The organism is Deefgea salmonis (assembly GCF_020531905.1).
GTDB classification, from domain to species: Bacteria; Pseudomonadota; Gammaproteobacteria; order Burkholderiales; family Chitinibacteraceae; genus Deefgea; species Deefgea salmonis.
This window is the reverse complement of the sequence record NZ_JAJAWG010000002.1, coordinates 461373-519043: the sequence shown is the minus strand read 5'-3', so window position 1 is coordinate 519043 and position 57671 is coordinate 461373. Positions and strand designations below refer to the sequence as shown.

49 protein-coding genes (2 of these 49 cut by a window edge) are annotated in these 57671 nt (G+C 50.3%); 23 read left to right on the top strand and 26 right to left on the bottom strand.

The window, feature by feature from the left end:
- Nucleotides 1-1094: the 3' portion of a methyl-accepting chemotaxis protein gene (locus LG219_RS06140; RefSeq protein ID WP_226763651.1), read on the top strand. 1090 nt of this gene lie to the left of the window's left edge; only the last 1094 of its 2184 coding nucleotides appear in the window; the start codon falls outside the window, past its left edge; the stop codon is at nucleotides 1092-1094.
- Nucleotides 1095-1140: 46 nt separating this feature from the next.
- Nucleotides 1141-6729, top strand: a complete 5589-nt coding sequence (locus LG219_RS06135) for an Hpt domain-containing protein (protein ID WP_226763650.1) — start codon at nucleotides 1141-1143, stop codon at nucleotides 6727-6729.
- An 85-nt stretch (nucleotides 6730-6814) separates the two neighbouring features.
- On the opposite strand, the gene LG219_RS06130 is transcribed toward LG219_RS06135, so the two are convergent.
- From LG219_RS06130 to LG219_RS06105, 6 genes are all read right to left on the bottom strand, one after another.
- The gene (locus tag LG219_RS06130; RefSeq protein ID WP_226763649.1) at nucleotides 6815-7588 is read right to left on the bottom strand and encodes a bestrophin-like domain; all 774 of its coding nucleotides are present in this window, start codon (nucleotides 7586-7588) and stop codon (nucleotides 6815-6817) included.
- Nucleotides 7589-8006: 418 nt separating this feature from the next.
- Nucleotides 8007-8273, bottom strand: a complete 267-nt coding sequence (locus LG219_RS06125; RefSeq protein WP_226763648.1) for a hypothetical protein — start codon at nucleotides 8271-8273, stop codon at nucleotides 8007-8009.
- 23 nt (nucleotides 8274-8296) lie between these two features.
- Nucleotides 8297-9040 (bottom strand): adenosylcobinamide-GDP ribazoletransferase, encoded by a 744-nt coding sequence (gene cobS / locus LG219_RS06120; protein WP_226763647.1) that lies wholly within the window; start codon nucleotides 9038-9040, stop codon nucleotides 8297-8299.
- Nucleotides 9040-9651: a histidine phosphatase family protein gene (locus LG219_RS06115; protein ID WP_226763646.1), complete on the bottom strand. Its 612-nt coding sequence runs from the start codon at nucleotides 9649-9651 to the stop codon at nucleotides 9040-9042. Before LG219_RS06115 ends, cobS begins: the two co-directional genes overlap by 1 nt.
- Entirely contained in the window at nucleotides 9651-10742 is a 1092-nt protein-coding gene (cobT, locus tag LG219_RS06110; protein WP_226763645.1) for a nicotinate-nucleotide--dimethylbenzimidazole phosphoribosyltransferase, read from the bottom strand. Before cobT ends, LG219_RS06115 begins: the two co-directional genes overlap by 1 nt.
- An 85-nt stretch (nucleotides 10743-10827) precedes the next feature.
- Nucleotides 10828-11466, bottom strand: coding sequence for a GGDEF domain-containing protein (locus LG219_RS06105; RefSeq protein ID WP_226763644.1), 639 nt, complete (start codon nucleotides 11464-11466; stop codon nucleotides 10828-10830).
- 214 nt (nucleotides 11467-11680) lie between these two features.
- Here LG219_RS06105 and waaC point away from each other — a divergent pair, with 214 nt between their 5' ends.
- The 4 genes from waaC to LG219_RS06085 all read left to right on the top strand — a co-directional run bounded on the left by waaC (nucleotide 11681) and on the right by LG219_RS06085 (nucleotide 15427).
- Nucleotides 11681-12643, top strand: coding sequence for a lipopolysaccharide heptosyltransferase I (gene waaC / locus LG219_RS06100; protein WP_226763643.1), 963 nt, complete (start codon nucleotides 11681-11683; stop codon nucleotides 12641-12643).
- The gene (locus LG219_RS06095; protein ID WP_226763642.1) at nucleotides 12607-13932 is read left to right on the top strand and encodes a 3-deoxy-D-manno-octulosonic acid transferase; all 1326 of its coding nucleotides are present in this window, start codon (nucleotides 12607-12609) and stop codon (nucleotides 13930-13932) included. Before waaC ends, LG219_RS06095 begins: the two co-directional genes overlap by 37 nt.
- Before the next feature lie 386 nt (nucleotides 13933-14318).
- Entirely contained in the window at nucleotides 14319-14771 is a 453-nt protein-coding gene (locus LG219_RS06090) for a disulfide bond formation protein B (protein ID WP_226763641.1), read from the top strand.
- Nucleotides 14768-15427, top strand: a complete 660-nt coding sequence (locus LG219_RS06085; protein WP_226763640.1) for a DsbA family protein — start codon at nucleotides 14768-14770, stop codon at nucleotides 15425-15427. Before LG219_RS06090 ends, LG219_RS06085 begins: the two co-directional genes overlap by 4 nt.
- 164 nt (nucleotides 15428-15591) lie before the next feature.
- Here the strand turns inward: LG219_RS06085 and LG219_RS06080 are convergent, their stop codons facing one another.
- From LG219_RS06080 to hemB, 3 genes are all read right to left on the bottom strand, one after another.
- Nucleotides 15592-16389 carry a sulfite exporter TauE/SafE family protein gene (locus tag LG219_RS06080; RefSeq protein ID WP_226763639.1) on the bottom strand — a complete coding sequence of 266 codons (798 nt, stop codon included), beginning with the start codon at nucleotides 16387-16389 and terminating at the stop codon, nucleotides 15592-15594.
- Nucleotides 16390-16527: 138 nt separating this feature from the next.
- A complete protein-coding gene (locus LG219_RS06075; protein WP_226763638.1) occupies nucleotides 16528-17484 on the bottom strand; it encodes an ankyrin repeat domain-containing protein in 957 nt (318 codons plus the stop codon).
- Nucleotides 17485-17588: 104 nt separating this feature from the next.
- The gene (gene hemB / locus LG219_RS06070; protein WP_226763637.1) at nucleotides 17589-18593 is read right to left on the bottom strand and encodes a porphobilinogen synthase; all 1005 of its coding nucleotides are present in this window, start codon (nucleotides 18591-18593) and stop codon (nucleotides 17589-17591) included.
- 257 nt (nucleotides 18594-18850) lie between these two features.
- Here hemB and LG219_RS06065 point away from each other — a divergent pair, with 257 nt between their 5' ends.
- Complete coding sequence (locus LG219_RS06065) at nucleotides 18851-20479, top strand: mechanosensitive ion channel family protein (protein WP_226763636.1); 1629 nt, start codon at nucleotides 18851-18853, stop codon at nucleotides 20477-20479.
- Nucleotides 20480-20633: 154 nt separating this feature from the next.
- Here LG219_RS06065 and LG219_RS06060 read toward each other — a convergent pair whose 3' ends face one another.
- Both LG219_RS06060 and LG219_RS06055 read right to left on the bottom strand, forming a co-directional pair.
- Complete coding sequence (locus tag LG219_RS06060; RefSeq protein ID WP_226763635.1) at nucleotides 20634-22460, bottom strand: ATP-binding protein; 1827 nt, start codon at nucleotides 22458-22460, stop codon at nucleotides 20634-20636.
- Between the two features lie 7 nt (nucleotides 22461-22467).
- Complete coding sequence (locus LG219_RS06055; protein ID WP_226763634.1) at nucleotides 22468-22959, bottom strand: putative pterin-binding protein; 492 nt, start codon at nucleotides 22957-22959, stop codon at nucleotides 22468-22470.
- 145 nt (nucleotides 22960-23104) lie between these two features.
- Here LG219_RS06055 and LG219_RS06050 point away from each other — a divergent pair, with 145 nt between their 5' ends.
- From LG219_RS06050 to LG219_RS06025, 6 genes are all read left to right on the top strand, one after another.
- Nucleotides 23105-23692, top strand: a complete 588-nt coding sequence (locus tag LG219_RS06050) for a hypothetical protein (RefSeq protein ID WP_226763633.1) — start codon at nucleotides 23105-23107, stop codon at nucleotides 23690-23692.
- Between the two features lie 11 nt (nucleotides 23693-23703).
- On the top strand, nucleotides 23704-24438 hold the full coding sequence (locus tag LG219_RS06045; RefSeq protein WP_226763632.1) for an oxygen-binding di-iron domain-containing protein: 735 nt from the start codon (nucleotides 23704-23706) through the stop codon (nucleotides 24436-24438).
- Between the two features lie 111 nt (nucleotides 24439-24549).
- Nucleotides 24550-25281, top strand: a complete 732-nt coding sequence (locus LG219_RS06040; RefSeq protein ID WP_226763631.1) for a peptidylprolyl isomerase — start codon at nucleotides 24550-24552, stop codon at nucleotides 25279-25281.
- Nucleotides 25282-25363: 82 nt separating this feature from the next.
- Nucleotides 25364-26062, top strand: a complete 699-nt coding sequence (locus tag LG219_RS06035) for a Crp/Fnr family transcriptional regulator (RefSeq protein ID WP_226763630.1) — start codon at nucleotides 25364-25366, stop codon at nucleotides 26060-26062.
- Nucleotides 26063-26378: 316 nt separating this feature from the next.
- On the top strand, nucleotides 26379-26729 hold the full coding sequence (locus LG219_RS06030; protein ID WP_226763629.1) for a YMGG-like glycine zipper-containing protein: 351 nt from the start codon (nucleotides 26379-26381) through the stop codon (nucleotides 26727-26729).
- Between the two features lie 25 nt (nucleotides 26730-26754).
- On the top strand, nucleotides 26755-27108 hold the full coding sequence (locus LG219_RS06025) for a hypothetical protein (protein WP_226763628.1): 354 nt from the start codon (nucleotides 26755-26757) through the stop codon (nucleotides 27106-27108).
- A gap of 68 nt (nucleotides 27109-27176) precedes the next feature.
- On the opposite strand, the gene LG219_RS15395 is transcribed toward LG219_RS06025, so the two are convergent.
- Entirely contained in the window at nucleotides 27177-28262 is a 1086-nt protein-coding gene (locus LG219_RS15395; RefSeq protein ID WP_226763627.1) for a site-2 protease family protein, read from the bottom strand.
- 315 nt (nucleotides 28263-28577) lie between these two features.
- Here LG219_RS15395 and LG219_RS06015 point away from each other — a divergent pair, with 315 nt between their 5' ends.
- Together LG219_RS06015 and fumC are read left to right on the top strand one after the other, a co-directional pair.
- Complete coding sequence (locus LG219_RS06015) at nucleotides 28578-29885, top strand: TraB/GumN family protein (RefSeq protein ID WP_226763626.1); 1308 nt, start codon at nucleotides 28578-28580, stop codon at nucleotides 29883-29885.
- A gap of 571 nt (nucleotides 29886-30456) precedes the next feature.
- Nucleotides 30457-31845, top strand: coding sequence for a class II fumarate hydratase (gene fumC / locus LG219_RS06010; RefSeq protein ID WP_226763625.1), 1389 nt, complete (start codon nucleotides 30457-30459; stop codon nucleotides 31843-31845).
- A gap of 93 nt (nucleotides 31846-31938) precedes the next feature.
- Here the strand turns inward: fumC and LG219_RS06005 are convergent, their stop codons facing one another.
- The 10 genes from LG219_RS06005 to LG219_RS05960 form a co-directional block, all read right to left on the bottom strand.
- On the bottom strand, nucleotides 31939-34842 hold the full coding sequence (locus LG219_RS06005) for a phosphocholine-specific phospholipase C (RefSeq protein WP_226763624.1): 2904 nt from the start codon (nucleotides 34840-34842) through the stop codon (nucleotides 31939-31941).
- 237 nt (nucleotides 34843-35079) lie between these two features.
- Nucleotides 35080-35220: a hypothetical protein gene (locus LG219_RS06000; RefSeq protein ID WP_226763623.1), complete on the bottom strand. Its 141-nt coding sequence runs from the start codon at nucleotides 35218-35220 to the stop codon at nucleotides 35080-35082.
- A 143-nt stretch (nucleotides 35221-35363) separates the two neighbouring features.
- A complete protein-coding gene (locus LG219_RS05995) occupies nucleotides 35364-36605 on the bottom strand; it encodes a DEAD/DEAH box helicase (protein ID WP_226763622.1) in 1242 nt (413 codons plus the stop codon).
- Between the two features lie 272 nt (nucleotides 36606-36877).
- Nucleotides 36878-38197 carry a hemolysin family protein gene (locus LG219_RS05990; RefSeq protein WP_226763621.1) on the bottom strand — a complete coding sequence of 440 codons (1320 nt, stop codon included), beginning with the start codon at nucleotides 38195-38197 and terminating at the stop codon, nucleotides 36878-36880.
- 86 nt (nucleotides 38198-38283) lie between these two features.
- Complete coding sequence (locus LG219_RS05985; RefSeq protein WP_226763620.1) at nucleotides 38284-38964, bottom strand: Fe2+-dependent dioxygenase; 681 nt, start codon at nucleotides 38962-38964, stop codon at nucleotides 38284-38286.
- Nucleotides 38965-39345: 381 nt separating this feature from the next.
- The gene (locus LG219_RS05980; protein WP_226763619.1) at nucleotides 39346-41562 is read right to left on the bottom strand and encodes a TonB-dependent receptor; all 2217 of its coding nucleotides are present in this window, start codon (nucleotides 41560-41562) and stop codon (nucleotides 39346-39348) included.
- Nucleotides 41563-41733: 171 nt separating this feature from the next.
- Complete coding sequence (locus tag LG219_RS05975) at nucleotides 41734-42150, bottom strand: ExbD/TolR family protein (RefSeq protein WP_226763618.1); 417 nt, start codon at nucleotides 42148-42150, stop codon at nucleotides 41734-41736.
- Between the two features lie 91 nt (nucleotides 42151-42241).
- Nucleotides 42242-42904, bottom strand: coding sequence for a MotA/TolQ/ExbB proton channel family protein (locus LG219_RS05970; RefSeq protein ID WP_226763617.1), 663 nt, complete (start codon nucleotides 42902-42904; stop codon nucleotides 42242-42244).
- A 5-nt stretch (nucleotides 42905-42909) separates the two neighbouring features.
- Complete coding sequence (locus tag LG219_RS05965; RefSeq protein ID WP_226763616.1) at nucleotides 42910-43623, bottom strand: energy transducer TonB; 714 nt, start codon at nucleotides 43621-43623, stop codon at nucleotides 42910-42912.
- A 216-nt stretch (nucleotides 43624-43839) separates the two neighbouring features.
- The gene (locus tag LG219_RS05960; protein ID WP_226763615.1) at nucleotides 43840-44046 is read right to left on the bottom strand and encodes a hypothetical protein; all 207 of its coding nucleotides are present in this window, start codon (nucleotides 44044-44046) and stop codon (nucleotides 43840-43842) included.
- A 277-nt stretch (nucleotides 44047-44323) separates the two neighbouring features.
- Between LG219_RS05960 and purB the strand changes: the two genes are divergently transcribed.
- From purB to LG219_RS05935, 5 genes are all read left to right on the top strand, one after another.
- Nucleotides 44324-45694: an adenylosuccinate lyase gene (gene purB, locus LG219_RS05955; protein WP_226763614.1), complete on the top strand. Its 1371-nt coding sequence runs from the start codon at nucleotides 44324-44326 to the stop codon at nucleotides 45692-45694.
- A 57-nt stretch (nucleotides 45695-45751) separates the two neighbouring features.
- Nucleotides 45752-47203: a YdgA family protein gene (locus LG219_RS05950; RefSeq protein WP_226763613.1), complete on the top strand. Its 1452-nt coding sequence runs from the start codon at nucleotides 45752-45754 to the stop codon at nucleotides 47201-47203.
- A gap of 280 nt (nucleotides 47204-47483) precedes the next feature.
- Nucleotides 47484-48620, top strand: a complete 1137-nt coding sequence (gene earP, locus LG219_RS05945; protein ID WP_226763612.1) for an elongation factor P maturation arginine rhamnosyltransferase EarP — start codon at nucleotides 47484-47486, stop codon at nucleotides 48618-48620.
- 162 nt (nucleotides 48621-48782) lie between these two features.
- A complete protein-coding gene (locus tag LG219_RS05940) occupies nucleotides 48783-49349 on the top strand; it encodes an elongation factor P (RefSeq protein WP_226763678.1) in 567 nt (188 codons plus the stop codon).
- Between the two features lie 218 nt (nucleotides 49350-49567).
- Nucleotides 49568-50026: a DoxX family protein gene (locus LG219_RS05935; RefSeq protein WP_226763611.1), complete on the top strand. Its 459-nt coding sequence runs from the start codon at nucleotides 49568-49570 to the stop codon at nucleotides 50024-50026.
- A gap of 65 nt (nucleotides 50027-50091) precedes the next feature.
- Here the strand turns inward: LG219_RS05935 and yiaY are convergent, their stop codons facing one another.
- From yiaY to LG219_RS05915, 4 genes are all read right to left on the bottom strand, one after another.
- Entirely contained in the window at nucleotides 50092-51243 is a 1152-nt protein-coding gene (yiaY, locus tag LG219_RS05930; protein ID WP_226763610.1) for an L-threonine dehydrogenase, read from the bottom strand.
- 234 nt (nucleotides 51244-51477) lie between these two features.
- On the bottom strand, nucleotides 51478-51981 hold the full coding sequence (locus LG219_RS05925) for an FUSC family protein (protein ID WP_226763609.1): 504 nt from the start codon (nucleotides 51979-51981) through the stop codon (nucleotides 51478-51480).
- A gap of 38 nt (nucleotides 51982-52019) precedes the next feature.
- The gene (locus tag LG219_RS05920) at nucleotides 52020-52823 is read right to left on the bottom strand and encodes an MOSC domain-containing protein (RefSeq protein ID WP_226763608.1); all 804 of its coding nucleotides are present in this window, start codon (nucleotides 52821-52823) and stop codon (nucleotides 52020-52022) included.
- Nucleotides 52820-55156: a DNA internalization-related competence protein ComEC/Rec2 gene (locus LG219_RS05915; RefSeq protein ID WP_226763607.1), complete on the bottom strand. Its 2337-nt coding sequence runs from the start codon at nucleotides 55154-55156 to the stop codon at nucleotides 52820-52822. Before LG219_RS05915 ends, LG219_RS05920 begins: the two co-directional genes overlap by 4 nt.
- An 81-nt stretch (nucleotides 55157-55237) precedes the next feature.
- On the opposite strand from LG219_RS05915, the gene LG219_RS05910 reads away from it, so the two are divergent.
- The 3 genes from LG219_RS05910 to LG219_RS05900 all read left to right on the top strand — a co-directional run.
- Nucleotides 55238-56413, top strand: coding sequence for a UbiH/UbiF family hydroxylase (locus LG219_RS05910; protein ID WP_226763606.1), 1176 nt, complete (start codon nucleotides 55238-55240; stop codon nucleotides 56411-56413).
- 50 nt (nucleotides 56414-56463) lie between these two features.
- Nucleotides 56464-57192 (top strand): DsbC family protein, encoded by a 729-nt coding sequence (locus LG219_RS05905; protein ID WP_226763605.1) that lies wholly within the window; start codon nucleotides 56464-56466, stop codon nucleotides 57190-57192.
- A gap of 203 nt (nucleotides 57193-57395) precedes the next feature.
- Nucleotides 57396-57671 carry the 5' portion of a methyl-accepting chemotaxis protein gene (locus LG219_RS05900; RefSeq protein ID WP_226763604.1) on the top strand. Its footprint extends 1722 nt past the window's final position, so the window shows 276 of its 1998 coding nt (coding positions 1-276); its start codon is at nucleotides 57396-57398; its stop codon lies off the right edge, out of view.

The window sequence follows — 57671 nt, the reverse complement described above, 5'->3', positions numbered from 1 at the left end:
AAGCGGCATTTATTTTTATTGCACTCGCTTCACTCTTATTATTGGTTCGAGTATTTAATCAAGAGTCGGTGAAACGTCGCTTGGCTTCGGAAGCTGAAAACCGTAAAAATCAGGATGCAATTTTACGTTTGCTCAATGAAATGGGTGATTTGGCTGATGGTGACTTAACGATTCGTGCTTCGGTAACGGAAGATTTAACCGGCGCGATTGCCGATTCGATTAACTTTACGATTGAAGAATTACGTAATCTGATTACCGGTATTAACCGCGCGACAGAAAAAGTAAATGCCTCATCGGCACAAGCGCAAAGTATTTCAACTGAATTATTATCTGCGGCAGAACGACAATCGAAAGAAATTGAAACCACAAATTATAATGTGGCACAAATTGTGAGTTCAATTCAGGGGGTATCTAGTACCGCCGCCGAATCGGCGACCGTGGCGCAATCTTCATTGGCAGCAGCAGAATCGGGCGCTGAGGCGGTAAATAATCAAATTCAAGGTATGGGTGAGATTCGCGAGCAGATTCAAGAAACGGCAAAACGCATTAAACGCTTGGGTGAATCGTCACAAGAAATTGGCGAAATTGTTGAATTGATTTCCGACATTACTGAGCAAACCAACGTCTTGGCATTGAATGCGGCGATTCAGGCTGCAGCCGCTGGTGAGGCCGGTCGTGGTTTCTCGGTGGTTGCCGAAGAAGTTCAGCGTTTGGCTGAACGTTCAGGCGAGGCGACCAAACAAATTGGCGCGATTGTAAAAACCATTCAGGCCGATACGCACGATGCGGTGGCGGCGATGGAATTGTCGACTCAGGGTGTGGTTGAAGGGGCTAAGTTGTCTGATGCTGCAGGTAGTGCTTTGTCAGAAATTGGTAAAGTTTCGCGTGAACTGGCCCGCTTGATTAGCTCTATCGCGCATGAAACCGAAGATCAAACACTATTGGCAAGCAAAGTGAGTAACACGATGCGCGACATTTTGTCGATTACTGAGCAAACCACCGCAGGTACTCAACAGTCGGCGATTGCAGTGGGGCAGTTAACGGGCCTAGCTGCAGAATTAAAAGCATCGGTTTCTGGTTTCAAACTGTCTTAATTAATCTCCAGACCGGCCTGGCCGGTCTTCTTCATGGGGCCCTGCCATGAGTGTGCATACTGAATTTGATAAGGGCTCTTTGTTGTGGGTCAAGGCTGAAATTGATAGCACCTTGGCGCGTGCCAGTGATGCACTTGAGCAATACCGCAGCAACAAAGACACCGCAGTCTTAAAACACGCCAAAACGCATTTGCATCAAGCTTATGGCGCGCTCGATCTAGTTGAATTGACTGGTTTGGCGCGTTTTTGTGATGAAATTGAGCAAGTGCTGCTCTTACTTGAGCAAGGCCAGCATGATGCGGTCGGCGTACCATTGGCATTACGGGCGATCGAAGAAATCGGTCAATATCTCAATCGTTTAACGATAGGGATGCCCAATGTTCCACTGGCCTTACTGCCCACTTTTCGTGAATTAGCGCAATTGCGTGGCGCGAGTACCTCGGGCGCCGAGCTATTTTTTCCGCAACTTATTTTAAGCATGCCTGCGGGCTTGCCGCAAAAGCACGCCACCGCCGCAGAAATGAGCAGCATTGTGAAGCAGCAACGCAGCCGTTATGAGCGTGCACTACTGCGTTGGGTGCAAGGGCAAAAAGAAGTCGGACCGGTCATGGCCGCCAGTTTGGCGGAGCTGGCTAAATATCAAACCAGTAGCTTGCCGCGACATTTTTGGTGGGCTGCGGCTGCCGTGGTGGATGGTTTAAGCAGCAATCGAGCTGAGCTGGATCTTGATCCACAGCAGGTCGTATTGCGGCTTAACTTACAAATTCGGCGTTTGGCTGAAGGCTCAAGCAAAGTTGCTGAACGCTTGTTTCGCGATATTTTGTATGTATTACCACAACTCGATAGTGATAGCGCCCTCGCGCAGCGTTTGGCACATGCTTTTGCTTTGGCCGATTTATTTCCCAATGCGCAAACGATTATGTCGCCAGCCAGCATGGCTGCCGAGCAATTGGCGCGTAGCTTGCGAGAAGAATTAAGCATTGCCAAAGAGTCTTGGTCACGGGTTGCTGCTGGGCAATTAGACAAAGCCAGCACGGTTAAAAATTTGCTGCAACAATTGGCGCAAAAATCCAGTCAACTTCAGATTCATGGCCTAGATGCCTTATGGCAAGGTTTGTTGGCTGCCGTGATGCAAGGCTCGTTGAGTCAAGATTTAGCGCTTGAAGTGGCGACGGGCTTATTGCTCGCTGACAATGCGCTCGCTATTTATCCTAGCCAAGCGGATGACTTTATCGAGCAAGTAGACACTTTATTGCTGCGTTTAATTGATCCCAGTGCGGAGAATGAATTACCCCATTTAGATGAAGTAAGCCGAGAAGCACAAGATCGTTTGCTGTTGTCGCATTTAGCGATAGAAATGCACAGTAATTTGCAAGGCATTGAAGATATTTTGGATGGTTTTTTCCGCGATCCAAACGAGCGACAAGCGCTCAATGAGATTGAGCCGATGCTGCGTCAAGTGCAAGGTGCACTGATGATGCTGGAGCGGCAAACTGCGGTTGAATTAAGCCATGAGTGTTTACAAAGAATTATTCAGCACGCAAGTCATGATGCCCCAGAGTTGCATCAATTGGAAGAATTGGCTGAAGCCTTATCGGCCTTGGGTTTTTATGTCAATGATTTGGCACAAGAGCGGGATGATGAGGCGGCACTGTTGCCGCTATTATTGCGCCTAACCGGCCGCAGCGCTGCGCCAGCCGAGGTCGATGAACGCGTCGCCTTAGAAGCCGAGCCTGAGCTGAGTGCTGCAGAAATTAGCGTGCCCGCCGCAACACCGGTGGCGCTGCCATCGTCAGAAGCGGCAATGGATGCCGAACTACTGGAAATTTATTTAGAAGAAGCGCTTGAGGTGCTGGCGACCATTGAAATCCAGCAAGCCTTATTGCACCACAACTCGCAAGACAGAGAAGCATTCACCACCATACGCCGCAGCTTTCATACGCTTAAAGGCAGTGGCCGGATGGTTGGTTTGCATCAATTGGGGGAAGTGGCTTGGTCAATTGAGCAATTACTCAATAAATGGCTGCAATTGGATAAGCCCGCCTCACAGCGTTTATTGGCCTTACTCGATTTTACGCACCAAGCTTTCGTTGATTGGGTTGATCAATTACAAAAAACTGGGGTGGTTGCGGTTGAATCCGCAGCGATTGAGGCCGAAGCATTGGCGCTACGTCATGAAGCGGATCTGCCGGAGAAAGGGCCAGCGGCATTACCTGAAACGGCCATTGCAATGGATATGGCCCCCGCTGCCGATATTCAAATTGGTCAAGTATCCGTCTCTGCCACCTTGTTTGCGATTTTCTGTGAAGAAGCGCGTAAATATTTGCTGGCTTTATCGCGTGGCGTAGAAGTACTCGCCGAGTCGGGAGAGGTTGAATCTCAATTTGTACTGGCAGCCCATACCCTGGGGGGGATTGCCTCTACAGCCGGCTTTAGACCTCAGGGTGAGCTGGCATACGCCCTAGAACATGCTTTGCAAAATGGCGCGCAAATTAATCGTGAGCAAGTGCCATTATTTGCCGATGCCGTACAAATGCTCGATGGCATGTTGCAAGATATTTTTGCTGAGCAAGCGCCATGCACCGCAGCGGATTTAATTGCCCGCTTAGTGGCTCTGCACACGATGTCTGATGAGATCGAGCTGACCGATGACGCCGATTTATTGGATCTTGATACATTGGACGACGTGCTGCCGATGGCATTGGATGCCGCCGTGACAACGCCATTATTGGCTGAATCAATACCCGATCGCATCGAAACTCCAACCGCAGCAAGCATCGAAGTACCACACTTGGATCTACCGGCACTTGATCTTCTTGGCGATCAAAATCATCGCGAACTTGAAGCGAGCACATCGCCAGATTTGAGCATGGACATCGCGCCATTCGCTTTGGCGAGCGATACGGTGGGCGCTGCGACGGCCATGCCAGCGTTGGTAGAAAATCATCTGGATGAGCCGATTGATGCGCTCTTGGTGGGCGCTGATTTTACTGCGGATTTATCCGCTGAATTAATCGATTCAGATTTACCCTTGCTCGATTTAATCTTGGCTGAAGATACTCTGCCGGAAACGGAAACGGAAACGGAAACGGAAACGGAAACGGAAACGGAAACGGAAACGGAAACGGAAACGGAAACGGAAACGGAAACGGAAACGGAAACGGACGCAGTAGGTGAAGTTGGAGTAGAAGCAGAAGTCGTTGCAGAAACCGAAACGCCTGCGTCAATTGAACCTGAGCTGGATGTATTAACGCAATTGATGAGCGTGCCCGAGGCCTTCGTGGCCACGGATTTATTGGATAATTTGGCGCAAGCCATTGACGCCGATGAATCGCATCCGCCGCTAGCGCAGTTGATGTCGGCCGATGATGCGCTCAATGCCGCGCGTGCCGAACTGGATGCGATCTTGGTGGATGAAATCGACGAGCAATTGCTGCCGATTTTCATCGAAGAAGGTGAAGAGCTGCTACCGCAAATCAGTAATGCGCTGCGCTTACTGCATAGCGGTGAAAACACGCCAACTACCTTGCAGCAATTAAAACGTACTTTGCACACCATTAAGGGTAGCGCCCGGATGAGTGGCGCGATGCGGATGGGTGAGGCGGCACATCGGATGGAGTCGCGTCTGGTTGAAGCGGCCACGGTGAATCCCGAGTTGCTGGCGCGATTAGAGAGTGATTACGACCTGATTCAAGCGCTATTTGCTGAGCTATCGCAACCCGTTAAGCGTGAAGCAGGCAGTGTCGTATCTACCGGCGCGGTCGCGATTGTTCCGAAATTGTTGGCCGCGGCCGAAACCGATAACAAAACGGTGATTCGCGTTAAGTCTGAATTGATTGATCAATTGGTCAATCAAGCCGGTGAAGTGGCGATTTCGCGCACGCGGATTGAAGCGGAAATGTTGATGTTTAAGAGCTCCTTGCTCGATTTAACTGAAAACGTGATGCGCTTACGCAGTCAGTTGCGTGAGCTTGAAATTCAAGCCGAAACGCAAATGCAGGCGCGGGAAAAAGAAGTGCAAGAAATGCACGCCAGCTTTGATCCGTTAGAGTTTGACCGCTTTAGTCGCTTGCAAGAACTAACGCGTTTTATGGCCGAAAGCGTCAACGACGTGGGAACGGTGCAGCAAAGCTTATTAAAAAATCTCGATGAATCATCGGCTGCCTTACTGGCGCAATCGCGAATGACCAAAGAGCTGCAGCAAAGCTTGATGCGGGTGCGTATGGTGCCGTTTGCCAGCGTATCGGATCGTTTGTATCGCTTAACTCGACAAGCCGGTAAAGACGTCGCTAAAAAGGTCAACTTGGAGTTAAGCGGTGGTCGGGTTGAAATTGACCGCGGCGTACTGGATAAAATGATCTCGCCTTTTGAGCACATGCTGCGTAATGCGATTGGTCATGGTTTGGAGTCGACGGAAGAACGTTTGGCGCAAGGCAAGAGCGAGTTTGGTGAGATTAGTATTGAGGTTCGCCAAGAAGGCAATGAGCTGGTTCTGGTCTTAAAAGACGACGGTCGTGGTTTAGATTTAGCGGGCATCCAGCAAAAAGCCATTGCTTTAGGCTTGATTGGTGCTGAGCAAGTAGTCTCTGAAAACGATCTCTGCCAACTGATTTTTGAACCAGGGTTCTCCACTGCGGCCACAGTCACGGCGATTTCAGGCCGAGGCATTGGCATGGACGTGGTTAAAAACGAAGTCAGTAATTTGGGCGGCAAGATTGATGTTTCGACGCAAGCTGGCCAAGGCACGACGTTTGTGATTCACCTGCCATTGACCTTAGCGGTGGCCCAAGTGCTGTTGGTGAAAGCGGGCGAGCGTTTGATCGCGATTCCATCGGTAATGGTTGAGCAAGTACAAGAACTGAAAGCGCAAGCCTTGGCGCTGATTTACGATAATCGTGAACAAGAATGGATGGGGCAGCGTTATCGCTTTGCCTATTTGCCGCGATTATTGGGTGACAGCAAGTCTATCCCAGAGCAAAAACGTTATTCGACCGTGGTGTTATTGCGCTCTGGCGCCGAGCGCATTGCCATCCATGTGGATCAATTGGTTAAAAACCAAGAGGTGGTGGTCAAACCGATTGGGCCGCAATTGGCGCGGATTCCGGGCGTGGTGGGCGCGACGGTGCTCGGTACTGGTGAAATTGTGATGATTATGAATCCGCTGGCCTTGCAGGCTCAGGCGGCACATATTCAGGCGCAACAAGTCAATGAGCGCTTGCAGCATCAAGCCCAACCAACCATGCCAGAGCAGTTGTCGACGGCACCGGTAGTGATGGTGGTCGATGATTCGCTGACAGTGCGTAAAATCACTGGGCGCTTATTGTCGCGTGAAGGCTTCCAAGTGGTGACGGCCAAAGATGGTGTGGATGCCTTGCAGCAATTGCACGATGTGAAGCCGGCGGTGATGTTGGTGGATATTGAAATGCCAAGAATGGATGGCTTTGAGTTGACGCGCAATGTGCGGGTGGCAGACGACACTAAGCATATTCCAATCATCATGATTACCTCGCGGACCGCTGAAAAGCATAAAAAATATGCGTTTGAGCTCGGGGTGAATGCCTATCTTGGTAAGCCGTATCAAGAAGATGAATTGCTGGGTTTGATTCGTAATTTTGTTAGTGCCGCAGCGCAATAAACTTTGCCGCAACTTCAATTAAAAAAGCCCTTCGGGGCTTTTTTAATTGGCTTTAAATGCTTGCACTTTGAGCGTGTTGGGCCATTTACATGCTACTGCGTAAATCAATTAATACTTGATCGGCAGGATTGATGCGGATTAAGCCAAGGCGAGGATATTCCAAATCAATAATAACGTAAACCGTAAGCGACATCACGGCGGCAAAAGAAATAATATGCAGCCAGCGGCGATGTTTATTGTTCGACATATCAAAGCCCACCAGCAGTGCGCTGACGAGAGCCAATAGCGGCAGCAGCAAAAAGACGATAAAAGGGGGATGATTTTCGAGTGCCACCGCCCGAGTGGTGGTGATATCAAACATGGCGTTCAGTGCATCGGGCAAAATTAAATCCAAGTTGGCGCGCGCATCGGCTAAGGCGTAGCTGGCCGTGGCGCTTTGCCAGATTTGTTGTTGCAAAGCCGCCGTTTGGGCATGGGCTTGTTGGGTTGCGATCGGGTCTTCGTTGCGGCTATAGCTTAAAATTCGTACGTCGACATAGTGTTTAAATTGTGATTTCAGCGCGATTTGTGCACTGCTGGGGAGTAAATCAAGGCGTAAATAGGCGGTGCCGATGGCATTGGCCTCTTCTGCGACTAAATGTCGATGATCTTCAAAGCGGGTGGCGGCTCCCGAAAATGAAAACGCTAAGATCAAGCCCAATAAGGCAAAAATAGCGCTTTCAGAAGCGCCAAAGCCTTTTGGCATGCCGGGTTCTTTGCGCAACTGCGCGAGACCCATTCGCCGACCGATCTCTACACAGAGCAGCATTCCCAAAAATAAGCCCAAGGCCAAAGCACTTGCGATCAGTTGTAGGTACATGCTGAATCTCCATGATTCTAGTAGGGTATATGGCTACATATCTTGTTGAATAATACTTAGCGAGATATACCCTTATTAATAAGGCGATGTTCAGATTACGTGTTGATGATTTTAAGTGCCTGCGGCACATTGTTTTACAGTCGCAGTCCGCGACGGGGACCCCATTTTCTTTGACTCGCCAAAGAAAATGGGGGAAAAGAAAGGCGACCCGAGCGCGCCCAGCTCCGCTGTGCCCTCGATTGTCGTGAGCCAAACGATAAAACCGTTTGTCTCTCTCCGCACTCGGTGCGCTTAAACGGGATTTTAAGCCCCAGCTCGACGAGCGCGGCACAGCATCAACACCAAATCTGAACATTGCCGAATCTAGTTAGGTATATCGCTATATATATTGTTGAATAATACTTAGCGAGATATACCCTTATTGATAATCGGGTAAGCCATAAGCCGTGAGGATAAAATCAAAGCGGCTGCTGTCCATGGTTTCGGCAACAAAAGCTTGGATTTTTTCAACTCTGGGCGCGTCGAGCAGGTACGATAATTTCATTTCTGGGTCGGGCTGATCTTGCTCGGCGGCAAATAGCTCAAATAACAATGCAACAGGTACGGTTTCGGCGAGGGCCAAATGGCCAATAAAAGCGCCTTCCATGCCTTTTTCCCAAACTTCGATGGCACGAACTAGTTTCATAATATGCTCTGTAAGTAATCGAATCAGAGGCCGATTATACCTGCGCCCAGTACGGCGATGAGGAGTAATCCGCTTTCACAAATTTCAATGCCCGCGCCCAAACAATCACCCGTCACGCCGCCCAGTTTGGCTTTCAGCCATTGCCGGTAGGTGAGCAACACCAAGGGTGCAATCAGCAGTGCTGGGCTCAATAGCGCCGTCGCCAGCAGTAGCGCCAACCACCAAAATAGCGCGAGTAAACGCTGGTTTTGCCAAGCAAATTGTTCAGCCATACCGGGGGCTAAAGCGGGGAGGGTTTGCCAGCAAAATACCCCACTGCGCGCCCAAGCAGGAATCAAAATCAGCGCCGTCCATTGTTGTTGGCCAATCAGTAACATCAGCAAGATGAGTTTCAGCAAACATTGCATGATCAGCGACAGCACGCCAAAACTACCCAGATGTGGGTCTTTCAGCACCGCTAAAAATCGCGCCGGATCACGATGCGCCGCACCTAAACCATCGGCCATATCGGCTAGACCATCTAGATGCAAGCCACCGGTAATCCAAACCCAGATCAGCAAACCGCAGATGGCCGCCAACCACGGGTCAACCAGCGCCGTGAAATACACCGCCGTCAATAAAAATCCGCCAATCAGCACCCCCACCGCTGGAAACCAAGCGACGGCTTGCGCCAATAGTTTGGGATCAAAATTGGGGATGGTTGGCGTTGGGATTCGGCTTAAAAATTGCACCGCTAATGCCGGAATTCGCCAGTCAAAGCGCCACATTAGCGTGCGTCCGGCAAATTATTTTGGATGCCTAAAATCATCGGCGGCCAGTCTTGATCCCACCACAGCGTAATGCAGCCCGCTGGGGCCAGCCAAAATTGGCTATGCCTTGCGGCAGATAAACCCAGTGCGTTGAGTAAAATCGCTTTGATTGTGCCTTGATGGGCAATTAAAACCCGGTGCTCAGCGTCGCCGCTGGCAATCCAAGTATTGAGTGCCGTTTGCACCCGCAGGCTAAACGCATCCCACGTCTCGCCACCGGGTAAAGGATGGGCGGCGGGGTCGTGTTGCCAAGCATCCCAAGCGGCGTGCTCCGCAGCGCTCCAATCGGCTTTGGCTTTGCCATCGATGCTGCCCAGATTCATTTCGTCAAAGCCGCGCTCTAAATGCAGCGCAATGCCGAGTGACATCGCGGCGTCAAAGGCAAAATCCGCTGCGCGGGCCAAGGTTGAGCTGGCAATCGCATCAACCGGATGGGCCGATAGCTCAGCCCAACGCGCCGCTAATTGCTCGCGCCCTAAGGTCGAAAGTGGGGGATTGCTATGGCCAAAGATCGCCTGCTCAGCCCCTTGGGCTACGCCATGACGGATCAGCGTGAGGCGAAAGGCCATTACATCGCTCCAGCAGCGACACCGGCCTCAGCAAAAGTGGCCATTTCGCGGTGTAAAGTGAGTGCCGATTGCAAAATCGGCAAGGCCAAGGCCGCGCCACTGCCTTCGCCCAATCGCAGGCCGAGATCGAGTAGCGGCGTTAAGTTCAGTGCCGCCAGCGCAGCGCGATGGCCTTGCTCTTGCGAGACATGGCTGGCCAACAGCCAGTCGGCGACTTCGGGTTTGGCCTTGACGGCGACTAAAGCGGCCGCGGTGGTGATAAAACCATCGAGTAAGATCGGCACTCCAGCCTCAGCGGCGGCAGTGTAATAACCAGCGAGGGCGGCGATCTCTAAACCGCCGACTTCACGCAGCCAATCGAGTGGACTGTGTGCGCCCGCCGCTGTGGCGCGCGCTAGAGCATCGTTAACGACTTGGATTTTATGCTGGCGAGCCGATAGCTCAATGCCGGTGCCAAGGCCGACAATCTCATCTGCGGCGTGATCGGTGAGCGCACAAATCAATGCGGCGGCGGCGGTGGTATTGGCGATGCCCATCTCGCCGCCAATCAATAGATTTTTACCGCTTTCAATGGCATGAACGGCACTGGCAACGCCGATTTGCCAAGCTTTTTGGTACTGCGCTTCAGTCATCGCAGCCGTGATGCGTAAATTGGCTGTGCCGGCACACACCGGGCTGCGAAACAGTTTGCCTTGGCTATTGATCGGATTGGGATAATCATTTTTGACGCCGACATCAATCACATTCAGCGTGGCTTGGTTTTCTCGTGCCAACACACTGATGGCGGCGCCGCCATTCATAAAATTGACCACCATTTGTGCCGTCACTTCGGCTGGAAACGCCGATACACCTTCAACCGCAACACCGTGATCGGCAGCAAAAATACAAATGGCTGCTTGTAGGCGTTTTGGCGTGATTTGCCCAGTGCGGCCAGCAAACCAGATGGCAATGTCTTCTAAACGGCCTAGGCTGCCGAGCGGTTTGGTTAATTGGGATTGTCTGGCTTGGGCGCTAAGGGCGATGTCATTGGCGATGGCTTTCATTGCTTTGTTCCAATACGTAAGATTGCTCGACTTTAACGGCTCGCTCAAGACTGAGCAAGCCTGTTAATGCGGCTTACGTTGATTCGCGGCGAAAATCGATCCAGCGCGGCGGGAAAGCAAAGGTTACAAGGCTTTAAGGTGATGGTGCTGGGTTGAGCGACGAGCTCACCACAGGAATCGAGGCTGGGAAGGCTTCGATGCGATCGACGCCCATTTTTTTGGCTGATTGTAGTGCGGAATCGGCCGCCACTAAAATGTCTTCGAAGGTTTCGGTTTCCATATCAAAGGCAGCTAAACCAATGGTAATCGAAATATAAAATTCGCTTTGATTGGGCAAGGTGATCGGGATTTGTTTAACGTTGTTGCGTAAGCGTTCGGCGACGACCATTGCGCCTTTGTAATCGGTATCGGGTAGCACTAAGGCGATTTCTTCGCCAGAATAACGCCCGACTAAATCAAAATCACGTACCGATTTGAGTGCGGACTCGGCAAGTCGCTTGAGCGCCAAGTCTCCCGCGTGTAAGCCATGATTGGCGTTGATTTCGGCGCAATGGTCCATGTCGGCGATCAACACCGCCATTTTGCTTTGGCTGCGTTGGGCACGATTGACCTCTCTTGCCGATAAAGTAAATAAATGCGGACGTTGATACAAGCCGGTGAGTGCGTCGCGCAATTGCTGTTCGGTGAGCTGTTGGCGCAATAGGCGAATTTTATTGGCCTGGAGTAATAGACCGACCGCCAATCCTATACATAAGGCAATAATAAGAGACATAGAATTAAACCTTAAGTCGGTAAGCAAAACAGGGGGAAATTGCGGCGTCGCAGTGTTTTAGCGATTTGCTCGCGGTTTTGCTTGATCAATGAACAGTCAAAGATTGAATGAATCCTTATGGCACGCTGACGTTTTATGATATTAGACCTTTTTAGATGAAGGGCTAGTGCTGCTTTGTTCTCAAAGCTGGATTTGTCCCTGTTAGAATATGCCAATGCAAAAAATACTCATTGTTCGCCTCTCGTCGATGGGCGACGTAATTCATCAAATGCCAGCGATGACCGACTTGCTGCGCGCCTACCCTGATGCGGTCATCGATTGGGTGGTCGAAGAAGGTTTCGCTGAGCTACCACGGTTACATCCGGCAATTCGGCGAGTGATTCCGGTGGCGCTACGGCGTTGGCGTAAATCACCGATGGCGGCGGCGACGCGAGCCGAGTGGGCGCAATTTAAAACTGAAATTCGTGCCTGTCGTTATGACTTGATTTTGGACGCGCAAGGTTTAATCAAAAGCGCCGCCATTGCGCGTTTGGCCTGCGGCCCAGTTGCCGGTTTTGATCGACATTCTTGCCGTGAGCCTTGGGCGAGTTTGGCGTATCAACGCCAATATCCCGTGGCTAAAAATTTGCACGCGATTGAGCGAAATCGGCGTTTGACTGCCGCTGCTAACGGCTATGCCTTGCAAGGCGAGCTCGATTACGGCTTAAAAGTGCCGTTGCAAGATTTGCCATGGCTAGGGCGCTCGCCGTACGCGGTGTTGCTGACGGCAACCAGCCGCGAAGATAAAGAATGGCCAGAAAGCCATTGGATTGCGCTGGCGCAGCGCTGTATTGCGGCCGGTTTGCGGCCAGTCTTTCCTTGGGGGAATGCCCGAGAAAAACAGCGCGCCGAACGTTTAGCAGCGGCGTTGCCGCTGGCGGTGGTGCCCCCTCAGTTAAGTTTAACCGACGCGGCGGTCATGCTGGCGGGTAGCCGAGTGGTAGTGGGGGTTGATACCGGTTTAGCGCATTTGGCTGCGGCGGTTGCGGTGCCGGTGGTGGCGATCTTTTGCGCTTCAGAGCCGGCGTTAACCGGCGTGAAAGCGGCGACGTTTGCGCTCAATTTAGGCGGCAATGGCACGCCACCGACGGTGGATCAAGTGTGGGAAGCCACGTCGGCGGGGGGGCGTTTGCCGTGATGGTGCGCTGGGCGTATCGCCTTTTGCTGTGGCTAGGTTTTCCGCTGATTTGGTTGTATTTGCTTAAACGCAGCAAAAAGCAGCCGGCTTACCGGCAGTTTTGGGGTGAGCGTTTAGGGTATTACGCTGTAGGCATTGATGAAAAAGATCTGCAAGGCAATACCCTAAGACCCATTTGGTTGCACGCGGTGTCGGTGGGGGAAATGCGCGCTTGTGCGCCGATTATTCAGGCGCTTCGGCGTGCCGCCCCGCATCGCCCACTATTGTTGACATGTATGACGCCAACAGGGCGAGAAACCGCGCAGGCCTTATTTGGCGATTTTTCCACCATTGTGTATTTACCTTACGATTATCCGGCAGCGATTCGGCGATTTTTACAGCACTTTCGGCCGCAATGCGGCGTGGTGATGGAAACTGAAATTTGGCCCAATTTGCTGCATGAATCGGCTGCCGCCAAGATTCCGCTGGTGCTGGCCAATGCGCGGCTTTCTGCGGCGTCTTTCCGGGCTTATCAGCGAATTTCGGCGTTGATTGCGCCAGCCATGGCCAAATGGTCGCTGGTATTGGCGCAAGCACCAGCCGATGCCGAACGACTCGCTGCTTTGGGCGCGCGCGCCACTAAGGTAATGGGCTCAGTTAAATTTGATCATAGCAATAATGCCGCTATCATTGCGCGCGGGCAGGCTTGGCGCGCAGCGTTACTTCAGCAAGCCAACCGTCCATTAGTGCTATTGGCGTCGAGCCGAGAAGGTGAAGAGGCGGCATTTTTAGCGCAATGGCAAAGCATGTATGGTCAAACGGCGGCCGCGCCGTTGTTGATTATTGTGCCGCGTCATCCACAACGCTTTGATGCCGTGGCTGATTTAATTCGCAGTCATGGCTTGGCGCTACAGCGACGCAGTCAGTGGCAACAAGACATCGTTGCGGCGGAGGTGATTTTGGGCGACAGCATGGGCGAAATGGCAGCCTGGTTTGCCGCGAGTGATGTTTGTATTATGGGCGGCTCGCTCTTGCCTTTTGGTAGTCAGAATTTTATCGAAGCTTGTGCGCTGGGCTGTCCGGTGCTGCTTGGGCCACACACGTTTAATTTTGCTGCGGCAACGGCAGCGGCTTTGGCTGAAGGCGCGGCTTGGCAAGGGCAAACGCTGGGCGAGATTCTGGATAAAACGCAGCAATTGCTGCTGGATGATACCGCGCGGCAGGCCATGAGCGCGGCAGGCGTTGAGTTTGCCAATGCGCATCGCGGCGCAACGGCGCGCTTGCTGGATGAGCTGACTACCTATCTTTAGGGTCTGTTGACGTTTGGTTTGCCAACCGCGTTTGCGCGGATTTTGGCCTGAGGCAAGGCACGAAGCGCGCAACGTAGTCATTCTACGCCAGCGCTTTGTAACGCAGCATCAGGCCAAAAGCAGCCAAACCCTGCGGGCTGGGCGCTTTTCGCGGCGACTCTGCGTTGTAGCAAGCTCACATAGAATGACTATGTATCGCTTACTACGCCTTGATTCGCCGAGAAAAACACTCCAGCGCGGCGGGAAACCAATCGTCAACAGACCCTAAGCTTTGGGAAATAAATCAGTATTGGTAAATAAATCATAGATTTATTCGCCGTAGTTTTTGTATGATGCCATCCGATTACTTACTTTAATGAGTTACGCCAATCGGCGAAGGGATTATTTTGTCGCAAAGCACCGATGTATCGTCAGATTCGGCCCATAACGGCGCGTGGTATTGTTTATTTGTTTGTTGGTTAATTGCCGCGACCTCAACGTTTGGTAGCTTGTTTTTTAGTGAAGTGATGCTTATTCCGCCGTGTGTGTTGTGCTGGTATCAGCGGATTCCGATGTATGCGATGTTGGTGATTTTTAGTGTGGCGCTGTTTCCTTTAGATCGTAAGGTGACGCGTTATGCCTTACCGTTGGCGGTGATCGGGTGGTTATTCGCTTTTTATCATTTATTGATTTACAGCGGCGTGATTCCCGAAGCGATGCAGCCTTGTGGTGCTGAGGTGTCATGCGCCAAGATTGATTTGGAACTGATTGGCTTTATCACGATCCCGTTGATGTCGGTGGTGGCGTTTTCGTTGATGATCGGCTTGCTATTTATGATTTCTAGAGGATTTAAAAAATGAAACGTTCACTCATTGTGATCACCAGCGTGGTCGCGATGGCGGCTTTGTTTATTATTGGTGCCGTGGTGTATTCCAATAAAAGTGCCGATCATTCGCAAAATTTGGCGGTTGAAAATAGCGCGGCGTTAAATCGATTTTCATCGATTACCTATGGCCCAGCGGACGCCAAAGTGCATATTGTTGAATTTATGGATCCGGCTTGCGAAGCGTGCAGCCAGTTTTATCCCTTTGTAAAAAACATCATCAATAGCAATCCGGGCAAAATTAAGCTCACCGTTCGCTACGCTAATTTTCACCCAGGCTCGGATTATGTCGCCCAAGTTTTGGAAGCGGCGCGCGCGCAAGGCAAATTTTGGCCGGCTTTAGAAGCGCTGCTTGCCACGCAAGACCAGTGGGCCAGCCATCATGCGCCGGCACCAGAAACAGTTTGGCAATATTTGGGCCATTTAGGCCTCGATTTTGATCAAATGCGCAAAGACATGAATGAGCCCAAAGTGATGGCGGTGATCGAGCAAGATCGCGCGGATGCAAAAGCATTGCAAATTACCAAGACGCCGAGTTTTTACGTCAACAATAAGCCCTTGCTGAAGTTTGGTCATGAGCAATTAAACCAATTAATCAATAGTGAGGTCGCGATTGCCTACCCTGGGCAATAACTAGCGAACGAAAAAAAAACGGCTGCGGCCGTTTTTTTTTGACTGTAAGTCTTGGCTTAATGAGTTTGGCTTTGAAAGGTGCTAGGGTATATCGCTCATTGCTTTGTTCTGTAATGGCTAGATTAATATACCTGTCTAGTACCGCTTTATCCGCCGCGTGACGTTTACATTATGCTAATGAGCATTTTGCTTGCCAAAACGATTAATAAAGCGGCAAAGCATTTTTTGAGCACCGGCACTGGCAAGCGATGCGCCGCTGCTGCGCCGATTTTGGCCATTGGAAAACTGGCTAAAACAATCCCCAATAGCGCCGGTAAATACACAAAGCCCAAGCTGCCTGAAGGCAGTTGCTGCGCCGACCAACCGCTAACGATAAAACCCAGTGCACCAGCCATCGCAATTGGAATCCCAATCGCCGACGAAGTGCCAATCGCGGTTTTAACCGGCACATTGCACGCCGTCATAAACGGCACCGATAAAGAGCCGCCACCAATGCCGACCCAGCTCGACAACAGGCCAATGCCGCCGCCCACCAGATTCATGCCCAGCACATGGGGCAATTGCCGACTTGGTTTGGGTTTTAGGTCGAGCAACATTTGCGCGGCCACTACGTAAGCAAAAATAATAAACAGCCACTTTAAGTGCACCGCAGAAATCCAACCGGCAATTTGTGCGCCAATAAACGTGCCAAGCACGATGCCAAGGCTAATCTGCCGCACAATATCCCAACGCACCGCGCCTTTTTGCGCGTGCGCTCGTACACTGGCCGCGCCAGTAAAAATAATCGTCGCCAATGAGGTGCCAATGGCTAAATGCTGCTGATGCTCGGGGGCGACACCCAGCCAGTGAAAGACCCACAATAAAGCTGGAACAATCACCAAACCGCCGCCGACGCCTAATAAACCGGCTAAAAATCCAGCAACAAGGCCAACAGCAAGACAGGCAACAATGACTTCAATCATGGATAGGGATCTCATTGGGCCGAAGACATCGGCGTGAATATTTTATATCAGTCCTCGTGCATGTTGTTATGGCAAGGCGAGGCAACGATAGCAGACGACTTTTGCGTAAGGGCGTATTCACTGATTATGCCGTTTTTTTTAGCTCAGCTGCCACTCGGCTTGAGTCTCTTGACGATTTTCTTGACGATCTGCGTATTCATTTAACACCTCATGCAAGCGTAATTGATTGAGTTTGAGCGCTAAGCTGCATGCTGACTCACCCTGCTGATTGTGTAGATATGGATTTGCGCCATGCTGCACCAACCATAAAGCGGCGTTAAATTTCTGATTGGCGGTGGCTTTATGTAGCGCAGTCCAACCTTCGGCATTTTGGTGATTGATGCTGATGACGCCACAGTGCTGAATGATCAGCTGCATCACGGCAAGATGCCCACCGGCAGCGGCCTGCATTAACGGCGTCATGCCTTTGTGGCTGGCTTGTTGCACATTGAGTTGGTGGCCGATGAATAAGCTCACTAGATCCGTGTTGCCATTGAGTGCCGCCCAATGCAGTAGCGTATAGCCATGGCGATCTTTCACGTGCAGATTGGCTTTGAGCTCAATCAGTTGCAGCACAATGTCTAATTTGCCGGCAAAGCAGGCGTGCATCACAGGCGTCCAGCCGACTTCATCTCTTTGCTCAATTGGCATTCCTGCGCGGATAAACAAAGGCAATAAATCATATTGCCGTTGCTCAATGGCTTGGTGCAGTGCTTTGGATGTGACGTTATGGCCATGTTTTGCCAAGATGGCTTTGGCATCAGGATCGGCTTTGAATAGCGGAATATGCCCCCAAATGTCGGCTGTTTGTGGGGGTAAGGCATCGAGCGCAACTTGTAGGCGGAATATTTCGGTGGCAATCGCTTTAGGAAAACCAGCTTGTTTTTGCTGACCTTGAATCAGTAAGTCATTAAAACAGGCGTCAAGTTGGTTTTGTTCCCAGCTGTGCATAATGCGCGCCAATACCTCAGGGTACTGTGCTTCGAGTTGGTTTGGGAACTGGCTTGGGCCGAGATGTTGCCGCAAGTGATCGATGAGAATTTGGACATGAAGCATAACGCTGCCCATTTTATAGTGTCAGGACAGCGTCATTGAATCACTGAGCGCACCCTCTTCGCGCCGAAAGAATACCTCAAATTTTAGCTAAAAATACCTTGACCTTATTTTTGCGCCAGCCAACGTGCAGCGTCCAGCGCGTAGTACGTCAAAATCGCATCCGCTCCCGCGCGTTTAAACGCCAATAGGCTCTCGAGCACCACACTTTGTTCATCGAGCCAGCCATTTTGGCTGGCCGCTTTGAGCATGGCGTATTCACCTGAAACTTGATACACAAAAGTCGGCACTTTAAATTCGTCTTTCACACGGCGAACAATGTCCAGATACGGCATGCCGGGTTTCACCATCACCATATCAGCACCTTCAGCCAAATCGAGTGCCACTTCGTGCAAAGCTTCATTGCTATTGGCGGGGTCCATTTGGTAGGTGTATTTATTGCCTTTACCTAAATTACCCGATGAGCCGACCGCATCGCGGAACGGGCCGTAAAACGCCGAGGCGTATTTGGCCGAATACGCCAAAATCCGCGTGTGGATGAGGTCTTCACGATCTAAAGCGGCACGAATTGCGCCAATGCGGCCATCCATCATATCGGACGGGGCCACCATGTCGGCGCCAGCGGCAGCATGGCATAAAGCTTGGCGTATCAGCGCATTCACCGTTTCGTCATTTAACACATAACCGTGTTCATCAATAATGCCGTCTTGCCCATGAATGGTGTAAGGATCGAGCGCGATGTCGGTAATTAAGCCTAAATCAGGAAAGCGCCGTTTGAGTTCTTCGAGCGCTCGCGGTACTAAACCACGGCGATTCCAGGCTTGGGCAGCGTCGAGTGATTTAAGCTGCGGCTCAATCACAGGAAATAACGCTAAGGCGGGAATGCCCAGTTTTACCGCCGCTTCTGCGGTGTAATACAGTTTGTCGAGACTTTGCCGCGTCACGCCGGGCATAGAGGCAATGCTTTCTTCGCGGTTTGTGCCATCCAAAACAAACACCGGCAAAATTAAATCATTGGCAGTTAAGCTGTTTTCTCGCATTAACCGCCGTGAAAAATCATCGCGGCGCATGCGGCGCAGACGAGTGTGTGGAAAGGGACGATTGCTGTGCATGCGATTCTCCTAATGATTGAGGCGGTAATTTTATCTGAGTCGGCAATAAAATACTGTTGTGATTATTGCGAGTGATTTATTTTGCCGTACTGCTGTGGTCATTGCGGTAGATTAAATGCGTCGACAATAAGATAATTGTAAGTGTGATGCATGGAAATGAATGCAAACGGCGTATTTATTCGCCAGCATATCGGCGATATACCGATACAATCGCTGAAAGTCTTTGTCGCGGTGTGATCAATCAATAGGTGGATATGATGAGAAAAATAGTCGGCTTAATCTGTATCTTGCTGATGGCATGGATGAGTTTGGCTTTCGCGGCTGATGCCAATTCGGGGCTGGCTAGCATCGAGCAGAGTCAAATTGAAGACAATGAGGCTTTGCCTTTAACGGTGGATAATCGCACTTTGGCGGTATTTCGCGTTGGCATTTCATCGTATACACAAAGAGATCGGGTGGAGGCGGCCAAGCTGCGTTTGGATCGAATTATTAAAACCAAAGGCCTTGGCAAAGTCAGTTCAATGCCGGTAATCCCACCTGGCGTGGGCATCGCGATTTTGCTCGATGGGCAAATGGTGTTCACGATTCAGCCGGGCGATATCAATGAGTTGGCGGGTGAAACCATGCCATCGGCGGTTGAGCGGGCGACGGAACAGCTCAGTTTGCTGATTAATGATCGCCGTGAATTGAACAACCCGAAGCAACTGTTATTTGCCGGTTTACATACCCTCGTGGCATCGGTGGTGCTGTTTTTGGGCTTGTGGGTTTTAAGTCGTGCACGACCGCGAATGCTGAAATTAGGGCATAGCTATTTAGCGCAGCCGATTGCTAGAATCGCAAAAAACACCGTGGGTGTGACCATTGCCTCTTTAAATCACTCCCTGCAATGGATGGTCAGGATTGTCTTGGGTTTGCTGATTTTTTCCTTGCTGTATAGCTGGGCAAGTTATGTTTTTTTACAGTTTCCGCTCACCCGCGCGTGGAGTGAAAATCTGAACGTGACGATTTTTGGCTTTTTAAGCAAAGCCGGTTTAGCCGCACTTGATGCGGTGCCCGGTTTGTTGGTGGTGGCGTTTATTGTGGTGTGTACCCGTTATTTATCCATGTTGATGGCGTTCTTTTTTAACCGGATTGAGCGTGGCGAGCTGAGCTTTGCTTGGTTTGACCGTGATACTGCGGGCACGACGCGGCGTATTTTATCGGTGCTGATTTGGTTGTTGGCCTTGGCGATGATTTACCCTTATTTGCCGGGCGCGAATACCGAGGCGTTTAAAGGCCTGTCGGTGATTGTCGGTTTAATGGTGTCGCTCGGGGCGTCGAGCGTGGTGGGGCAATTTGCCAGCGGTTTTATTTTGGTTTATTCCAAGTCGCTCAAGCAGGGTGAATTCGTGCAAATTGGTAGCACCGAAGGCACCGTGGCGCATATTGGTTTGTTTGCCACCAAAATTCATACCAATTTACGGGAAGAAATTAGTATCCCTAATTCGGTGTTGTTTGGGCAAAACGTCGTCAATTATTCACGTTTGGCCACCAATGGCGGGGTGATTTCTCAGATTATCGTGACCATTGGCTATGACGTGGCTTGGCGACAAGTTGAAGCGATGCTGTTAATGGCCGCCGAGCAAACGGCAGGTGTTCGCGCTGACCCGCCGCCAAGGGTGTTTCAAACCGGCTTGCTAGATTTTTATGTGGAATACCATTTACGCGTGGCGCTGGATGAGCCGCAGCGGCGGATGGAAATCTTGCATGATTTAAATGGCAAGGTGCAGGACGTTTTTAATACTTATGGGATTCAAATTATGTCGCCCAACTATCGCGGCGATCCCGAGCACGAAAAACTCGTCCCAGTTGAGCAATGGTACCCGGCGCCGGCGAAAAAAGACTAATCGTATCGGCTTGGATTTTAATTGATGGGTATTTGTTTGTAGGCTTTTATTTCTATGGCCTACATTTAAATACCCATGATTATATGTCTAGATTAGATCTTGAGGATTTTAAGGGGCTGCAGCACGCTGGTTGATCATCGCTGTAGGTGAAGTTTTAGTAAGCGTCGTTTTGGACTGGGCTTGCGGGGGCGGTCTGGCAATTTTTGTTGATGATGTGTTCTAAAGTTTTAAGCAAAATCGGTTTGGCGAGAAAGTCGTTCATGCCTGCGGCCAGAAACTGGCTGCGCGATTCGGCGAGTGCGTCGGCAGACAAAGCAATAATCGGTAGCGCCGCATAATTGCCCCCCAAACGGCGAATCTGGCGGGTGGCTTCTAGTCCATCCATTACGGGCATATGACCATCCATGAGTACCAGGTCGTAGTGTTTTGCTTGAACTTTAGCCAGCGCCTCTGTGCCGTCGATGGCAAAATCGACCTGATGCCCTAGCTGTTTGAGCATGGCGCTTAATACTTTTAAATTTACTGCATTATCATCCGCGGCGAGGATGTTTAAACGCGCTGTTTGCGGCGCATAGTGCACGCTCGGGGCGGCCACTGGCGGTGGATCACAATCGATGCGCGGGATCAGCACCGTAAATTGGCTGCCGACGCCAAATTGGCTTTGCACATCAATATGGCCGTGCATTAATTCAATCAGGGTTAAGGAAATCTCTAGCCCTAATCCGCTCCCTCCGTAATGGCGAGCAATTTTATTGTCGGCCTGTTGAAAACGCTTAAATAGCCGAGACAAACCTTCGGGCGTCATGCCTATTCCGGTGTCATTGATCATAAAAATCAAATCGTCTTTGTTGCTTGAAACGCAAAGCGCGACTTCTCCTTTTTCAGTAAATTTGATGGCATTACCGAGTAAATTGAGCAAAATTTGCCGCATCCGGACAATGTCGCCCAATTGCCATTCGGGTAAATGATCTGCGACTGCGAGCGTTAAATGGATATTTTTTTCGTTCGCCCGCATCCGCATTAAACGCATACATTCACGCAGCAGTTGTTGCGGCGAATAGGGCGCGTTTTCAAATTCAATTTGTCCGGTTTCTAGTCGTGATAAATCGAGAATATCGTTGAGTAATGCGAGCAAATGCTGTGCCGAGCTTCTGGCGGTGATGACGTAATCATTTTGTTGCTCATTCAATGACATCGTTGATAGCACATCGAGCATGCCCAGAACGGCATTCATGGGGGTACGAATTTCATGGCTCATATTGGCCAGAAAGATGCTTTTGCTTTGGTTGGCCAGCTCGGCGCGTTGAGTCGCCCCCGCTAGCGCGAGGTTGAGATCTTCGAGTTCATCGCTTCGTAGGTGCTCTAATCGATTTTGTCGGTATAGCAGCAGCGAGAAAGCCAGCGTTAATCCCAGCTGCAGTAAAACTAAGCTGGTAATGGTTTTCGATTGCTCACTTAATGTTTTGGCGTAGTGTTCAGCGCTGCGCAAGGTGTCGTCTTTTGCGAATTGAATCATATTCAGGATGATGTCTTGCTGCCGATCAAGATTCGTTCGGAGTGTAATGATGTCTTGCCGATGGTATTTAAGCGGCACGTCAGGGCCAAGATAACGGTCTGTCTCGGCGATGAATTTTTGTAAAGCGTTCAAATTATTTTGGATTTGAGGATTGGTTTCATGATTGGCATAAGGCGCTTTGGCAATCACATCGACTCGACTGACAAAAATATCGTAACGCATCCGCAAGTTTTTCATTTGTAAGGCATCTTGATCGACCAAAAGGCGCTCGGCTTGGTCGCTCAGTCGATAGTATTCATAACCCAATTGCGCATAAGCCCAGACATCATTATCCGCTCCAATTCGAGATGATTTTTGTAAGATGTCATATTGTCGATTCAGCATCAGCATCATGCTGATAATCATCAGCAGCACCACGGCAGCGATGATGGATAGCGGACCTTTGCCGAGCGGTTTTTTTGACATGGTTGGCTTACTCAACCTTGATGGCAATTAACTGCCAAACGGCGCGAGAAAAATAAGTTCTATTTTGTAAATGCGTATATTGATCAAAAGGAAACATCAGAAATAACGGTCCTTTGTCCCGAGTGCTAAACGCTTTGCCATCGATTTTTCTTGCCAAAATCGGCTCAAATTGGGTGTCGCTACTGGGGATCACGATGGTGTAGTCATTCATTGCTTTAAGATGAAGTTGCTGACCTTTACTTACTGCTCGCTTTAAAACATCACTGAGTAATGGCCCCGTAAAGGTGTGGATGCCGCTATACCACGGTGAGCTGGTACGAATGTTTTTTTGGGGGAGCTGATTGAGCAATGCATCATCAAAAACCAAGGTGTTTCCTTGGTTGTATTGGCCGATATGGCCGCTCATCGTTAATACCGCTGGACCTTGGGGAGGCTCGATGGTCACGGCATGGCCGATGGGGCTAAAAAATAGGCTGGCAAGTAATAAAGCGCGAATCATGATGATTCATCTCCATACACTGATTGCGATGAAATATGATTTCTACATACTTTCGTTTTTAACTATAGATCAGTCGGCAAATCAAGTTTGTTTTGTAAGCATTCGGCGACTATAACGAAGCTCATCCTAATTCGTGAGGCAACGTATGGATCCACATAAAAGTGGCGTAAGTGCATTGCAACAATCGGTATTAATTCATGAGGAAGTGAAGGTTGTTGTAGTCAGCTGTTTTGAAATCAATCTAATGGGCTTAAATGCCATTATTTTGGCCAAAAAAGCGGGTGCACATGCCCGTGGTTTTGGTGTGATCTCGGGGGAATTGCGCTCACTCAGCTTGGCGCTGCAGGCTGAAATGCATCGACTTGGCCTATTGGCGCAAGAATTACTCAATTCAGCAACCACCCGTTTGCAAGCCGAAAGGCGTTTGGCACGCTTAAGCGATGCCGCCGCATTTTCAACCGAGGTGGCTGAACTGCTCGCCCCAGCCATGGAAAAAACCCGTAATAAAATGGTGGTGTTTAAAGGGGGAAGCAAATTTGGCGAATGCTTGGATGATGCGTATCAAACCTGTACTTTTGGCTTGGTTTTAGCGCGCTCGGCCCGCATCGAATCGGCGTATAGCGGTGAACTTCGTACGATTTTGGCTGAATTATCCGAAGAGTTTGCCCAAAAAATAACCACGGTCTTGCCGCGTCTTGATGCGCTACGCCAAATTACCCAAAACCTTGCCTGAGATCTCATTGAATGAAAAAAGCTTTATTGATTGCCAGTGCAGCTGATCATCGTTGGTTCGCCATCTCGCGTGACCCTGCTCGCCCGAATCATTTGATCGATACCAATGAATATGTGGTGACCAATGGCAATGACAGTATTTTGTGTGATCCGGGTGGCTCGGAAGTTTTTCCTGCGGTGTTTGCTGCGCTCTCAGAAGTGGTTGACCCGCGTACGGTGCAAAGGATTTTTTCTTCACATCAAGACCCCGATGTGATTTCCTCATTGGGCCTGTGGCATGATTTTAATCCCCAGATTAAATGCCATGTTTCTGGTTTATGGAGTGGTTTTATTCCGCATTTTGGTGGTGAAGACAATACGATTGTCGGCATACCCGATGAAGGCGGTACGTTGCTGGTGGGGGATGCACCATTGACCATGGTTCCGGCGCATTACTTGCATTCATCCGGCAATTTTCATTTATACGATCCAGCCTGCAAATTATTATTCAGCGGCGATATTGGCGCAGCCTTATTTCCTGATGCGAATGCATCCTTGTTTGTTGAGGATTTTGATCACCACATTCGTTACGCCGAAGGTTTTCATCGCCGCTGGATGGGCAGCAATACGGCGAAAAAACGCTGGATTGAGAAAGTCCGCGAGCTCGATATTGAGTTGTTGTGTCCTCAGCATGGGGCGATTTATCGTGGTGCGGATGTGAAGCGATTTATTGATTGGTTTGATGCGTTAAAAGTTGGCCTCGATTAGCACTTGATATTCGGCATATTCACCCATAACTAATACGGGTAAGCTATTGAGCAATTATTTTATAACCCAGCTTGAAGCTGGGTTTTTTATACCCAAAGATAGGATTTAATCATGGCGATTATCGTAAACGGCGTTGAAATCAGCGAAGCAAGTATCGAAAATGAATTGGCGCAACACGCCGAAGCAGAAAGCCCGCGCGATGCGGCAATCCAAGAATTGATTTTGCGTGAATTATTATTGCAAACGGCCAAAAAAGAAGGCATCACTGCACCAACAACTGAAGAAATCATTGGTACTTTGCTAGAAAAAGCCATTCCTGTTGAAGAAGCCGACGAAGCGGCTTGTCTTGATTTTTACAATAGCAATCCAGAAAGCTTTACCAAGGGCGAAATGGCTTCTGCTAATCACATTTTGTTCCCACTGGGCGAAGGCTTGACTGCGGGTATCGCTAAAGCAAAAGCTGAAGGCGTGTTGGCGGACGTATTGGCCAATCCAAGCAAGTTTGCTGATTTGGCTCGCGAGCATTCAACTTGCCCATCAAGCGCGCAAGGCGGTAGCTTGGGTCAGTTTGGCCGTGGTCAAATGGTGCCAGAATTTGAAGCCGCGATTTTCTCGACTGAAGCTGGCGTGATTGTGCCGACGTTGGTAGAAACGCAATTTGGTTACCATATCATTGAAGTGACTGAGCGTAGCCAAGGTGACAGTGTTTCATTTGAAGAAGTGAAAGAACGTCTACAAGCCTTCTTAACCGACATGGCAGGCCGCAAAGCCATGCACGATTACCTCGGTCAATTGGTGACGAGCGCCAAAATCGAAGGTTATTCATTACCAGCAATGGCTTAATACCGATTGCGTAACTGAATAGCGGTAAATGCAAAAAGCCAGATCATTGATCTGGCTTTTTGTTTCGTCAGTGAGATGATCAATGGATGAGAGTGATATGAGCGAGCCTGCTGTAGCCCAACCGTTTCTGCCGTTTTTGTTTCCATTGCTCAATGAATTTCCAACTGAGATTCGGCAGCGTTTGGTGCAAAATGGGATAGAGCGACACGTGAAAGCCGATACGGTGATTTGCAGCGAAGGCGCTAAAAGCGAGCATATTTTGTTTTTATCGAGCGGCATCTTATCGATTACGGCGAACGAAGATCTGGGTAAGCGTGCTTTTTTATATGGCTTTATGCCCGCAGGCTCGATCGCAGGATTGCAAATGCTCTTTAATGAGCGCGTCAATACCTATTGTTTGACCAGTGCTGTTGATAGTCATTTTCTACTCATCAGCATCGACGATCTGCTGCAGGCTTTGCGTGAATATCCTTTGGCTTGGCAAGCTTGCGCTAAGGAGCTGGCGACGGGCGTTAAGTTTTTGCTTAATTTTGTCAATTTGTTATCCCATGCCAGTGGCTATCAAAAATTACGCACTTTTTTGGGCTGGCTAGAGCGCAATGCGCAAGCTTATCCCAATCAAGTTGGCTTGGATTTAAGCCAGCAAGAGATTGCCGCGCGGATTGGTTTATCACGAGAAATGGTCAATCGCATGTTGGCTGAATTGAGAAAAGGCGGCTATATCGAGCAAGATGAGCGGGGCCGCTTTCATATCTTGAAGCCCTTACCTAAAAAATTCTAAGCAAATTTGATTTGTCATTGCCGTGTGCGAAATAGCACAGCGGCTTGTTTTTGCGCTTTTGCCCGCCTAAAATCGACCGAAATCAAGTATTCACCTCGATGTTGTTCAAGTCGCAGATCTCGTCGTTATCCAAATAATCCCATTTTGCTGATCCGACCGCCATATTTTATGGCCGTTGGCGCCAACTGCATTTTTGGGTTTTTATTTTCGTACTAAACTCAATGATTATGTCGGCGGATTTTAGGTGCTGGCGCGTCGTCGGGCGTTCAATGAGACATTGAGGTGGTATTTCAAATATTTTAAATTGGAGCTATTCATGCAAAAGAAAATTTTAGTTCGTTGCTTGCTGGCCTTGCCCTTGGTGTTGGCTTTAGCCCAGCCTGCGCAGGCGCGAAATGACAGCCGTTTAACCAAAGGGGCTGTGATCGGTGGCGTGCTCGGTTTGGCGGCGGGTAATGGCCTTAAAGGCGCTCTGGGCGGCGCAGCAATTGGTGGCGGTTTGGCAGCAGTAAGCAGTGATGGCTATCGTGGTCGTCGTGCCCAGCGTGGCGCTAAAAAAGGTGCCGTAGTCGGCGCTGTGATTGGTGGTATTGCGGGTAATGGCTTACGCGGAGCCTTAAAAGGCGCTGTCGCCGGTGGTGCTGCTGGCGCCATTATTAATCATTAATTCATTTTTTTTTGGAGCTTTGACCATGAAACTGATCGCCCTTACTTTGAGCCTCGCGCTATTGTCTCCTTTTGCTGCTGCGAAAGACGCTAAACCTACCGCCCTGCCGAGCTTGCAAGACGTTGCACATTTGAGCTGCACCGAAATGTGGCAGGAATCTGGCAAGTCTGTGGATAAATTTTTCCATGCTGTTGAAACCATGGCCGGCTATTTATTGCAAAGCCGTGACGAGACTTTCCCTGATCAACTTGAAGCGGGTAAGCAATTTGGTGAACGTATCGATGTAGCTTGCCGTAAAGCGCCAGACCAGTTGCTGATTTCTGCTGTTGATATCGCCCTGCGCGAGACTTTGGCAACCATCAAAACCCCAGCGAAGTAATTCGCAATACCTTAAATAGTAAAAAGCCAGATCGAATATGATCTGGCTTTTTTTATACTGTGATGAAATTAGTTTTGTAAAATTTTGAGTGGAATACGCAGCATATCGTCGCCCAAGCCAGCAAAATACCAAATAATGCCAATGAGCGCCGCCACGGTGAGCAAATACCAAACCAAAGAAAAAATCTGCCCATAGCGATCTAGCGGCAATAAATGGCTTTGATGTCGCGCCCGCCATTCAAAAACGATTTCTAAACTACCAATAAACAATAAAAATCCAAGCAAGGCGAGGCCGAAATGGTAGCTCACCCACACCCCCAATAGCGCGCCAACAATACAGGCAATTAAACCGAGCACGCTATTCATTGAAAAACTAATGCTCTTTAAAATATGCCCGCCATCGAGCGGCAAAATCGGCAATAAATTAAATAAATTGAGCAGGGCGTTAAACGTCGCTAAACCGGCAAAAAACACATTGCCAGTCAGCCAATACGCCAAGCAAGACGCCAGCGATAACAGTAAGCCAAAGCTCGGCCCCATAATGGCAATCACCACGTCTTGCCAGCGGGTATTGATTTTCTCATCCGACAGCGCCAAACCGCCTAAAAATGGAATGAGATAAATGCCTTTGGTTTTCATGCCAAAATATTTCATGGCGCGAATATGGCCGTATTCATGAAAAACCAAGCACGCCAATAAAGCCAGCGCAAATTGGAAGGAAAACAACCAAGAATAAGCTGCAATACTCGCGCCAGCCAGCGCGACTTTAATGAGTTTGGCGCTTTTAAATAGCTTTAACGCTAAAACCCCCAGCCCCAGCAAACTGAGCTTATTGGTGGTTTGGTGGGGGACAACCGGGCTTTGGCGCTCAATATCCTGGGTATCACGCGTTCCCTCGGCGACAAGCGTTTGGTCAACGATTAAGCGATAGTCCAACACAAACGGTTGCCATTGCAAATCGGTTTCAAGGCGAATGTGTTGCTCGCCAGACATGGGGTCATTCAGGATAAATTGCAGTGCGCTGGCGCCTTCACGATCGGCTGAGGCGGCTTTCTCTGCCACCAGGGTGTTGTTCCAAAACAGCTGCTGCCAACCGGCTAAGCTGCCTTCGAGTCGCAATGGCTTGCCTAGGCAATCAATATTTAATAATTCCACGGTATTTCCAATTCTCCCATCAATAAAAGTGAAGTCGCTGACGACGTTTTCGTTGGTATTTGATCTTGGGCCACATTTTGAAGCAAATTGGCGCGCTTGAGTTTGTATTGTGCTTGAACGCGCGGTTTTTCAGCCTTCAGCAGCGTTTTGGCGATTTGCGCAAGCCATTGAATGAATCTGGCGGGCTGATTTGCAATCAAAGTACTTGGTTGATTGCGCAGGTATAACGATGAGCTTGTGCTGCATGACAGCGTATTGAGCTATGATTTGCCCCATTTTGAAATCAGTGCTGATTGAATGCAACAAGGAAAACAGATGCGTCACCTTATAATTCTTACTGCAGTAAGCCTTGCTCTCGCTGGGTGTGGAGAAAAATCCAGTTCGGTTAAGTTGCCAGAGTCGGAGCTCAATGCTGCAACGGCAGAAAACGTCCAGCAATGGTTAAGCCAATCGAGCCAGCCTTTGCAAACGTTAGACGCGGCGCAAGCGAGCGATTCGCAAGACTTAGCGGCCTTTGGTGCTGCAGTGGGTGATGCGCGTTTAGTGGTGCTCAATGAAGACAGTTACGCTGACAAAAACGCCTATGAATTGATGAATCGCTTGGTGCAATACCTGCATCAAAACAAAGATTTTGACGTGTTATTGATTGAAAGCGCGATGTTTGATGTTGAAGGCATCTGGCGTAGCGCCACTGAGAAAGACGCCAGTGTGGTCGAATTAGCACCGGGCCGAGTGTTTTATATGTATTCACAAACTGACGCCAGTCGCAAAGCCTTGGCGTATATCGATCAAGCACGCCGCAGCCAGCGGCCGCTGATGTTGGCTGGTTTTGATCTGCCGCTCGCCGGATCGACGTCGATTAACGAATTATTGCCGACGATGACCCAATTTTTGCAGCAAAAGGGCTCGAGCATCCCCGCGCAGGCCAATTGGCCTGAATACCGCCAAGTCGCCAAACGAGCGATTGAGCTCAATAGTCAGGGCATGGATTTAACGCAATTTAAGCAAGTGAGCGCCCAGCTCAAAGCCGAGCTATGCCAAAAAGCCGCCACAGGGTCAACGCCATTGCGTGAGTCGGCCGGTTGGTGGTGCCAGCAAGTCAAATCGATCGAAGCCAGCGTTGGCCGCCAGCAGCATACTGATGATGCCAATTATGATTTGCGTAATCCGGTGTTGGCCGACAATGTGCAATGGCTGCTTGAGCAACCGTTTGCCGGTAAAAAGGTCATAGTTTGGACCAATTCATCGCATGGTTTGCCACAAGTGAGTGGTGTCGATCCGGCGACGCAGCAGCCAATCTACAGCATGGGCTGGCATCTAAAACAGCGTTTTGCTGAGCAAGTTTACATTGCGAGATTGGCCGCGCTGGGCGGCAAAACCAATAAGTATTGGGATACCGGCGTTCAGGATGTTGTGCTAGCGCCCAATACCCTTGATGTGGTGTTAAAACAATCCAATTTGAAAGCTGGCTTTATTCACGCGCCAACGGATCCGGCTTTGCGCGCGCAGTTAGCGCAATTTAAATCACCATCGAAGTTTGCGACTGATTACCAAGGTCTCTTTTTCTACCCACAAGCCGAGCCCGCACTGCAAGGCGCACACGCCATTGTGCCTTTGCCTTAAGCGAGTTGGCGCTTAAAAAAAGCCAGTTCATGGTGAACTGGCTTTTTTATGCAGTAGATTATGGCTTTGCCTTTGGATAGGCGTGTAGTTACTTTTTAGGCGATGTTCAGATTACGTGTTGATGATTTTAAGTGCCTGCGGCACGGCTGTTTACAGTCGCAGTCCGCGACGGGGACCCCATTTTCTTTGACTCGCCAAAGAAAATGGGGGAAAAGAAAGGCGACCCGAGCGCGCCCAGCTCCGCTGTGCCCTCGATTGTCGTGAGCCAAACGATAAAACCGTTTGTCTCTCTCCTCACTCGGTGCGCTTAAACGGGATTTTAAGCCCCAGCTCGACGAGCGCGGCACAGCATCAGCACCAAATCTGAACATTGCCAAATAAATGCAGGTATTCAGCTGTAGGTTATTTGTTGATTGACCTAGATGGTAATACCTAGGGTCGATTGACGTTTGGTTTGCCGCCACCTTTAAGCGGCTTATCGGCGCACTGCTCACGGCCGATTGGGCGTTCACACGGCAACGTGGGTGAGCTTGCGCTATACCACAGGATCAATTTGCTACAGGGCCAGATCATGAGTAACGACCGCATTGAAACCGATTCGTTTGGCGCCATAGCAGTGCCAGCATCGGCATTATGGGGCGCGCAAACGCAGCGCTCAGTATTGCATTTTCATATTTCGACCGAACCCATGCCGACTGAATTAATACAGGCTTTGGCGCGGGTGAAACGCGCTTGCGCCGCGAGCAATCAAGCGCTGGGTTTACTCGATGCCAATAAGGCCGGCGCGATTATTGCTGCTGCTGATGAGGTGCTCGCCGGGCAACACGCAGCGGCGTTTCCCCTCTTGGTTTGGCAAACGGGTTCGGGCACGCAAAGCAATATGAATATGAATGAAGTGCTCGCCAATCGAGCGTCTGAATTACTCGGCGGAACGCGTGGCATGGCGCGCTTATTACACCCCAATGACGACGTCAACCTTGGGCAATCGAGTAATGATATTTTCCCCACCGCAATGCACGTCGCCGCTGCGCAAGGGATTCAAAATGAACTACTCCCTAGCTTGGCGCGATTAATCGATAGCCTACGCAGCAAATCGGCCGAATTTGCCGACATTATTAAAATCGGCCGCACGCATTTGCAAGACGCAACGCCGATCACGCTCGGGCAAGAAATATCCGGCTGGTATAGCCAGCTGGAGCACGCCGAACACATGCTCAAACTCAGTTTGCCGGCCTTATGCCAATTGGCCGTGGGCGGCACGGCCGTTGGCACGGGGCTCAATACCCATCCACAATTTGGCGCTCGCGTTGCGGCCGAATTAGCGCTGCAAACGGGCTTACCCTTTGAAAGTGCCAGCAATAAGTTTGCCGCTTTAGCTGGCCACGATGCGATAGTCAGCGCGCATGGCGCAATGAAAACCTTGGCCACGGCCTTAATCAAAATCGCCAATGATATTCGCTGGCTAGCCTCTGGCCCGCGCTGCGGCTTGGGCGAATTGCAATTACCTGAAAACGAACCGGGCAGCTCAATCATGCCCGGCAAAGTCAATCCAACCCAATGCGAAGCAATGACGATGCTGTGTTGCCAAGTTTTAGGCAACGATGTCGCCATCAGTGTGGGAGCGGCTTCAGGCAATTTTGAACTTAATGTTTTTAAACCCTTAATTACTTATAACTTTTTACAAAGCTTGCGCTTATTGCGCGACGGCATGGCGAGCCTCACAACGCATTGTATTGTTGGCATCAGCGCGCAGCGCGAGCACATTGCCGCACTGCTTGAACAATCCTTAATGCTGGTCACCGCGCTCAGTCCGCATTTGGGCTACGATCAATCGGCCGAAATTGCCAAATACGCCCTTAAACAAAACTGCACTTTAAAACAAGCCGCGCTGGATTTAGGTCTGTTAACTAGCGAGCAATTTGATACGTGGGTGAATGCCAAAGCGATGACGCATTCCTAATAAAAAGGGCCGCAACCGCGGCCCTTTTTCTTTACCTCACCCTAATGACCTATCGATCAAATTCAAGCCATGATTGAGCCATGGCTGAATCAATTACTGACAAGCACCCAAATCTTGCCACGGCATAGCGCTACCGGCATTGCGGCTTGGCCGCTCGCCTTGGCTGAGCCATTTGGCTTGATATTGATGGCCTTGATCGGTGACAACACTACCTGCTGGATAACTCATCTGGCTTTGCCAAGGGCTAGCACAACTGAGTGCTTTGGCGCTCAGTGTCACGCTACGCAGCGTTTGCAATGGCTGATTGGCCGCGGCAATGGCGCGAATTTCACTGGCCGGTAAAGCCCGATTCCACACGGCGATATCGTCAAAAGCCAAGACAAATTTTTCTTTCGGATAGCGTTTGTAGTAATCGCCACGGGCGTCTTCGTTCAGCGCCCAACGCTGATAACTGGGTACGATATTGCCAGTGACATTGGCGTACGACAGCACGGTTTCAGCAATTAAACCGGCCGCATTGCTGGCATAACAGCGCATGCGTTTTTGTGCTGGTTCTAGCGCAATCGCCACATACACCCACGCGCCAGTGACCATCCCTAAATACGTATCAGCGCGATTGGTGCCATCGCCGATATTAAATTTAAAGCGGCCATCGCCCGAATGCCCAATTGAAATACCGGCATTTTTGCCCGAAGCCCAGTCTTTATTGGCCACCACACTGCTCATATTGGCGCCCATATTGCTTGGCATTTTGACCCAAAAACCCAGCGTAAAATCAGCAGCACTTGGATCAAAAGGCATAAATGCAGCACTACCCTTAGTGGCATCAAGCTGCAAGGCAGATAAATACTTGGCGCCAGCGCTATACCCCACCGTCCCAACGGGCGTTAACGCCGCACTCCCGATCTCGTCATTGAGTGTGTTTTCAAATTGATAATAATGACTCACTTGGCTCAGTAAAGCAGCGGTAAACGGCGCTTGCACCGGCGGAGTTGGCGTGGGTGCCGGACTTGGCGTCGGCGTTGTCACACCCGCAATCGGCAAGCGGCCCGGATACGTTTGGCTGATACCGCCTTCGATATGACCGCAGTATTCATAAATAAATCGGCCACTACTGTCATTGGCGAGCAAAATCATCACGTCATACCAATTATTCAGCGTTGCCATCGTCCAGCTGGCGCTGGCATTCGCGGCAATCACTTGCTGGCTGCGTTGCCCAGTTAGGTAGTCATCGACATACAGCGTTAACACCGCTGGGGCGCGATTTTGCACCTGCAGCGTGATAAAACCACCGCTCAAATTGGGTACCATGCTGATTTGCGGATAAGCGCCATTTTGCCAAGCATTGGGCAATAAACTCCCGGCAAAGCGTCGATAAAAACTATTTGGCCCATGAATTGCCAAATCAAACTGCCCGGCGCTGGCGGCGGCACCATCAATGACTTGGTTTTGCGCGCCATTGCTCGGTACGGTGACAAAAATCGGATTAAACACCAAACTTTGATAGCCATGAATATCAAAAGCCGCCGCTTGCGCCCCGCTATTACTCAGCTGCAGCGTGATTTTTTTACTCGCCGTATCCACCACGGCATCGACATTGACTTGCACCGCCACCGGTCGCAATGGCCGCGAGCCGCCAGCCGAGCTGATCGGCGCCCCGCTTTCTCCATTGGGTTGTGCGGCCGGCAAACTGCTACAGGCAAAAGCGGCATCACTGGCCAAAATGGCGGTATCGGGTAAGCCGGTTGGATAGGCATAAGGGCTGGCCGTAAAGTCAAAACCATCCATTAAATCCGCACACACACTGCGCCGCCACGCACTGATATTCGGTTCTTGCACGCCGGTGAATTTTTCTAAAAAGCGAATCGTCGAGGTTAAATCACACGTTTGGCTATAGACATAACCGCCAATACTCCACGGTGAAATCAGCCACGTAGGCATGCGGTGGCCTAAGCCCAGCGGAAAACCATTTTTCCATTCATTGGCCGTGCCAATCGGCGCGGTGGGCGGTACAACGTGATCAAAAATTCCGCCGTTTTCGTCATAGGTATAAATAAATACGGTTTTTTCCCACACGGCAGGATTGCTCGCCAGCGCATCTAAAAAAATCTTGGCGTAATTAGCGCCAGCGTTTGGCGCATGCGCTGGGTGCTCAGACAATGCCGCAGGGGCAATAATCCAGCTCACTGCCGGCAACGCATTGTTGGCCACATCTTGGGCAAATGCATCGCGGCTACGCTTAACCATTCCGTTTAAATACAAGGCTGAATTGGGCAGCGCCGTTTTAAATTTGGTAAACCACGCCAGCGCATTGTCATCATAATTGTCTTGCTCTTGATACATTTTCCAGCTGACACCGGCCGCTTGCAGCCGTTCGGCATAGGTGGTCCAGGTAAATGGAATTGTTTCGCTATTGTCCATTACCGCCCCAGCAGACCAAAGCCCTTGGCCATTACTGCCGCTCATTAAAAATAAGCGATTAGGATTAGTACTGGTATTGCTTGCGCAAAAGAAATGATCGCACGTGGTAAAAACATCGGATAAAGCGTGGTGAAACGGAATGTCTTCGCGCTGGTAATAGCCCATCGCATAATTGCCTTTATTGGCAATCCATTGATTCATTTGCCCGCCATTAAACGCATTGCGACCCGACACCCAATCATGCGTCACATCGACCATGCATTGGCCATTACTGGTTTTGCTATTGAGGCGAAATGGCCAAATTGGCTGATTATTGGCATTTCTTTGCGCAAAAACGCTACTGCCATCCGGTTGGCGTAATGGATGTGGATCATTAAAGCCACGCACGCCGTTCAGCGTGCCTAAATAATGATCAAATGAGCGGTTTTCCTGACTCAAAATCACCACATGCGCCACCGAAGACAAGCTACCGCTACTAGTCCCTGCGGCTAAAGCGCGTTGCACGCTCAATGGCAAAGCAGCCAATGCGCCGCTGGCGCTGGCATATTTTAAAAACTGACGACGATCGAAACCCATGCACTTCTCCTTTTAAAGTCAGCATCGTCGTCTAGATGTATTGAAGTTTTATCACGGGCAAATCAAATTTATATGACACACCCCCATTGGCTCGGCATCAAAGATGCGCCTTGCCCGCACCGCCTGATGCCGTAAGCAAACCAGGGCGCGCCAAACGCAACCATAAAAAAAGAGCACCCGAAGGTGCTCTGTTGTTGATTTAAGACGCAATGCGTTAACGTGAACCGTAGCGGCAGTTTAACTGCCCATTGAACCGGCGTGTTTAGCCGCTTCATTGGCTTGCTCGGCGGCCGACGGCGCGGCGTATTCCATTTCAGCGGCGCGGACTGCGCTCACGGCAAAAGTCAACGCCAAGGCGAGCATTAAGCAGATTTTCATCGTCCTACTCCTTTATCTATTGAGCCAGTTTTAAGCTATAGCGCGCTCACCGATTGAAGTCGGACTAAATAGCGCTCAACGGTGCGATTTAATTGGACTGTCGGTGCTTTATTTTCAGCCTAAAACTCCCCAACACACTACGGTCAGTTTGAATCTGCTTCATCGCCTTCTTGCTGTGCTCTGGCGGCTGCGGCGCGTAATTTATCTTTTTTACTCATTCGAGTGCCTTTAATCCCGCCCTCAGCTGAACCGGCAACAGCTTGCTCTTGCGCGATAAAGCCGTCGATGTGTTCGCGTGAAATTCGCATTTCAAGGCGTTTTTCCAGCAATCTAAAATGCGCCTCACTGTGCGGCGTCACCAAGCTCATCGCCACCCCACTGCCACCGGCGCGGGCAGTGCGGCCAATACGATGGGTGTAATCGGCGGGCGAGCGCGGTAAGTCAAAATTAATCACGCACGGCAAGTCGTCAATATCAATGCCGCGCCCCGCTAAATCGGTTGCCACCACCACTTGCAAATTACTGGATTTAAATTCGGCCAAGACTTGGCTACGCCGACCTTGGCTAAATTCACCATGAAACGGCGCGGCTTTAATCCCGGCGCTGGCTAAATAGCGCGCCAATTGTTCGGCGATATTTTTCGACGCCACAAACACCAAGGCCCGCGCGTCGCCACTGTCTAAAATCAACTGCACCAATAAATCCGCACGCTGCGCTTCATCCACCACAATCGCACGCTGCAAAATATCTGGGCGATTTTCAGCATTGTTTTCAATAAAAATTCGCGTTGGCTGCTGCAAAATCGCCTCGGCCAGCGCATTGACATTGCTTGGAAAGGTTGCCGAGAATAATAAATTTTGTCTCTGGCTGGGTAGCAAGGCCAAAATGCGATTGATTTCTTCGCTAAAACCCATATCCAGCAAGCGATCGGCTTCATCGAGCACCAACGTGGTAAAGACTTCGGGCTTAATCGCATTTTGCCCGATTAAATCGAGCAAACGCCCCGGCGTGGCCACCAACACATCGGCGCGGCCGCGCAATTGCATCATTTGTGGATTGATCGACACGCCACCAAATACCGCAACGACTTTCATCGGCGTGGCGAGCATTTGTACCAGTGATTTGATTTCTTGCCCTACTTGCATCGCCAGCTCACGCGTTGGCACCAAAATCAACACCTTACGCCCAGCGCCTTGCACCAGTTGCAATAAAGGCAAAGCAAAAGCGGCGGTTTTACCCGATCCGGTCGCCGCCTGCGCCAGCACGTCCTCGCCGCGTAAAATCGCCGGAATGGCCGCCGCTTGAATCGGCGTAGGCTGAAGGAATTTTTTTTTGCTGGCAGCAAGGGTCAGAGCGGGCGATAAACCCAAAACGCTAAAGGGCATAGCAGGCCTTAATCAAAGAATGTGTCGTGCATGATACCAAGTGAGGGCAAAACAAGATGAAAAACATCGTGGTTTGACTTTGCCAATGGCAACGCAAGGCCATGTTGAGACGCATCGCAAAATTAAAAAAGCCGCTACGCAAGTTGCGCAGCGGCATTGATCGTTGAGCAAAACAATGCAGCTTCAATCCAAGACTGTATTGCAAAACCAGCACAACAAGCAGTAGGTATATCTATGTAGGTTTTGATTTACAAGCTAAACACAGCAATACCCTAGCCATCACTGTTTCTGCTGATCACGTCAATCGGCATTGCTGGTTTTTCGGTGGCGAGGATTTTATCGATACGGCGACCATCCATATCCACCACTTCAAACTGCCAGTTTTCCCATTGCGCAATATCACCGGTTCTGGGCATTTGCCCCAACAGCAGCATCACCAAACCGCTTAAGGTGTGGTAACTGCCTTTTTCTTCATCCGGCACCGTCGGCAAGGCCAAGCGATCTTTAAGCTCTGGAATCGGGATCAAACCATCGAGCAACCACGAGCCATCCACCCGCTGCACTGCCCACGCATCACTGCTGTCGTCGGTAGTAAATTCACCGGTCAATACTTCAAGTACGTCTTGTAATGTGACCAAGCCTTGTACTTCGCCGTATTCATCGATCAAAAAGACCATTTCAACGCCCGAGGTGCGCATTTGATCAAGTAGCTCTAGGCCGCTCAGCGTTTCTGGAACGAACACACAAGGCTGTAAATTACTGGATAAATCAATCGATTCGCCTTTGAGCATTTTTTGCAAAATGTCTTTGGCACTTAAAATACCGAGTAAATTATCTAACCCATTTTGGCACACTGGAAAGCGTGAATAACGCGCCTCAGACACCATCGCCATATTTTGTGCGACTGAATGATCTAAATCGAGCACCACCATTTCTGAGCGCGGCACCATTAAAGACGCCACTTTTCTATCGTCCAAACGCAGCACATTTTTCATCATGGTGTGCTCGTGCTCTTCGATCAAACCGGCCGCCGAGCCTTCGTGTAACACGGCGTCGATTTCATCTTGCGTCACGCTTTGTTGGGTATTTTGATCGGCCCCTAGCAAGGTCAAGACGCCTTTGGTTGAGCCAGTGAGTAAGCGCACAAAGGGGCGTGAAATCAACGCTAAAAACTGAATCGGCCGAGCGATTAAGCAGGCAATTTTTTCTGGGCTGATTTGTCCAAGTCGCTTTGGGACTAATTCACCAAACACGATCGAGAAATACGTCACCGACATCACCACCAATACCGTGGCGACGGTGGTGCTCAATTCTGGGCGCATGCCCGATTGGATGAGCCACAGGGCAAACGGTTCGGCCAACACCGATTCACCAACAATACCGCTTAACACCCCAATCGAAGTAATGCCAATTTGCACCGTAGACATGAATTTAGTCGGTTCATCGGCCAGCTTTAAAGCCGCTGCAGCGCCTTTATTTCCCGCCTCTGCCATTTTACTGAGCCGCGCTTTGCGTGAGCTGACTAAGGCCAACTCTGACATTGCAAATAGGCCGTTTAGCAAAATCAGCCCCAGCAGCATGAACACTTCCATGAATCAATCCAAATTATAAATAATCTGTATAGATGCGGCTAAAGCCAAAAAATTCAATGTAATTGCGACCGTTTAGCGTGGTAATTTTAAATGTCGCCCCATTTTCGTAACAAATTATGATAAATCCCAGTCATTGAAATCGCCGTTTCCGTGTCGCCCATATCTTGACGTAACTGACGAATATTACGATCCAAATCAAACAATAAGCCGCGCTCAGTACCGTCTTTAATCATACTTTGCAGCCACATAAACGACGCCACGCGATGGCCTCGGGTAATCGGCTCAACGCGGTGCAAACTACTCGATGGATACAGCACCATATCACCGGCTGCGAGTTTGACTTCGTGTACGCCATAGGTGTCTTCAATCACCAATTCACCGCCATCGTATTCATCCGGATCAGAAAAAAACAACGTTGCCGATAAGTCCGATCGCACCCATTCGCCGGTGTCGGTAATACGGCGCATGGCGTTATCAACGTGCATACCAAAGTCCATGCCTTGGCCATAGCGATTAAATAACGGTGGAAAAATTCGCTTGGGTAAAGCGGCAGAAAAAAACAAATCATTGTTCGCCAGCGCCGCCAAAATCACCGCCCGCACCGCCACGGCATTGGCTTCATCATTGGCCAATTGCTGATTGTTTTTGACTTTAGCCGACTGACTGCCAGCGGTAATTCGCCCATCCAACCAATCGGCTTGATCCAAGCGCTCACGGCAGGCTTTGACGGTTGCCAAATCAAGTACTGCGGGGATGTGTAACAACATACAAAACTCCAGATTTCAAATTTCAAACATCAAGCAAAAGCGCAACAAGACTGGCCAATGGGTTTAAGTGCCTACGGCACAGGTGTTTACAGTCGCAGTCCGCGACGGGGACCCCTTTTCTTTGTCTCGCCAAAGAAAAGGGGAAAAGAAAGGCGACCCGAGCGCACCCCGCTCCGCGGTTCCCTCGCGTGGCGTGAGCCGAACAATGAAGCCGTTCGTCTCCCTTCGTGCTCGGTGTGCTTGAACGGGTTTTAAGCCCCAGCCCAACTAGCGCGACACAGCATCAACCCAAAATCGGAACACCAACTAAAAACCAGCAACAGCAAAGCCCCGCATCCATGATTTGGACTGATGTGGACTTTGCTGTCTTGGTTTTACGACTTAATTAAACTTATAGCTGGCGCTCAAACGGGCAGAACGCTTAGTACCCGGTAAAGTGAAGCCTTGATACAAACCTTCGTAATGGTCGGTATCAAATAAGTTGTACACATTGAGCTGCACGCTGACATCACGGTGACTCCATTCAGCCATCGCATCCCAACGCACATAGCCTGGCAGGTTCACGATATTATCCAAATTGGTGTAGCGCTTGCCCATGGCGTTAAAGCCGCCACCGACTTTCCAATTGCCGTCGATTTGATACGTAGTCCACAAATTGGCGGTATAGCGCGGCGCATTGTCCGGCATATTGCCCTCTTGGTACTTGCGTTGTGGATTGGTAATCTCGGCAATCACCGGATCCATCAACGCCACACCGGCAAAGATTTGCCAATCGGCGCTCAACTGCCCAGCGGCTTCGAGCTCAATCCCGTCGGTATAACGGCGACCTGACAGCAAATACGGCTTCACGACACCGGGCTCAATGTCAGTTTGGCGTTCATTGGTTTTTTCGGTACGGAAAATCGCCGTGCGCAAAGCCAAACGACCGTCGTACAAATTAAACTTGGCACCAATTTCGTAGTTGGCGTTTTTTTCTGGATCGGTCAGCGCGCTCTTTGGGTCGGTTGAATACGCTTCAGCCGATGGATTAAACGACGTGCCGTACGACACATAATACGATTGCACCGCAGTCGGCTGATAAATCAAGCCAGTGCGCCAGCTCCATACATTATCAGTGCGGCCAGTATTGGGCGCAGCATCCAATTTGGTGAAGGATTCATTGGTGGTTTCAGCTTTGAAATGATCGTAACGCGCGCCGAGTAACACTTTCCAGTGCGGGGTTAAATCAATCATGTCTTGCAAGTAAAACGCCACTGTATCGGCTGTTGAATGCGCGGCCACGGTATTGACCGGTGCGCTGCAATTGGGCGCACCGCCTAAACTTGGATTGCCCACGGTGGTCGACGGCATAATGCAAGGTCTTAAACCAGCGTCATTGGGTTTAGCCGTGCCGGTGAGATCTAACTGCATGCGGCCCGTGCTGGTGAGTTTTTCGCGCGTTAATTCCATCCCCGCCAAAATGCTGTGGCGGATGGTGCCGGTTTCTACATCCCACAACACATCGGTTTGATTGGAGATAATTTCTTGATCGCGCATCCGCAATTTACGGCCACGGGTGACCTTAGTGCTGTCGCTTAAAGCGTCAGAAGGGCTGGCAAATTGCAAGCCCGGTGCGCTGGCGCGTAAATCAAGTTGATATTTACCCAAACGCGTGCCGTTTTTTAGCAATAAATTAGGCGTAATTTGATGCTGAAAATTCAAACTCAGCATATCGGCCACGGTGTCTTCTGAATCAAAGTCGCGTAAGCCATAAAATTGATCGACATTGCCAATCGGCTGATCGGTACCATGAATCGACGCCGCTTTACGGTAATACGGCACGCCATAATCGGGGACGTTATTTTCTTCGTAATGCAAATACATCACGCTAAGCTGAGTTGGCTCGCCAATCCCAAAGGTCACCGTCGGCGCGACGCCCCAACGATTCATCTCGGCGCCATCGCGGAAACTATCGGCTTTTTGCCCCATGACATTCAAGCGAATGGCGGTGTTGTCGTTAATGGCTTTATTAAAATCGCCTTCGGCGCGGTAATACGCATCGGTTCCCAAAGTGGTGGTCACTTGGTTTAAATCGCCTTTAAAGGCTTTTTTACTCACTTGATTGACGACTCCGCCGGTTGAACCACGGCCAAACAACATCGACGCGGGGCCGCGTAATACTTCGACTGAATCAATAAAAAAGGTGTCGCGATTGTATTGCGCCGCATCGCGGAAACTATCGAGATATAAATCATTAGAAGCGCCAAAACCACGAATACGAATCCCATCGCCACTGGCGCCGCCTTCTGCAGCGTTAAAAGTCACGCCGACGGCATTGCGCAGCGCTTCTTTGACCGTATTGGCGTCTTGATCGTGCATTAATTCTTGGGTAATGGTGGTGACTGATTGCGGCACATCAAGGGTATCTTGCTGCATACGGCCTACACTCACGGTTGGCGCGTTATACGTATTAGAAGTGCCATTTTGACTGGTTTCAGCACTCACTTCAACCGGCGCTAATACCGCCTCATTGGCATGAACGCCGCCAGCAACGGCGCTGAACAACGCGGCTGCTGCGGGGAATTTGGCAAAATGCCGAATGCCTGATTTATCTCGCATGGGTATCTCTATTAATCAATTTTTGAACAAAAAAAAGGCGGAGTTAACCGCCAAAACGAGGGTAAGTGTTGGTGTAAAAGCCCAAGCTCGGCGCCCTAACTCGCGCCTATTTAGCGCCAGCAAGCACGCGGCAACTGACCTTTACGCAATAACTTCAGTTAACAGGACAAATCAACCTCCTTGCCCATTGGTCATTAAGCCAATTTTGCTTAATCCGGCACGCTGCGCTGCGGCCATGGTTTGCGCGATGCGTTCGTACTGCACGGTTTTATCGGCATATAAATGCACTTCAGTTTGCGGATCAGCCTGAAAAACCGCCGCCAATTTAGCGTCTAACTGCGCGGCATTGAGCACGGTTTGCTCATCGAGCAAACTGCCATCGGCTTTGAGCGTTAAACGCAGCGGCGTTTTGACCACCTGCTGCACACTGGCCGTCGCCTTTGGCAACTCCACTTTGACGGCATGCGTCATCACCGGTGCGGTGACAATAAACACCACCAGCAGCACCAGCATCACATCCACCAACGGCGTGGTATTGATTTCTGCCATTGGCGCGGCATCTTGCTGCCCAAAACTACCAAACCCCATGATCCACTCCTTTATTTATCGCCAGCGCGGGCTCAAATCCGCTGGATTGAAACTTGCAGCACCCGCGTCTTCATCTGTTCAGTCCGCTCAATCAGTTCACTTCGCTTAATAATTGCGCGTGCAAATCATGGGTAAAACCATCGAGTTCTTGGCCAAAGCGGCGATTGGCACGAATAAACGCGTTGTACGCCACCACTGCCGGAATCGCGACCGCCAAACCAGCGGCAGTTGCCACCAAAGCTTCACCAATTGGCCCGGCCACCGTGGCGAGCGACGCATTGCCGCTGGCGGCAATGCCGACCAAGGCGTTATAAATGCCCCACACCGTGCCGAATAAACCAATAAAAGGCGCCACCGAACCGGTGGTGGCCAGCCAAGTTAAACCGCGCTCCATCTTGGCGGTTTCTTGACTTAAACCGGTACGCAATTGCCGCACTAAATAATCATCGAGTGACACCGCTTTGGCCAAACCACGGCCTTCGTGTGCGCGGTAATGCTGCAAACCAGCGGCGCCCGTCGTGGCCAATTTGGCGGCGGGCGATTGATTGTTGGCCGCCAGATCAAGCGCGATTTGCCAATTACTGGCGTCCCAAAATTGATTCATAAAACGTTGCTGATGGCGCTTCATCACCCACAACAAACGTGAGCGCGCCACAATCACCACCCAACTCACAATCGACATCAACACCAATAAACCAAATACCGACTGCAAAATCGGGTCACCCGAATGCAAAACCAAAGACAAATCCATCATCAACCTCAAGACTTTTTAATAGAAAAATGCACCGGCACAATCACCGTTCCCGCCACCGCATCCTGACCGCGTTTGGCCGGAACAAAACGCCATTGCGTTACAGTCACCTGCGCCACCCGATCTAAGCGCGGATAACCACTGCTTTGCTGCAAACTCACCGCTTCGGCGCTGCCCGTCGCGCTCACTTGTACTCTGAGCATCACTACGCCTTTTTCACCCAAAGCTAAAGACTGTGGTGGGTACGGTGGTTTGGGATTGTTTAAATAATTGGCATGAAAGCTCGGCTCAGTCACGCTATCGACCACTTCCGTACTTTGCCCACGCGCACCGGCGCTCGATGGCAGCGCAGGGCTGGCCGCTTGCGCGGTCTCCGCATGTTGGCTGTCAGTGGCTGGCGTGGTTTTTTCGGCGGCAGCCACCGTCATGGTGGCGCTGCGCTCTGGCGTTGGCGCAACGCGGCTGGGTTTAGCCACCGCCACCGCCGTTTTTACTGCGGCTTTAGGCGCGGCTTTTTTCACCACCGTCGGCTCTGCCTTGGCTTGAACGACCGGTGCAGGCTTCATCATCACTGGCGCCGGCGCGCCCTGACTGAGCGGCACAGCTTGCAGCATGATCGGCTCTGGCAAGCGGCTGGGACTTGGCGTACTCATCACCCCATGCAGCAAGCCGGCATGGGCCAACACCACCAGACATAAAGAATATTTGTTATCGAGAATCATTCTCGTATGTTATCAAGAAGCATTCTCATTAGCAATATGCCATTGCATTTATCTTCTTTCATACAACAATGCCGATTTAATTTAATTTGCCGTGGTCATCATTTAAAACCAGAAACAACGCGTTGACGTTGCGATGGTTTACGATTGGCTGGGTTGGTTTGGGTATAGCCCTGCAGCATTTAACAACAATGGGTGTGCAGGCTATACCCGTATGGATTAAGGCAATTGGCGCGTAGGGACTGCGGCGTCTGGCGGCGTTTGCGCCAGATTAGACGAAAAATGAAACACCATCGCATTGGCAAACATGGCATCAAAGCCTTTGGCAATCATCGTTTGCACCAAGGTTTGGGCCTGACAACCGCGCGCCAGATTCTCAACAATCCATTGCTGCCATTCGGGGCTTAAATGGGTATAGCTCGACATTGACTCTCTCCATGAGTTTTATCACGGCCAGCTCGAACGGCCAGCTCGTTACACAACAAAGACTTACAAATAAATCCTGATTATTTCAACAAAGCAGTCAAACTGTAAGACAAGCGCATTATTCATGCGAATACTCACCCTGTCACGAATCCATTATTTGCTGTGCAAACCACCCACAAAATAGCTGTCGCTGCGCACTGCACGGCTGTGAGCGAATCAAGCCACTGTGTTAGAATCGGCGCTTTGATAGACCAAGACCTACGGACGGGTTGGCATAATGGAACTTTCAGCACTCACCGCACTTTCACCACTTGATGGCCGCTACGAAAAACAATTGACCGATTTACGCGCTCATTTTAGCGAATACGCATTGATCAAAAACCGCGTTACCGTTGAAGTCGCTTGGCTCAAAGCCCTCGCCAGCGATGCTGCGCTTGAAGATATCAAGCCTTTTTCTGCTGCCACCATTGCTGAACTGGACGCAGTCGTCAGTCAATTCAATACCGAACACGCACTCGAAGTCAAAACCATTGAACGCACCACCAACCACGACGTTAAAGCGGTTGAATACTGGTTAAAAGAACGCCTATCGGGCAACGCCGAAGTCTCGGCAGCCAGTGAATTTATTCACTTTGCCTGCACCTCAGAAGACATCAACAATCTATCACACGCCTTGATGCTTAAAGGCGCGCGTGAAAGTGTAATGTTGCCTAAATTGTCAGAAATCATCACCAAGCTTAAAGAATTAGCTCACGAGCTCGCTGATGCACCAATGATGAGCCGCACCCACGGTCAGCCAGCAACGCCGACGACGATGGGTAAAGAAATGGCTAATGTGGCGTTTCGTTTAGAGCGTCAATTGTCGCGCATTAGCGAAGTTGAATTACTCGGTAAGCTCAATGGCGCCGTCGGCAACTACAATGCACATTTGTCGGCTTACCCTGGTTTTGATTGGGAAGGCTTTTGCTGCCGCTTTGTCGAAAGCTTAGGGATTAACTTTAATCCCTACACCATTCAAATCGAGCCGCACGATTATATGAGCGAGTTGTTTGATAATTTCGCGCGCGCCAACACCATCTTGGTCGATATGAATCGCGACATCTGGGGTTATATTTCTCTGGGCTTTTTCAAGCAACGCGTTAACAAAAACGAAGTGGGTTCTTCAACCATGCCACACAAAGTCAATCCAATTGACTTTGAAAACTCCGAAGGCAACCTCGGGATGGCCAATGCGGTGTTGTTCCATTTAAGCCAAAAACTGCCTGTCTCACGCTGGCAGCGTGACCTGACTGATTCGACCGTATTGCGTAATATGGGCGTCGGCATGGGTTACACTTTGCTCGGCTACGTCGCGGCACTCAAAGGCTTAAATAAATTAATGGCCAATCGCGATGCCATGGCTTTTGATTTAAACAACAATTGGGAAGTATTGGCCGAGCCGATCCAAACCGTAATGCGCCGCTACGGTGTGCCTAACCCATACGAACAACTCAAAGAGTTAACGCGTGGCAAAACCGGCATTACCAAAGAAGCGCTGGCGGTGTTTATTGACGGCCTAGCGATCCCACAAGACGCCAAAGATCGCCTCAAAGTATTGACGCCAGCCACCTATCTGGGTACGGCCGAGGAACTTGCTCGTCGTATTTAAGTCTAGAGTTCGGGCAGTACGCTGCCCGACTCTTTTACCGTATTTAAGGAACTCACAGTGAAACGTAAAGTTGTTTTGGCCAGTAGCCTCACCTTCGCCGCGCTTGCCATCGCCTACGTCGGGGGTAGCTATTACGCTGGCCAAGCCGTAGAACAGACCATGCAAAAGCAACATGCTTGGCTGGCTAACTTACCGTATTTTATTGTGAAATCGCACAGCTATCAGCGCGGTTGGTTTAGCTCGACTGAAACCACCACCTTGCAAGTGCGTCCAGAATTGTATCGCTTTATGCTTGAGCAAGAAGGCGAGCCGCTGCAAACCTTTGCAGTAACGTATACCAATCATATCCAGCATGGCCCGCTGCCTTTACTCAGCCAATTTAATTTCATGCCGTATAAGGCTGCAGTGAGCACCAAATTTGTGTTTGCGCCCGATACCCAGAAATTTTTAAGCAAATTTTTCGGCGAACAACAGCCGATTCAAATCGAAAATCGCATCAGTTTTAACGACGATGGGATTGTGAATTTATCCATTCCCGCGTTTGAATACGAAGAAGCCCTGTCCGGCATTAAAGCGCACTGGGAAGGCCTCACCGCCAGCCTCGATTACGGCGGTGATTTTAACCGCGTGACGCTGCTGGCCAATGCGCCAGGCCTGAAAGGCGAAGCCAAAAACAAAGGCCAGTTTGCCCTGAAAGACTTTAGTTTTAACATTACGCAAGTGCGTGGCAGCAGCGGTTTAATGATCGGCAGCACCACCGCCCAAATCGGTCAGCTCGATCTCAATCTCATCGAAGGCACACCGTTCAAGCTCAAGCTCGATCAATTGGCTTACGCCGGTGACATCAAAGAAGCCGGCGAATTTATTAATGCCAGCGCCAAGATCGACCTCAAAACCTTGACGTTGGATCAGCAACCCTACGGCCCTGCGGTGTTGATCGCCGAAGCGAATCATTTGCACGGCAAAACCTTAGCTAAAATTGGTGACGAGCTCACCTTATTACAAAAACAAAACCTCGATCGTGACCAACTGACGGCGGCGCTGACCAATCTGGCCAAAACCCAAGGTCTGCCTTTATTGCAAAACAATCCGCAATTGGCGATCAAAAAATTCGAAGTCAAACTCCCCGAAGGCGCGCTGCGCTTTACCGGTGAAGTGGGCCTGAATGGCTTTGTGGCCGCCGACCTAGACAAACCGGTCGACTTGGTCAATAAAATCAACGCCAAAGCCGATTTTTCTGTGCCACGTAAAGTCGTCGAAACCATGGCACTATGGCAAGCGCGCAATGTATTTGGCGGCGCCGATAGCCAAGTGAATATGGCCGATTTGGATTTTCTGGCGGGGCAATTTGTTGAAGGACAAATCAATAAGCTGGCCGAACAAAATCTAATTCGCGTCGATGGCCAATTACTGGCCGCCACTGCCTCACTGAATAAAGGGGCCTTTATTCTCAACGGCATTAAAGTGCCGCTGCCATGGGCCACACCAGCCGGCGCAGAGGCCGAATAAATCCCGGCGGCAATTTAAAAACAAGGTCTCCTACGAGGCTAATGCCGTTCACTTAAGCCAAGTGAGCGGCATTTTTTTCCTGTTACTTTTGACGCAAAGGCGCAGAGAAAATCAATTGCAAAACCCTGAATTTCCTCCGCGTCTCTGCGCCTCTGCGTCAGGTTTTCAGGGTTTGTCGTTAAGTGAGCTGTATTTCTCCTACGAGACCTTGTTTGTTTTAAACCCTGCGCAAGCGATGCTCTGCGCCAAAACCAATCAATATCAATAACAAGGAAAGCCCATGCAAACTTGGACCATTTTTTGTCGCGTGGTCGACAATTTTGGCGATATTGGCGTGTGTTGGCGTCTGGCACGGCAATTGGCCAATGAGCATCACCTTGCCGTTACTTTATGGGTGGACGATTTGGCGAGCTTTGCCCAAATTCGCCCAGAAATTCAGCCCGATTTAGCAATCCAGATGCTCGATACGGTGAGCATTCGACATTGGCCCAAGCAATGGCCAATTGAAACGAGCGCAAGCGAGGTGGTGATCGAAGCCTTTGGCTGCGATTTACCCAGTGCTTACCTCGCGCACATGCAGCAATGGCCAAGCAAGCCCATTTGGCTGAATTTAGAATACTTAAGCGCCGAAGATTGGGTGGCCGGTTGCCACGGTCTGCCGTCGCCGCAAATGGGTTTAAATAAATACTTTTTCTTTCCCGGCTTTAGCCAGCGCACCGGCGGGCTCATCGCCGAGCGCAGCATGCTCAGCCGCCGAGCACAATGGCAGGCCAGTGACAGCCAGCAATTGCGCCGCCAATTGGCACCGCTTTTGCCCGCCGAAACCGCCGACACCGTGTTTATTTCTTTATTTGCCTACGAAAACCCCGCCGTAATCGACTGGCTGAGCGCGCTAAAAGACAGCCCGACCCCGATTCATTTGTTTATTCCAATCGGCAAGGTATTGCCACAGATCGCACAGCTACTGAAGCTGCCAGCGCTATACGTCGGGCAAGTCTATCAATACGGCGCGTGTCATCTCGCCATATTACCGATGCTCAGCCAAGATGATTACGACCAACTCTTGTGGAGCTGCGATTTAAATTTCGTTCGCGGTGAAGACAGTTTTGTTCGCGCCCAATGGGCAGGCATCCCGATGGTGTGGCAAATTTACCCGCAAAGTGAAAATACACACTTAGACAAACTCGCGGCGTTTTTGGCGCTGTATACCGCCGACTTACCCACGCAAAGTGCCGAGGCATTAACTGCGTTTTATCAGTGCTGGAATCAAGGGGGCGACGTGGCGGCCAGTTGGTTGGCCTATTACCAACAACAGGCCATCTTGCAAAAACACGCCAAAAACTGGGCTTTTCGACTAGCGGAACACGGAGATCTTGCGACTAATCTGGTCAAGTTCACCCAATCCAAGTTAAAATAGTCGATTGTGTCGAGCGTGTTTTAAAAGTACGTGGCTCGATTGATGTTTTTTGGCCGTAGCAAAGCCAAGCATCAACGGATGCTCTGGTTCACACCGACAAAATCGCCGCACTCTTAAAACCCGTTCTATTTAATCTGCTTTTAGGTATGTAAAAAAATGGCAATCAAAACTGCTCAAGAAGTTCGCGCTGGTAATGTGATTTTAGTTGATGGTCAACCTTGGGTTGTGCAAAAAACTGAATACAGCAAATCAGGCCGTAACTCATCGGTTGTTAAAGTTAAAGCCAAAGGTTTGCTATCAAACCAAGGCTCTGAAGTCGTCTACCGCGCCGATGACAAACTCGACGTTGTGACTTTAGAAAAACTCGACTGCACGTATTCTTATTTTGCTGATCCAATGTTTATTTTCATGGACGCAGAATTTAACCAACACGACGTTGAAGCCGACAATCTTGGCGACACTCGTGGCTTGATCGTTGATGGCATGGAAGACCAATGCCAAGTGACTTTCTACGAAGGCAAAGCGATTTCTGTTGAATTGCCAACCGTGGTTGTTCGTGAAGTGGAATACACCGAGCCAGCGGTTCGTGGCGACACTTCAGGTAAAGTCATGAAGCCAGCCAAACTCAAAGGCACTGACTTTGAATTGCCAGTGGCGGCCTTTATCGAAATCGGCGACAAAATCGAGATCGACACGCGCACGAACGAATTCAAAAAACGCGCTGCTTAATTGCTCGTTTAAGCTGCCAAAAGCCACCGAATCGGTGGCTTTTTTTATGCTCAACACTTGAGCTTAACAACGTCAACATCCCGCGAATTAGCAGTTTCAGCGCCTTCCCAGCTTGGTCTAGCCACTCCAGTACATATTCCGGCATTTAATTTAATCGATAGCGTAAGAAATTAGCGCACTGGCCGACTACAGTGCAATCAATTAACGATAGTGACAATATGATGCAAAAGCTGATTTCTACGTGCATTAAAGCCCAGTCTCTCAATCGACTGGCCCCACTGGCGGATTTATTGCTACGGGTTTACTTAGCGAAAGTTTTCTTGCTATCGGGCTTAAGCAAAATCCAAGATTGGCCTACCACGCTGTTTTTATTTACCGAGGAATATCATGTGCCGCTATTGTCCCCCACTCTGGCCGCCATATTTGGCACGGCTGCTGAGCTGATTTTGCCGATCACTTTGCTCATCGGTTTATTCACTCGCAGCTCGGCCTTGGGCTTATTGCTAGTCAATGGCATGGCGGTGGTGGCGTATTTTCATGTGCTCAAAACGATCCCCTCGGCACTGCAAGACCATTTGGAATGGGGCTTAATGCTGCTGGTTTTAGTCGCGATACCGACGCGGCGCTGGAGTTTAGATTGCGTATTACTTCGTAGCCAAAAATCGTCAATCCTTTAAAAGTTTAAATTTTCAGCAAAAAAAAACGCCACAGCGATGTGGCGTTGTTTACTACACCTTTTGCTTTACATCGCCGCGCGATAAATTTCGCAAACTTCTTCAAACGTCGGTTGTTTTGGATTGGTCAAACCACACGCGTCTTTTAATGCATTAGTTGCCAAGGTGGGAATGTCTTCGAGCTTGGCCCCCAATTGCGCGACGCCAGTTGGAATACCCACATCAACCGACAATTGACGGATCGCGGCAAGGCAAACATCGGCGGCAGCGTCATCACTTAAGCCATCCACCTTCTCGCCCATTGCCCGTGCAATATCGCCCAAACGTTTAGCACACACTTGCTTGTTATACGCTTGCACATGTGGCAACAAGATTGCATTGCAAACGCCATGCGGTAAATCGTAAAAACCACCCAATTGATGCGCCATGGCGTGCACATAACCCAGCGACGCATTATTAAATGCCATCCCGGCTAAAAATTGGGCATACGCCATTTGTTCACGCGCCGCAATATCATCACCGTGACGCACCGCTTGGCGTAATGATTGGCTAACGATCTCAACCGCTTTGAGCGCACAGGCATCGGTAATCGGCGTGGCAGCGGTCGATACATACGCCTCTACCGCGTGCGTTAAAGCATCCATCCCCGTGGCGGCGGTTAAACCGGCGGGTTTAAGCAACATCAATTCAGGATCATTCACCGACAAAATCGGCGTAGTGTGCTTATCCACAATCGCCATTTTTACATGTCGCGCTTCGTCGGTGATAATGCAAAACCGCGTCATTTCACTGGCGGTACCGGCCGTAGTGTTAATCGCAATTAAAGGCAATTGTGGTTTAGCCGAGCGATCGAACCCCTCGTAATCTTTAATCTCACCGCCATTGACCGCAACCAATGCAATGCCTTTGGCGCAATCATGCGGCGAGCCGCCACCGACTGAAATCACGCAGTCACAGCCATTGGCTTGCAGCATGGCCAAACCGGTCGCTACATTGGCGGTAGTTGGATTGGGATGCACCCCATCAAACACCACGCTGGCAACGCCTTCTTGGTCTAATAAATCGGTCACGGTCTTAACCACGCCAATTTGAACGAGCGGTAAATCCGTCACAATCAGCGCTTTTTTAAAGCCATAACTTTGGATGGTTTTCGCCGCATCGCGTAAGCAACCAGCGCCCATTAAATTCACACTTGGGATAAAAAAAGCAGTCGTTGTCATGATCAATACCTCGGTTCATAGTAGAACTACAATGCATTTAGCCTACTCCGAATGCCGGTGTAATTAATTGATTTAAATCAGAACCACAACGCACAAACTACCTCGTACGTGATACTCGCATGCGGTATACACACTACACTTTGCCTGCGCTCGCGTGGCCGTAGGCCTACTTTTTCGCTGCTCAAAACCCGCCTTCGCAAAGCAAGGATGGATTGATGGCTTTAAGCACTGAATTTACTTTTTATCCTGCACATCCGCATCCGTTGGCCACAACACAATCGCCGCCATCGACAAGGCAATGCCAATCATCGACTCGCTAAACCGTAATATTGAATTTAAATAGGGATTGAGCGATGGATGCATACTGGCCATCACCATGGTGATGCACACAGTAATCGAAGCCAAACGGGCGTTATCGGGAATATGCAGTATTTCACACAATAAAACCGTGGCAAAAATTGTCGCCCCCATGCCTAACAAACTAAACGGGAAAAACTGAAAATACAGCGCACTCATACTCGCGCCAATCAAAGTGCCTAAAGTGCGCATCCACGCCGATTCAATCGTGGCTTTTTGCGTCGCCTGCAACACCACAATCGATGAAATTGCCGCCCACAAGCCACCAATTCCTGCCGATTCACCCTGAAAAAACTGCGTAAAATGCACGCCAAAGTAAAATGACAAGACAGTAACAACCGCCACCTGTAGCGCCATATGCAGCGATCGACGTTCAATCATGACTACTCCTTATTCATTTTTTCGGTCTACTCAAACGCTTAGCCGTTTTTATGGCTTAGCACTGCTACCGGTAAACCCAATTGTAGTGCGCCGCCTTGCACCACCCGTGCATTCTGACCAAACACCACCGCAGCGCCCATTTTTCTAAACTGCGCCAAACTGCGTAGCGGTTCTGAATCGCGGCTTCGCTCGGCCGTGTCCGGGTCCAGCGTCGTCATCAAACAACGCTCACACGGTTTGGACAATTCAATCTCCACCTCGCCAATACGAATCCGCTGCCAAGTATCCTCAGCAAACGGCGCGCTATTGGCGATCACCAAATTAGGCCGAAAACGCAGCATCGCCAACTCACGGCCAACGCGCGCATTGAGCGCTTGCAATGAGCCTTCGCCAATGATTAATAAGGGATAAGTATCGACAAAGCTAATGGCCACATCCGGATGATTTTTTAAGCGTCGGTGCGGCTCTAAACCGAGCCACATCAGATGTACGCTTTGATTTAAATATGCAGACAACCACGCGTCGGCATCGACTGCCCCGCGCCGTGCTAAAAACTCAGTCTCCCAAACATCGGCCTGATGCAGCTCATTAAACTGCGCCAGCGCGACAAATAAATCCGCCATGCCCGGCGCTTTGAGCCACAGGCCATCGGGTGTCACTTCAGCACAAATTAATACAATCCGCGGTTCAGTCCGCGCCGTGATTTGCACGCCCGCCGCATTGGCAATCATCCACTCTCGATCTTGTGGCAAACCGCGCTCCTCGAGCTGGTTCTGGCTCAGCGCCTCGGCACGGCCTGATTTCAGTGGGTAGCGATACAAGGCAGAAAGCAACATCGTCATGGCAAGTTTCCAGCAGCAGATTGGGGATCAGAATAAATCGCAGTGTACCAATATCGCGGCGCGATGGCGCGCTGCCGCTGAAGATTAATCAGCTCGCCGACAGTAAATTGTAATGATCCATCCTGATCCGTCCGCAATATGCTTGCCCCTGCTGCGGCATATCGCGCTAATACCTCGGGATGGGGATGGCGAAATTGATTCATAAACCCCGCTGAAAATACCGTGTATTGCGGCTGCAAAGCCTGAATAAACGCATCCGATGAGGCGCTTTTACTGCCGTGATGTGGTGCAATCACGATGTCGGTCGCCGGCAAAGCGGCAGCGAGCAGCTCCCCTTCTTCAACGCGGCTAATATCCGCCGGAATTAAAGCACTATGCCAACGATTATGAATGCGCAATACGCAACCGCGCGCATTGTCATTGTTGGCCGCGTAATCGGCGCGCAGCCACAACACCTCAAAATCAACCCCATCCCAGTGCCAACGCTGCCCCGTTTGGCAGCGCTGCTGGGCCACTTGACTGCTTAAAATCGGCTGATTTTCTGGCAGACTATGCAAAATCAAATGAATCGGCAACGCCGCAGCATCGCCCTGCCCCAGCAAAATCGGCGCGCCGCCAATATGATCGTTATCGTTATGCGATAGCAATAAAGTATCCAGCTGCGTGATGCCCGCCTGACGCAACACTGGCAAGATCACGCGCTCGGCGTTGGCTTCGCGCCCAGTATCAAACAGCAAAGCATGTTGCCGCGTTTGCACCAACACACTCAAGCCTTGATCCACGTCGAGCACCTGTAATTTAAACTGCCCATCATCCAGCTTGGGCTGCGGCATAAAAAACAGCGGCAAAAGCATCACCCAGCCCAGCCAACGTGCCGGAATACCTCGGGGTAATAGCAGCAAAGCCACACCCAGCATGGCCATCGGCAATATACCCATTGGAGGAGAACTGATTTCTAGCGCTGGCCACGGCCAAGTTAATAGCCATTGCAATAGCCGATCTAAGATTGAAAACAAGCCCTCAGCCCAGCGTAGCAGCGTTCCCGTTGGATCGAGCAAACCCAATAAAGCCAAAGGCGTAATCAAGACACTCACCAAAGGAATCGCCAACGCGTTGGCCAGCGGCGACATCAATGGCACCTGACCAAACACCAGCACCAAGATCGGTAACGACGCCAACGTCGCCGCCCACTGCGTGCTCAACCATAAACGCCACGCCGGTTCGTGCCCAATGCGATTGGCCCCCACCCAAAGCAAATACGCCACCGCTAAAAACGACAGCCAAAAACCCACCGAGAGCACGGCAAACGGATCAAACAGCACCACCACCGCCAAAGCAGTAGCCCAAATGGCGCTGATCGCCATCGGCCTAGCGCGCCACATGCACACTGCGCCGACCAACAGCATTAATACCGTGCGCTGCGTTGGTACACTCATCCCCGCCAACACGCTATAAATTAACGCGATCAACACACCGGCGATTAACGCCGCCCGTTGCGCTGCCAGCCTTTGCGTTAAATACGCACTGCGCCGCCAGCCATACCGCACTAATGCCATGCCCATCGCCGCCAGCATCGTAATGTGTAAACCCGAAATGCTAATTAAATGCGTAATGCCCGTCAGGGCAAATCGTTGCCACTGTGGCTTGGGGATTCCCGCTTGATCGCCAATGGTTAGCGCGACAATCACGCCTTGATACGGCGCATCCTGCAAAGCGTGTTCAATACGTTCGCGCAGTGCGGCGCGAACCCGCAACACCGCCGCCCGAACCGAAAAGCCTGGCAAACGCTCCGCCGACTTCATGCTGGCAATCGCAGCAATGTTTTGCTGTAAAAACCATGCCTCTAAATCAACGCCTGCTGAGTTAACCACGCCATGAATCGGTTTGAGTTTGAGCTGCAAACGCCAGCGCTCTCCCGCACCAAAAGGCCCGCCTTTGGCGTTGACTTGAATTTTATCGACCTGCCACGCTCGCTTGGGATCCGCATCGGGGGTAAAAATAAAGCGCGGCCCATAGCGCGAATCTTGCGGTAAATCGGCAATAAACCCCGACATCCACAGCGTTTGACCGACTAAATCGGCCGGAATGCGCTGCGCCATCCGCATTTGCGCCCGCCAATTAGCCCAAGCAAAACCCAAACTGAAGGCCAAAACCAGCAGCACCAGCCATTGCAAAACCGACTTTGGCTGGCGTCGATTCAAATAAAAAAGTAAGCCCAGCGCCAGCAAAGCAATCGTCAGCACCCAGCCCAGAGCAGGTAAAGCAGCTTGCTGCTGTAATGCAATGATCCCAAGCACCCAGCCGAAAATAAACAGTAAATAGCGACTTAGCATGCAACTAGCTTAGGCAATCGTGCTGTGCCTAGCCCAAGAAATCACCTTGCACGAATCATTCACAATGTTAAACTCGTGCGTATGAAAAATTTCGATGCCGATATCCTCATCGTGGGTGGTGGTTTAGTCGGCGCCGCTTTGGCGCTGGCCCTCAAAAAAACCTCGCTTTCGGTGATCTTGCTCGAAGGCCGCGCGCCTTGCCTAGATTTTGATCTCTCCACGTGGGATCAAAGAGTCTATGCCATTAGCCGCGCTAGTCGTCAGCTCCTGACACAAATCGGCGCTTGGCAGCGCATTCGCCCGGAGCGTTTATCGCCCATTTCAGCGATGAAAATCCGCGGTGACGCCGTCGATGCCTTGTTAGAATTTAACGCACTAGAAAGCGGTGTCGATGAGCTGGCTTTTATCGTGGAAAACCGTGAATTACAGCGTGCACTTTGGTTGGCCCTCGCCGACTGCAGCCATGTTGACATCATCACGCCAGCCAGCGCGCAATCACTCGCAATCGATCTGGATGCCGCCACACTCACCTTGGCCGATCAACGCCAACTCCGCACGCGTTTAGTTGTCGGCGCGGATGGCGCGCAATCTTGGGTACGCGGACAAGCAGGGATTCAAGCCAGCAGCAAACCCTATGCGCAATTTGGCGTTGTCGCCAATTTTGCCATTGAAAACCCTCACTACGGCTGCGCACAACAATGGTTTAAAACCGACAGTATTTTGGCTTGGCTGCCGCTCGCCCAGCAACAGATGTCGATGGTTTGGTCGTGCGACGCTGCGCTAAAAAATGAATTACTCAATTTAAGCCCTAGCCAACTGGCTGCCAAAGTCGTTCAAGCTGGCAATGCCGCATTGGGCGAACTCACTTTAATTACCCCGCCCGCGGCGTTTGAGCTAAAACTCAATCAGATTGAACAGTGCGTCAAACCGCGTTTAGCTTTGGTTGGCGATGCGGCGCATACGGTGCACCCCTTAGCCGGACAAGGGGTTAATTTAGGTTTTGGTGACGTTGCCGAACTGGCTGACTTATTAACAAAAACCCATCCGGAACGAATCGGTGATTATTTAGTCTTAAGACGCTATGAGCGGGCTCGCCGCGAGCCCGTTCGATTAATGCAAACCGTGTGTGATGGCTTGCAGCAGCTCTTTAATAATGACCATCCCGTTTTAATGCGTTTACGCAATGTGGGACTGGGCGTGACCAATGCTTTACCATGGCTAAAACGGCAATTAATTCGCCACGCGATGGATTCATAAACACTGCAGATCGCTGCTTTGCAGCAATTTACCTGACTGAAGGATGACTCATGAAACACCTAAGCCGTACTCTGATTGCCGCAGGCATGATCGCGCTCACCGCATGCAGTGCCCAAGCGGATGCACCACCCAAAGATTTAAAAGCCAATCTGGCCAAAAAAATTGGTCAACCGGTTGATTCGGTCAGCGAAACGCCAATTAAAGGCCTGTACGAAGTGGTCTTAAATAAGCGCCAGATTGTTTATTCCGACGCCAAAGGTGAGTTTGTCGTCGTTGGCGATATGGTTAATGTTGCGACCAAAAAAAGCCTGACTGAAGCGCGCATGGCTGAACTCAATAAAGCCGACTTCAGCAAATTGCCACTCGCAGACGCGATCAAAGAAGTCCGTGGCAATGGTAGCCGTAAATTAGTGGTGTTCTCTGACCCAGATTGCCCATTTTGCAAACGCCTTGAAACAGACAGTTTAGCCGGCATTGAAAATGTCACGATTTACACTTTCTTGATGCCGCTAGCTGGCTTGCATCCGGATGCAGCGCGTAAATCTGAGCTGATCTGGTGCAGCGAAAATCCACAAAAAGCCTGGCGCGAATTCATGCACAACGGTAACTTGCCAACCGGCGGTAAAACCACGTGTGATAACCCCATCGCGCGCAGCGTTAAACTCGGCGAGTCACTCGGCATCAATGGCACGCCAGCCTTGATTTTTGCTGACGGCCAAATCGTTTCGGGCGCGATTCCAAAAGACGCCATCGAAAAAATTCTCGCTACACAAAAATAAGCTTCACTGCCGATTCATTCGCCCACAGCCTCGTTTTTCCGCCATGGAAAGACGAGGCTTTATATTTGGCCCTCAATCTTTAAATCGCAGCCATCGCCGAGTTCCAGCGAGTATTTAAAAAAAATGAGCATTAATTAATTTCACATATCCTTCTCGAAAATTACTTCATATAGTGGACTGTCGATTTAATCGAGATCTCAGTCATGCTGCGCACGCTATTTTCACCGGCTATCGCCTTAGTCTCAAAATTACGCTTTGCTCAAAAATTTATATTGATTGCCTGTATTTTGGCGATTCCAACGCTGTTTATGCTGACTCGAATCGTCATTAACTTTAATACCGACCTCAGTGCACTTAACAACGAACGCGTCGGCCTGCAATACGCCAATATCATGCGCGATGTCGTTGACCAATTGCAGCGCCACCGCGGTTTGACTACGGCTTTTTTGCAAGGGAAAACTGATTTTGCGCCGGCCATT

What these genes read in the sequence shown, in the direction of transcription:
- LG219_RS06135 (WP_226763650.1), top strand. Translation starts at nt 1,141, where the DNA reads ATGAGTGTGCATACTGAATTTGATAAGGGCTCTTTGTTGTGGGTCAAG.
- LG219_RS06130 (WP_226763649.1), bottom strand. Translation starts at nt 7,588, where the DNA reads ATGTACCTACAACTGATCGCAAGTGCTTTGGCCTTGGGCTTATTTTTG.
- LG219_RS06125 (WP_226763648.1), bottom strand. Translation starts at nt 8,273, where the DNA reads ATGAAACTAGTTCGTGCCATCGAAGTTTGGGAAAAAGGCATGGAAGGC.
- cobS (WP_226763647.1), bottom strand. Translation starts at nt 9,040, where the DNA reads ATGTGGCGCTTTGACTGGCGAATTCCGGCATTAGCGGTGCAATTTTTA.
- LG219_RS06115 (WP_226763646.1), bottom strand. Translation starts at nt 9,651, where the DNA reads ATGGCCTTTCGCCTCACGCTGATCCGTCATGGCGTAGCCCAAGGGGCT.
- LG219_RS06105 (WP_226763644.1), bottom strand. Translation starts at nt 11,466, where the DNA reads ATGTCTCTTATTATTGCCTTATGTATAGGATTGGCGGTCGGTCTATTA.
- waaC (WP_226763643.1), top strand. Translation starts at nt 11,681, where the DNA reads ATGCAAAAAATACTCATTGTTCGCCTCTCGTCGATGGGCGACGTAATT.
- LG219_RS06085 (WP_226763640.1), top strand. Translation starts at nt 14,768, where the DNA reads ATGAAACGTTCACTCATTGTGATCACCAGCGTGGTCGCGATGGCGGCT.
- LG219_RS06080 (WP_226763639.1), bottom strand. Translation starts at nt 16,389, where the DNA reads ATGATTGAAGTCATTGTTGCCTGTCTTGCTGTTGGCCTTGTTGCTGGA.
- LG219_RS06075 (WP_226763638.1), bottom strand. Translation starts at nt 17,484, where the DNA reads ATGCTTCATGTCCAAATTCTCATCGATCACTTGCGGCAACATCTCGGC.
- hemB (WP_226763637.1), bottom strand. Translation starts at nt 18,593, where the DNA reads ATGCACAGCAATCGTCCCTTTCCACACACTCGTCTGCGCCGCATGCGC.
- LG219_RS06065 (WP_226763636.1), top strand. Translation starts at nt 18,851, where the DNA reads ATGAGAAAAATAGTCGGCTTAATCTGTATCTTGCTGATGGCATGGATG.
- LG219_RS06060 (WP_226763635.1), bottom strand. Translation starts at nt 22,460, where the DNA reads ATGTCAAAAAAACCGCTCGGCAAAGGTCCGCTATCCATCATCGCTGCC.
- LG219_RS06055 (WP_226763634.1), bottom strand. Translation starts at nt 22,959, where the DNA reads ATGATTCGCGCTTTATTACTTGCCAGCCTATTTTTTAGCCCCATCGGC.
- LG219_RS06050 (WP_226763633.1), top strand. Translation starts at nt 23,105, where the DNA reads ATGGATCCACATAAAAGTGGCGTAAGTGCATTGCAACAATCGGTATTA.
- LG219_RS06045 (WP_226763632.1), top strand. Translation starts at nt 23,704, where the DNA reads ATGAAAAAAGCTTTATTGATTGCCAGTGCAGCTGATCATCGTTGGTTC.
- LG219_RS06040 (WP_226763631.1), top strand. Translation starts at nt 24,550, where the DNA reads ATGGCGATTATCGTAAACGGCGTTGAAATCAGCGAAGCAAGTATCGAA.
- LG219_RS06035 (WP_226763630.1), top strand. Translation starts at nt 25,364, where the DNA reads ATGGATGAGAGTGATATGAGCGAGCCTGCTGTAGCCCAACCGTTTCTG.
- LG219_RS06030 (WP_226763629.1), top strand. Translation starts at nt 26,379, where the DNA reads ATGCAAAAGAAAATTTTAGTTCGTTGCTTGCTGGCCTTGCCCTTGGTG.
- LG219_RS06025 (WP_226763628.1), top strand. Translation starts at nt 26,755, where the DNA reads ATGAAACTGATCGCCCTTACTTTGAGCCTCGCGCTATTGTCTCCTTTT.
- LG219_RS06015 (WP_226763626.1), top strand. Translation starts at nt 28,578, where the DNA reads ATGCGTCACCTTATAATTCTTACTGCAGTAAGCCTTGCTCTCGCTGGG.
- fumC (WP_226763625.1), top strand. Translation starts at nt 30,457, where the DNA reads ATGAGTAACGACCGCATTGAAACCGATTCGTTTGGCGCCATAGCAGTG.
- LG219_RS06005 (WP_226763624.1), bottom strand. Translation starts at nt 34,842, where the DNA reads ATGGGTTTCGATCGTCGTCAGTTTTTAAAATATGCCAGCGCCAGCGGC.
- LG219_RS06000 (WP_226763623.1), bottom strand. Translation starts at nt 35,220, where the DNA reads ATGAAAATCTGCTTAATGCTCGCCTTGGCGTTGACTTTTGCCGTGAGC.
- LG219_RS05995 (WP_226763622.1), bottom strand. Translation starts at nt 36,605, where the DNA reads ATGCCCTTTAGCGTTTTGGGTTTATCGCCCGCTCTGACCCTTGCTGCC.
- LG219_RS05990 (WP_226763621.1), bottom strand. Translation starts at nt 38,197, where the DNA reads ATGGAAGTGTTCATGCTGCTGGGGCTGATTTTGCTAAACGGCCTATTT.
- LG219_RS05985 (WP_226763620.1), bottom strand. Translation starts at nt 38,964, where the DNA reads ATGTTGTTACACATCCCCGCAGTACTTGATTTGGCAACCGTCAAAGCC.
- LG219_RS05980 (WP_226763619.1), bottom strand. Translation starts at nt 41,562, where the DNA reads ATGCGAGATAAATCAGGCATTCGGCATTTTGCCAAATTCCCCGCAGCA.
- LG219_RS05975 (WP_226763618.1), bottom strand. Translation starts at nt 42,150, where the DNA reads ATGGGGTTTGGTAGTTTTGGGCAGCAAGATGCCGCGCCAATGGCAGAA.
- LG219_RS05970 (WP_226763617.1), bottom strand. Translation starts at nt 42,904, where the DNA reads ATGATGGATTTGTCTTTGGTTTTGCATTCGGGTGACCCGATTTTGCAG.
- LG219_RS05965 (WP_226763616.1), bottom strand. Translation starts at nt 43,623, where the DNA reads ATGATTCTCGATAACAAATATTCTTTATGTCTGGTGGTGTTGGCCCAT.
- LG219_RS05960 (WP_226763615.1), bottom strand. Translation starts at nt 44,046, where the DNA reads ATGTCGAGCTATACCCATTTAAGCCCCGAATGGCAGCAATGGATTGTT.
- purB (WP_226763614.1), top strand. Translation starts at nt 44,324, where the DNA reads ATGGAACTTTCAGCACTCACCGCACTTTCACCACTTGATGGCCGCTAC.
- earP (WP_226763612.1), top strand. Translation starts at nt 47,484, where the DNA reads ATGCAAACTTGGACCATTTTTTGTCGCGTGGTCGACAATTTTGGCGAT.
- LG219_RS05935 (WP_226763611.1), top strand. Translation starts at nt 49,568, where the DNA reads ATGATGCAAAAGCTGATTTCTACGTGCATTAAAGCCCAGTCTCTCAAT.
- yiaY (WP_226763610.1), bottom strand. Translation starts at nt 51,243, where the DNA reads ATGACAACGACTGCTTTTTTTATCCCAAGTGTGAATTTAATGGGCGCT.
- LG219_RS05925 (WP_226763609.1), bottom strand. Translation starts at nt 51,981, where the DNA reads ATGATTGAACGTCGATCGCTGCATATGGCGCTACAGGTGGCGGTTGTT.
- LG219_RS05920 (WP_226763608.1), bottom strand. Translation starts at nt 52,823, where the DNA reads ATGACGATGTTGCTTTCTGCCTTGTATCGCTACCCACTGAAATCAGGC.
- LG219_RS05915 (WP_226763607.1), bottom strand. Translation starts at nt 55,156, where the DNA reads ATGCTAAGTCGCTATTTACTGTTTATTTTCGGCTGGGTGCTTGGGATC.
- LG219_RS05910 (WP_226763606.1), top strand. Translation starts at nt 55,238, where the DNA reads ATGAAAAATTTCGATGCCGATATCCTCATCGTGGGTGGTGGTTTAGTC.
- LG219_RS05905 (WP_226763605.1), top strand. Translation starts at nt 56,464, where the DNA reads ATGAAACACCTAAGCCGTACTCTGATTGCCGCAGGCATGATCGCGCTC.